This window comes from Caviibacterium pharyngocola (genome assembly GCF_002795405.1).
In the GTDB taxonomy this organism is placed as follows: Bacteria; Pseudomonadota; Gammaproteobacteria; order Enterobacterales; family Pasteurellaceae; genus Caviibacterium; species Caviibacterium pharyngocola.
Genome location: NZ_PHGZ01000010.1, coordinates 1 through 56,265, shown reverse-complemented (window position 1 = coordinate 56,265; position 56,265 = coordinate 1). Strand labels below are relative to the sequence as shown.

Sequence of the window (56,265 nt, the reverse complement as noted above, 5' to 3'; positions counted from 1 at the left end):
GGTTTAACTTTGGTACCCCAAAAAAGCAACTTAAAACCTTGCGAAAATGGTGTGGAATTTAGGGCTAATCTAATACAGCCCCAAAACTAAATATTTCAGTCTTAAAAGATCAACAAACCCTATTTATAAATAGCGTCTTTAGTATGGAAGCCGTCTTTAATCACCGTGCTTTCAATATTGTCTTTATTCACGACAATCGGATCTAATAAATATGCCGGTACGGTTTTCAAGCCATTGTTCAATTCGGAATTGGTTTGTGGTTTATCGCCTTTAGCCAAAGTCACCGCAATTTCAGCCGCTTTATCTGCCAATGTCGTAATCGGTTTATAGACTGTCATCGTTTGCGTACCTTCAACAATACGTTTAATTGCGGCTAAATCCGCATCTTGACCGGAAATCGCCACTTTGCCGGAAAGACCTTGCGCACTTAATGCTTGGATTGCACCGCCTGCCGTCGCATCATTGGACGCCACAACGGCATCAATATTATTTTTGTTTGCGGTCAACGCATTTTCCATAATTTGCAACGCTTTTTCCGCAAGCCAAGAATCTACCCATTGATCGCCGACCACTTTGATTTTTCCACTGTCAATATGCGGTTGTAATACTTTCATTTGACCTTTACGGAACAATTTCGCATTGTTATCTACCGGTGAACCGCCCATTAAGAAATAATTCCCTTGCGGTTTTTGTTCTAAAATACTTTGAGCTTGTAATTCACCGACTTTCTCATTATCGAAAGACACATAGAAATCCAAGTCAGCATTATTGATTAAACGGTCATAAGCTAAAACTTTAATACCTTCACGCTTAGCTTCATCAATCACATTGCCCAACACTTCACCGTTAAACGGAATAATGACTAACACATCTACATTACGGTTAATCATATTTTCAATTTGAGAAATCTGTGCGGAGGCATCACCATTCGCCGATTGCACAAACACATCCGCGCCCAAAGCTTTGGCTTTTGCCACAAAAATATCACGGTCTTTTTGCCATCTTTCCAAACGTAAATCATCAATGGACATACCGATTTTTAAATCTTTCGCACTAATAGGATTACTGAAAATCATTAACGCAGCAGCAACCGAAAGTAAAGCGGTTTTAAGTTTCATAAGATCACCTCGATAATTTTTAGTTGAAGGGATAGAGTAGGGTTAACAAGCCCTAATGCTTACTCTGGCAACAGTTTTATCTTTCTAATGGAACAAATTCAATTATCAGATTTTCCAATGGAATTACGTTTTTTGTTTTTTGTGACGTTATCCACAATAACGAATTATCTGAATAATTAAATGAAATAACATAATTGAAGCTATGCGCCTTTTTGCACGATGATATTGCCGAAACTAAAACCTACTTCGTCATTTTAGGAGAAATATTATGACCACTTACTTCGACAAAATTGAAAAAATCCGTTATGAAGGCGAAAACTCCACTAATCCGTTTGCGTTTAAACATTACGACGCCAATCAAGTGATTTTAGGCAAAACAATGGCGGAGCATTTGCGTTTGGCGGTGTGTTATTGGCATACGTTTTGCTGGAACGGGAATGATATGTTTGGCGTAGGTTCGTTAGATCGCAGTTGGCAAAAACAAGCCGATCCGCTTGCGGGCGCGAAGCAAAAAGCGGATATTGCGTTTGAATTTCTCACCAAATTAGGCGTGCCTTATTATTGTTTCCACGATATCGATGTGGCGCCGGAAGGCAGCTCGTTTAAAGAATATCAACACAATTTCAATACCATTGTGGATATTTTAGAGCAAAAGCAAGCGCAAACCGGCGTAAAATTATTATGGGGAACGGCAAACTGTTTTACCAATTCGCGTTATATGTCCGGCGCTTCGACCAATCCGAATCCAGAAGTGTTTGCTTGGGCGGCGTCGCAAGTGTTTAGTGCGATGAATGCAACCAAACGCTTAGGCGGCGAAAACTATGTGCTTTGGGGCGGACGTGAAGGCTATGAAACCTTATTGAACACCGATTTAAAACGCGAACGCGAGCAAATCGGTCGCTTTATGCAAATGGTGGTGGAGCATAAACATAAAATCGGTTTCAAAGGCACTTTGCTCATCGAACCGAAACCGCAAGAACCGACCAAACACCAATATGATTACGATGTAGCAACGGTTTACGGGTTCTTAAAACAATTCGGTTTGGAAAAAGAAATCAAAATGAACATTGAAGCCAACCACGCCACCCTTGCCGGACATACCTTCCAACACGAAGTAGCGACCGCTTGTGCGTTGGATATTTTCGGCTCCATTGATGCGAACCGCGGCGATCCGCAATTAGGCTGGGATACCGACCAATTCCCGAACAGTGTAGAAGAAAATACCTTGGTGATGTATGAAATCTTAAAACACGGCGGATTTACCACCGGCGGGTTTAACTTTGATGCGAAAATTCGCCGTCAAAGTATCGATCCTTATGATCTGTTCCACGGACATATCGGCGCCATTGACGTGCTTGCCTTATCCTTAAAACGCGCGGCGAAAATGTTGGAAGATAAGGTATTACAAAATGTGGTCGAACAACGTTATGCCGGTTGGAATGGCGAGCTTGGTCAGCAAATTTTAACCGGAAAAGCTTCCTTAGAAAGTTTGGCGCAACTGGTTGAGAAAAACGAACTCAATCCGAAACCGATCTCCGGTCAGCAAGAATATTTGGAAAATTTGGTGAATAGTTATATTTATAAATAAGAACCGAAAGTGCGGTAAGATTTTAAAAACTTTTAAAAAACTTACCGCACTTTTTTATAAGGAGATTGTTATGTATATCGGTATTGATCTCGGTACGTCGGGCGTGAAGGTGGTGTTGCTGGATGAAGCGCAGAATATTCTTGCCGTGAGCCATCAGCCTTTGCCGATTTCTCGTCCGCAGGCGCTTTGGTCGGAGCAAGATCCACAGGATTGGTGGGCGGCGACGGATTTAGCGATGCAGGAGTTGGCAAATCAACAAGATTTAAGCCAAGTTAAAGCCATTGGTTTGACCGGACAGATGCACGGTGCGACTTTGTTGGATAGCACCGATCAAATATTGCGTCCGGCGATTTTATGGAATGACGGGCGGAGCAGTGCGGAATGTGTGGAGTTGGAACAGCTTGTTACCAATTCTAGGGAAATTACCGGTAATTTAATGATGCCGGGGTTTACCGCGCCGAAATTGAAATGGGTGGCGAAAAACGAGCCGAATCTATTTGAAAAAGTCGCGAAGGTGCTGTTGCCGAAAGATTATTTGCGCTTAAAAATGACCGGCGAATATGCCTCCGATATGTCCGATTCCGCCGGCACGATGTGGTTGGACGTGGCGAATCGTTGCTGGGATAAAACCTTGCTGAATGCTTGCGGATTGGATTTAGAACATATGCCGAGCCTATTTGAAGGTAATCAAATTACGGGTTATTTGCGTCGAGAAATTGCGCAAAATTGGAAAATGCCGAGTGTGCCGGTGGTGGCAGGTGGTGGTGACAATGCGGCGGGCGCAATCGGTATTGGTTTATGCCAAAGCGGGCAAGCAATGTTGTCGCTCGGCACATCGGGTGTGTATTTTGTCGTTGCTGATCAATTCCGTGCCAATCCGCAAAAAGCGGTGCATAGTTTCTGCCACGCGTTGCCTAATCGCTGGCATTTAATGTCGGTGATTTTAAGTGCGGCATCGGCAGTGGATTGGGCGGTAAAATCCCTTGGTTTTGCCGACGTAAAACAATTATTTGCAGCGGTGGAAAAAAGTGCGGTGGATTCTCAGGCGATTTTTTTACCTTATTTATCCGGCGAGCGCACGCCGCATAACGATCCGTTCGCCACCGGCGTATTTTACGGGTTAACCCATAATGACAATCAAATCACAATGGCAAAAGCGGTGGTGGAAGGCGTGAGTTTTGCCTTGGTGCAAGGCATTGACGTACTGCACGAAAGCGGGGTGAAAGCGGAAAGTATCGCCTTGATCGGCGGTGGGGCGAAAAGCGCGTATTGGCGGCAATTATTGGCGGATATTAGCGGGCAAACCTTGGAATATCGTACTGGCGGCGATGTGGGACCGGCATTAGGCGCGGCGAAATTGGCGCAAATCGCCTTGCATCCGAATGAAGAGATCGCGAATTTCTGTCAGCCGTTAAATTTGGAAGCGGTGTACCGACCGAATCCGCAACGCACGGAATATTATCAAGAAAAACGGCAAAAATTTGCGCAAATTTACCAAAAATTGAAAGACTAAAGATATAAAAACGCGCCGCATACAAACAAATATGCGGCGTATTTTTATGCGGAAAAAGAAAACTCGGCTAGCTTTCGGCTACATTTGCCGAGCCGCTTGGTTTGCGGCGTTTGCCGATATTTTTGCTGTCTTTATGCCGCAATTTTGCTTTCTTTTGCTCGGTTTTTTTCTTTTCTTCCCGTTTTTCTTTAATGCGCGCTTTTTGTTTTTTGCTGACGGTTTTAACTTCGCCGTCTTTCGGCGGTTTGGTACGCGGTTCTAACCCTTCCAACACGCGGGCTTTGAGTAATTCTTGGGTGTAACGTTTGATTTTGCCGAGCAATTTATAATCGTGCGCTTCGACGAATGACACCGCGACGCCTTTTTTACCGGCGCGGGCGGTGCGGCCGATTCGGTGTAAATAGGTGTCGGCACTGTAAGGCAAATCGAAGTTCATAATATGGCTGACATCTTCAATATCGATACCGCGCGCCGCCACATCCGTCGCCACTAGAACGGTGACAATGCCGTTTTTGAGCTTATCAATGGCGTTATTACGTTGCGTTTGCGCCATTTCACCTTCCAAATAAGTGCTACGAATGCCGCGTTTACGCAGGGTTTCGGCGAGTTCGCGCACATCTTCGCGCCGGCGCACGAAAACAATCCCGCGCGACACTTGCTCTTGTTCGATAAAACGCGCGAGCAATTTGATTTTATGCTCGTTGCTGTCGGCGTGATAATACCATTGCTGGATTTTCTTGCGCTCGCGGCGGCTCGGTTCCGCATCGATTTTAATCGGATCATTCAATAAGCGCTCGGCGAAATCCGTCAATAATTCACCTTCTAAGGTGGCGGAAAACAGAAAGGTTTGTTTGCGCCAACGGGTTTCTGCGGCAATTTTCTCCGCATCTTGCCCGAATCCCATTTGCAACATTCTGTCCGCTTCGTCAAAAATTAAAATTTCCACCGCGCGACAATCAAAATTTTCTTCCTTGATATATTGCAATAAACGTCCCGGTGTCGCGACGACAATATCTTGATTGCTGTTAAAAATTTCGCCGTGATTTTGATACGCCACACCGCCGGTAATGGTGGCGATGCTTAATTTGGTGAAGGCGGCTAATTCTTCCGCTTGTTCGGCAACTTGCATCGCCAATTCGCGCGTCGGGGTGAGAATCAACACGCGCGGCGCGCCCGGTTTGCGGCGCGGATAATCTAATAAATGTTGCAACGCCGGCAACAAAAAGGCAACGGTTTTACCCGTGCCGGTCGGGGCGGAACCTAATACGTCGCGCGCTTCCATTGCGGCGGGAATGGTTTCTTGCTGAATGGCGGTCGGACGTTTATAGCCTTTTTGTGTGATGGCTTTTAATAATTCCGGTGCTAAATCAAAGTCTTCAAATTGTGCGGATGTCATTTTTCTTGTTCTATTGTGATAAAATTAACGCGGATTATACCGCACTTTATCGCGAAAGTGCGGTGGTTTTTCGGGATATTTATGGCAAGCAATAAAAACGGTTTTACCTTCAAACAATTTCACGTTAATCACGATCGCTGCGCGATGAAAGTGGGCACGGATGGCGTATTGCTCGGCGCGTGGGCGGATGTGGCAGGTGCGCGAAATTTGTTGGATTTCGGCACGGGCAGCGGCTTGGTTGCACTGATGTTGGCGCAACGCAGCGCGCCGGAGAGCCGCATTAGCGCGGTGGAAATCGATCCGGATGCCTGTCTGCAAGCGCAAGAAAATATCGACCGCTCGCCTTGGGCAGCGCGAATGCGCCTATATCGGCAAGATATTCTGGAATTCGCCCGCAATCATCCGGCTCAGTTTGACCTTATCACCGCCAACCCGCCTTATTTTGAACAAAGCTCGGCGTGCCGTTCCGCCCAGCGAACCGTGGCGCGTTACACCGTGAACGGACAACATTCCGATTGGCTGAACGCCGCCGAAACCTGTTTAACGGATAACGGCAACATTCACTTTATTTTGCCTTTCGACGCGGGAGAAATGTTATTAAAACAGACCGCACTTTACTGCGCGAAACGCTGTGAAATTACGACTAAACAAGGCAAAGATCCGCATCGAATTCTGCTGACATTTTCCAAACGGGCGCAGCCGATGGAACACAGCCGACTGACGATCTATACAGCGGAAAACCGTTATCATCCTGATTTTATCCGCTTGATTCGGGATTTTTATTTGAAATATTAAAGCGAAAGCGGGCGTGAATCGCCCGCATTGTGTGGAACTAGTCAATTAAACCGGCTTTCAACAGAAAATTATAAACACCGTCTTGTTCGATGTGATCGGTGATATGCGTTGCGACTTGTTTCAATTTTTCGTGCGCATTGCCCATCGCTACGCCCACGCCGACCGCAGACAGCATTTCCATATCGTTCAGCCCGTCGCCGAACGCCATTACGTTTTCCATTGTGAAACCCAAATGCTTCGCGACCGCCGCAATGCCGCGCGCTTTCGATCCTTCCGCATCGAAAATATCCACGGAATCCTCGTGCCAGCGAACGGTTTTTAATCCGTCCAAAATATGCGCATCGGCAACCGCCTGATCGAAACTTTCATCATAAAAAGGCAACACTTGGAAAATATCCCGTTGGTTATAATAATGTTTGTCCACGCTGTAATTGGTGGTGATCGGATCAAAGGCGTGACGCAATTTCGGTGTAATCGCCGAGACACGAATTTGTTCATTTGTCACAAAGGCGTAATCGACGCCGTGTTGATCAAAGAAGTTGACCAGTTTTACGATTTTTTCCGTCGGAATCGGATGTTTTTCGATCACTTCGCCGCGATAAGTCGCCGATTGTCCGTTCATTGTGACGAAAAGATCAATATTTTCTTGCTCGATCACGCGATTAAGTTTCTCCGGAAAACTGCAACGGGCGCGACCGGTTGCAATGCCGACTAAAATACCGTTTGCGTGCAATTTTTGAATCGCCGGAATCACGCTTTCGGGCAAATGCGCTTTATTTTTGACGAATAAGGTTTCGTCAATATCAAAAAAGACGGCTTTAATTTGTTCGCGATAATTAGGAATACTCAATTTATGCTCCTTATAGTAATTTTTTCCGGCAAATTTTAGCATTATTGCGATCCGGATCGTAAAATTTCGCGAAAAAAATTTCATCATACTGCGTTTGTTTTATGCTAATGGCTCGGAAATATAAAAAGTGCGGTAAAAAAATCAGATGAATTTATTCGGCGCGGCTTGCGTGCAATGCGGAAAAACGCTGGCGATTGCCTCGCACGGTTTGTGCAGCAAATGTAACAAAAATATCAGTCGTTTTACCTATTGCGGCTGTTGCGGTTCGCCCGTGTCGGTTTATGCGCAACATTGCGGCAACTGCTTACGCGATGAACCGGCTTGGGATCAAATGGTGATCGTCGGGCGTTACAGCGAACCGCTTTCCGTGTTGATTCATCGCTTTAAATTTCAACGACAGTTTTGGTTGGATAAAACCTTGGCGCGTTTATTGCTGCTCGCGATTTATGAGGCGCGGCGCAGTCATCGATTGGCTTTTCCGGAGGTGATTTTGCCCGTGCCGTTACACCATTTTCGTCAATGGCGACGCGGCTATAATCAGGCGGATTTATTGGCAACACAATTAGCGAACTATTTGGCGCTGCCGAAAAATAATGCCTTGCTGAAACGGACGAAACACACACCGACACAGCGCGGGCTCAGCGCTAAAGAGCGGCGTAATAATTTACGCGGCGCATTCGTTGTTGACGAACGCATTGCGCAGTACGGTTATCGCTCCGTTGCGTTGGTGGACGATGTGATCACTACGGGTTCGACCTTAAACGAAATCGCCAAAAAGCTGCGCCAAAGCGGTATTCGGCATATTCAGGTGTGGGGATTAGCACGGGCATAAAATAAAAGGTGGAAAAAAAGTCCGGCAGAGAGTATTATTCCGACAATACGGCTCAAGTATTAACCGAGGAATTTTATTATGCCACAAATTACTATTTCAGACGCGGCGCAAGCGCATTTCAGAAAACTGCTCGATCAACAAGAAGAAGGTACGAACATTCGTATTTTTGTTGTAAATCCCGGCACGCCGGGTGCGGAATGCGGCGTGTCTTATTGCCCGCCGAATGCGGTGGAAGCCAGCGATACGGAAATTCAATATGCGACTTTTTCCGCTTTTGTCGATGAAATCAGTTTGCCGTTTTTGGAAGATGCGGAAATCGATTATGTTAAAGAAGAATTGGGTGCGCAGCTCACATTGAAAGCGCCGAATGCGAAAATGCGCAAAGTCGCCGATGATGCGCCATTAATCGAACGTTTGGAATATGTGATTCAAACGCAAATTAACCCGCAGTTGGCGGGGCACGGCGGTCATATCACCTTAATCGAAATCACTGACGACGGCTATGCGGTGTTACAATTCGGCGGTGGTTGCAACGGCTGTTCAATGGTGGATGTCACCTTGAAAGACGGCATTGAAAAACAACTGGTCGATTTATTCCCGAATGAATTAAAAGGCGCAAAAGACGTCACCGAACATCAACGCGGCGAACATTCTTATTATTAAGAAAGGTATTCGGCGAAAAGTGCGGTGAAATTCACCGCACTTTTTGCTGCTGAACGCCGACTCAAAACATAACAAAAATGCCGCATTAATGCGGCATTTTGACTATTTGAAAACGGTTATTTTCGTTCTAACATAAGATTATCGGTTTCCGTTTCTTTTTCCGGTTGCGGGACGTCTTGAACGGACATTGCCGATTTCAAACTTTCTTCGCGTAATTGACGCGCCGCTTCTATGTCACCGTTTTGTTCGAAAACATAGGTTGCCATCGTAATGTCGTGCGGTTCGAGGTGATCTTTTTTCTCAATCACTTTCTTAAACGCATTGCTTGCTTTGGCAAACTCGTTATTGCGCACATAGAGATAACCTAATGCGCGATTCATACAACAACATTGATTTTCACCTGCTTGTTTAATGCGTTTTTCCACCAATTTGAGCAATTTGCTGTTATCGCTTGGCTGCAAACGGGTAATTTGGCGACAAAGTTGTTGGCTGAGCGGGCTGTGATCATCGACTTTTTTCAGCGCTTCTACGGCAAGTTCCGCCGCACTTTCGTGATCGTTACAGTCAATCAAACGGCTGATTAAACCGACTTTAACATAAAGATCATTGCGACGTTTACGCGATTGGTTGTCCCACCATTCAAGTAAACCGTCCACGCCTTCTTCGTTCATTTTTTCATCCAACAAGCCGTCTTCGACTTGATGTTGCAGTTCGACGAATTCCGTCGGCGAATATAAACCCGAATTTTCGATTTGATCCAAGATTTTATCTAGCGCTTGATAAGCTTTTGATCTTAAATAAATTTCAACCGCAAGTTTAAGCACTTCTTTATTGCGATGGGTCATTACTAACAAGCTATCCACCGAGCTTCTCGCCGCCGGCAATTTATTTTGTTGTAACAAAATACGGGTGCGCGCGATTTCAACCACCAAATTATCCGTACCCGCCAATTCGGTGGCTTGGATAAGATAATTATTTGCGCTGAAATCGTCGCCACGTTGTTGCGCCGCTTCCGCCGCTTTAATGAAGTTTAAAATCGGTTCGTCGGAATGTTTGGCGTTTTTGCCGATTAATTTTTCCGCTTTCGAATAATCGCCCTCGTTCATTCGCATTAGCCCTTCGAGGGTTTGTTTTTGCGCTTTAATGCGTTTGCGGCGGGAGAACCAGCCGTAAGTATTGCTGCTTAAGCGGAAGAAGCGAGTGACGACCCATTCGACGGCATAAACGATTGCCATTGCGATGACGAAGAAAACCACTAAGGTGGTAATTGACATCTCAATGCTGTAAGAGCCGGTTTCAATCAGCACATAACCTTGTTTGCCGGAAAGATACGGCCCGGCGATTAATCCGGCAAGTAGCACCAGCATTAAAAACAGTGTTCTAAACATAATCTATTTCTCCTACTGTTGCTGTTGCGACGGCTGTTCGGCAGGTGCATTTTCCGCAGGTGGTTCGTCCGCTTTCGCCGGAGTTTCTTCCGCTTTTTCTTCTTTCGCCGTGTCGTTAGCTTCTTCCGTTATTGCTTTATCGACGGAAATTTCGATTTTTTGCACTTCTTGCGGTTGTTTATTGAGCAATTTATCCAAAACATTCAAGCTGTTAAGTTGGCTCGGCGTGTCCACATAAATGGATTGATCCGCCAGATCGTCGATTTCTTTTAAGAAGTCTTGTGCAATTTCCGTGTTGGTATCGAAATAGCTTCTCACCCAAGACGCCACGGTTTCCAAAGATTGTTTATACAATTCGTTTTGTTGACGCGGCACCGCCATAATCGCCAACTGCAAGCGCAAGCGGATATTTTCGCGTAAATAAACGTCTTGGTTCGGCGCTAATAAGGCTTTAGTTTCCTTATCCCGCGGCGTAATGCGAATAAAATGATTTAAAAACGAGGTGGCGCTTTTTTCCGCATTTTCTTTCCAATCGTCTAAGGAATCGCTTAATCCGTTATTCGGTTCGTCAAAATTCACGTTTAATACGGTCAATTCGTCGAGGTTGTTCGCCAAACGCGACAAACGTTGCATAATCGCGTTTTGATCCACATTATTCACCGATAATAATTGTTTTAAGTCGCTATTAATTGCCGTGCGCACGGCAACTACGCGCGGATCCGTGACTTTTTCCAAGGTTTCGTCGGAAACTTTTAACAAAGAAACGGCGGTATCCACATCGTTATCCAATACCAATTTACGCAACGCATTGTTTAATAAAAAGTCCGCTTCCGACAATAGCCAATCGTTCGGCTGTTCCGCTTTGGTTTCGGAACTTAAACGATTGATTTGCGTTTGTAAGGCGTTAATGGCTTGATCTTTAAGGGATAATTCTTTTTCCAAACGCTCCAATTTGCCGACGGTGGATTGCGTGTTATCGGCTAATTGCGCGATTTGCGCGCGTGCTTGTTCTAATTCCGCCGGATTGGTTGCTGCGATATTTTTCGGCACAGCCGGTAAAGCTCCGATTTGACTTTCAAGTGCGGTCAGTTTTTGTTGAAATTCTTGCACTTGTTGCTGACCGAAATAATAGCCCGCGCCGCCGACACCGAGCGCGATCAGAATCGCTAATAACGCTAAACCTGAGCCGCCTTTTTTGATCACGACGGTTTCCGGTTTGGATGCTTGAACTTGAGTTTGAGTATTTTCCACGGCGTTTTTTTCCTCCGTATTATCAACCTGTAAGGCATCGACGGACGAGGCGTTTTCGCTTTCCGGCGACGTTAAATTTTGCGCGCTTTCTGCGCCGTTGTTCTCCGTTTCGGGCACTTCATTGTTTTCGGACGTTGTTGCGTTGTTTTCAGCCATAAATGTATTCCTTCACGATTATTGAGAATTAAATGCAATTCAATGGGATTGCAATAAAGTTTGTAATAACGATTGATTATCCGCTCGCGGCGAGACGACCACATTCGTCCAACCGGATTTTACGGCGAATCGCGCAATGCGACGACTGACCGTAATCAGGCGGCAACTTTTTAACCAATTATGTTCGTTTTCCGGCACAAAATCCATAAGATACAACAAAATTTCCATACTGGTCGCGACCACGGTTTGCACGCCGGCACGTTTGCAAATACTGGTTTGTTCGACATTATTATAGGCGATGGGCACGCGTCGGTAACATTCCGCGGTGTCAATCGTCGCTCCGCGTTTTTCCGCTTGTTCCGAGAATAGTTCGCGTCCGCCGTTGCCGCGCAAAATCAGAATTTGTTTGTCGTTTAATGTTTGCATTGCGGGTAAATCCAGCAAGCCTTCGCTGTTTTCCGAAACGCAAGGATAATAAACGACCTGTTCGGTTTGACTGGAAAAATATTCGGCGGTTCGCATTCCGACCGTAAAGTAATGTAAATCATTGCGCCAGTGGAAGCCGGCGTTGCGCAATGTTTGCGCCGCGTAATCCACCGCGTTTTTTGACACGGCGAATACATAATCGCCGTTTTTTAACTGATTGAGCTTATTCGGCAAGTCGTTGAGTTCGCTGCCGCTTTCGATAGAAAATAACGGTAAATGAATCGCCGGAATGCCCGCTTTGTGAAGCATTTCGACTAATTGTTTGCCGCGTTCGTCCGGGCGGGTGATGAGAACTGCCATTGTGAGGCTCTCCGTTTATTCTTGATAAACCGCGTTTAAAATCACATCGGCGCCTTGCGCTAAAAGTTGTTGCGCAATTTGTTCGCCTAATTTTTCGGCATTTTCCACCGCACTTTTTCCTTCGGCGCGGATAATTCGACTGCCGTCTAACGCACCGACCAGCGCGCGCAGATATAATTCGCCGTCTTGAATCACGGCATAGCCGCCGATAGGCACTTGGCAACCGCCTTGTAAGCGGTTATTCATCGCTCGCTCCGCCAAGACGCAATAAGTGGTTTCTTGATCGGCAAGCGGGGCTAATAAATCTTGTACGCGTTGATCGTCGATACGACATTCGATCCCTACGGCGCCTTGTCCGGCGGCGGGAAGGGAAATTTGCGTATCGATAAACGAAGCGATCCGTTCGCGCAGACCTAAGCGAATTAAACCGGCGGAAGCGAGGATAATCGCGTCGTAGTCGCCGTTATCCAATTTACTTAAACGCGTACCCACATTGCCGCGCAAAGAGCGAATATCCAAATCGGGATGTAGCGTTTTAAGCTGACATTGGCGACGCAAACTGGAAGTGCCGACAACCGCGCCTTGCGGCAATTCCGCCAAAGTGCGGTAAGAATTCGACACGAAAGCGTCGCGCGGATCTTCGCGTTGGCAAATGACGCTCAAGCCTAAACCTGCCGGAAATTGCATCGGCACGTCTTTCATCGAATGTACGGCAATATCGGCGTCGCCGTTTAGTAATGCGTGTTCCAATTCTTTGACAAACAAACCTTTGCCGCCGATTTTAGCAAGCGGCGTGTCTAAAATTACGTCGCCTTTCGTGACCATCGGGACTAATTCGACGCGCAAATCGGGATATAACGCCTGTAGTCGATCTTTAACGTAATCGGCTTGCCACAAGGCAAGCGGGCTTTGGCGGGTGGCAATTTTTAACAGATTGGTCATCATCATAAATCCGATCGCTTTATATCAATAATAGCCCTTATCCTATCATTGTTGTCGGAAAATGTCAGTTTCCATTTAAATTTTTTGCTTTAATTTAGGGCAAATGGTAGAGTATTGACCCTAAGTTATGCGGAGTGATTATTGTACGGCGGAAGGTTTCCGTGGCGGCGATATATCGTTAATTATTATCAGTGGTTTATTACCCTTCCAATCTATTCCGGATATAAGTTGAATTACGATCTGAATCGCGCAAAAGAACAAGTCGAACGTCTTGATAAGCTGCGTATCGAACGCGCGCTTGACGGCACGTCCGAATCGTTTCGCTTGGTTTTTCAAGTGATCGCGCCCTTGCTACACCTCAATCATCCGCACTTGCCGGGCTATGTGGAAAACGCTCCGCAAGGCATCGCCGATTTTACCTTGTCCGACGATCAAACTCGGTATCTTGCCGAGCTGCTCGGTAAGGAAGAATTTGCGCGCTTTAAGAGAAAAAACGCAAGTATTTCTCACCGCACTTCGGCGCTGATTTTAGGCGTGTATATAATGGGCAGTATTGCCTCGCTCAGTCAAACGCCGAGTTCGGATCTGGATATTTGGGTGTGTCATCAGCCCGATTTAGATCGCGCGCAGCGCAATTTGCTGGCGCAAAAATTCGAGCTGCTACAACAATGGGCGCTTCAACAGAATGTGGAAATTAATCTGTATTTAATGGACGAACAACGTTTCCGCTGTTTTCGTTATAGCGAGCCGCTCACCGCGGATAATTGCGGATCGGCGCAAAATATGTTGCTGTTGGACGAATTTTACCGTTCCGCCGTGCGATTGGCGGGCAAGCCTTTATTGTGGCTGCATTTGGCGGTGGAAAACGAGCAAGATTACGAGCGCGAAACGGAACGCTTGGTGCGCGAAAATATTATTCGCCGCGAGGATTGGGTGGATTTCGGCGGGCTCGGCGCGTTTTCCGCCAACGAATATTTCGGTGCGAGTTTATGGCAATTATATAAAGGAATCGACGCGCCTTATAAATCCGTATTAAAAATTTTGTTGTTGGAAACCTATTCGCACGATTACCCGAAAACCTTTTTGATCGCGCAAGAATTTAAGCGTGCGTTGCTTGCCGGCGATACGCAGCATCATTTCGATCCTTATTTAACGATGTTGGAACGGGCGACGCGTTATTTGATTCAACTAAAAGAATTTAAACGGCTGGACTTTTTGCGTCGCTGTTTTTATATCAAAGCCAACGAATATTATCCGAACTGCGGTGAAAAAAATCGACGTTTTCAATCTTTGCAAAAATTGGTACGCGAATGGGGTTGGTCGCAGGAATTGGTCGCCGAATTGAACGGTCGCGCCGCGTGGAAAATCAAACGGGTAAAAGAAAGCCATAATAATTTGATCAAATTCTTGATGTTCAGCTATCGACATTTGGTGCAATTTGCTCGCAAATATCGGGTAAATTCCAGCATAATGCCGCAAGATCTCAGCATTTTAACTCGAAAAATTTATACCGCGTTTGAAGAATTACCCGGCAAGATCACCTTGCTCAACAGAATGATTTCCGCCGATTTATCCGAGAAAAATTTAACCTTTATTGAAGTGCGCAACAACAAGCTGTTTAAAGACGGCTGGTATGTGGTCAATCAAACGCCGGATATTCAGGGGTTTGCCGATACGCGTTATATCGAATACGGCGAGCATTTGAATAAACTGGTGTCGTGGGCGTATTTTAACCGCTTATTGACGCCGAGTACCGGTTTGCATATTTCCAGTCCGAACGTCAGTCAGGAGACATTACGCCGTTTCGTTACGGATTTGCGCCTTTCTTTATCCGTCAACGTGCCGGCGGTCGGCAATGAAGAATTAACCCATAATTGTGAAATCCGCAATTTGGTAGTGGCGGTGAATCTCACGTCGGATCCGACCCAGCATTTGCTACAAAACAAATCGACCATCGTGCCGAGCGATTTGTTCAGCTTCGGGCCGGCGGAAGAAAGTTTGGTCGGCAGTATCGATTTAACTTACCGCAATCTTTGGAACGAAATTCGCACCCTGCATTTTGAAGGCCCGAATGCGATTTTATTGGCGTTGAAAGTGCTGTCGAACAAAATTTATCGCGGTTCGGCACCGCCGAAATCGGTGAATGTTTTCTGTTACAGCCGTTATTATCAAAATACTTTGCGCAATATTGTGACCGCACTTATTCAAAAATGTATCGGTATTCAAATCGGTGCGCGCGACGCGCCGCAAAATAATTTATTGCGCGTGGCGGGTAAAAACTGGCAATTCTTTTTTGAAGAACGCGGTATCAGCTTGCAAGAAATTCATAACACGTCGATTTTAAATAACGACGAATTCGACACGGAATTGCAAAACGCCATCGAAGAAAAAGAAGCGGCGGTGTTGGCGAATCGGAAACAATATCCTTATGAAATCGACGCTTTTGCCAGCGAAGGCTTTTTACAGTTCTTTTTTGAGGATAATCCGAACAAATCCTTTAACGTTTATATTTTGGACGAAGCGAACCGAATCGAGATTTATCGTCATTGTGAAGGCGAAAAAGAACAAAAAATCCGCGAGATAAATCACATTTATCAGTCTGCGGGATTGGACGGAAACGATAATCCGTATAAAATCGTCCAACGTAATTTTAATTATCCGCAATTTTATCAATTATTACCGAACGGCGACGGCGTGAAGATCGTACCCTTTCACAGCCGTTCGGCGTTAACATAATTGGGGGAAATATGTCAGAAAAAATGAAAGTGATTATTATCGACGATCACCCGCTAATGCGTCGCGGGATCAAACAACTGCTTGAATTGGAAGAAGGCTTCGATGTGGTCGGCGGCGCGGGAAGCGGCACCGAAGGCATTAATTTGGCGTTAACTCATTCGCCGGATTTGATCATTTTAGATTTAAATATGAAAGGCTTGTCCGGTTTGGATACGCTAAAAGCCTTGCGCGCGGAAAATGTGGACGCGCGTATTGTGATCCTAACCGTTTCCGACGCGAAAAACGATATTTTCACCTTAATCGACGCCGGCGCAGACGGTTATTTATTGAAAGACACCGAACCCGATATCTTATTGGCGCAAATCAAGCGCATTGCGCAAGGCGAAGTAGTATTGAGCGATTCGATCAAAGATCTGATTTTAGAACGCCGTCCGGAACAAGATCCGATTTATTCGTTAACCGATCGCGAAACCGACGTGCTACGCCTGATCGCTACCGGTTTATCCAACAAACAAATCGCCGCGCAGCTATTTATTTCGGAAGAAACGGTGAAAGTGCATATTCGCAATTTACTGCGCAAATTAAACGTGCATTCCCGCGTTGCCGCCACCGTATTGTATTTCCAACATAAAAGCGCTTAAGCGCGTTTTTCTACGGTCGGTTTTTGCCGGCCGTTTTACTTTTCTTTTTTATGTAAATTATCGTAAAACATACCGCACTTTGCATTGCTAACCCGACACCTTAAAAGTAAACTAGAAACAATTTTTTTAGGGGACGTTATGAAATTATCTCATTATTATCATTCCGCCGTTTCGGCGCTTTGCGGATTGTGCTGTTTTGCCGCGTTTCCCGCATTTGCGGAACATACGGTCGATTTGAAAGTGACCGGCGTAAAAGGTGTGAAAGCCATTGAAAACGTGGAAATTTATACCGGTTTAATCGAAAAAGAAGAAGCGGACGGCTCGGAACGTTATCGTCAATTAGTCAAAGAAGCCATTGAAAAAGCTTTGCGCGTGTACGGCTATTACAGCGTCGTTACCGAATTTTCCTTACAACCGGCAAGCGGCAACAACAAACCGGTATTAATCGCCAATGTGAACGCCGGCAAGCAAACCTTAATCGAAAGCGCGGATGTCACCTTGCTCGGTCAAGCTGAAAGGGACGAAGCCTTTCTCGCCTTAAATAAAAAATTGCCGAAAAAAGGCGATATGTTATATCACTCCGTGTATGAAGATTATAAAAGCAATCTACAAAAACTCGCCTTAGCGCGCGGTTATTTCGACGCGGAATTCGAACAATCCCGCTTGGAAGTAATGCCTTCTACCTATCAAGCTTGGTGGAAAATTATTTTTAATAGTAAAGATCGTTATCGTTTCGGCAAATTCACCTTTGAACACAGTCAAATCCGCGAAGATTATTTGCGCAATATTATGGCAATTAAAGAAGGTGATCCTTATTTAATCAACGAATTATCCGCGCTCACCAACGATTACACCTCATCTAACTGGTTTAGCTCCGTGTTGTTGCAACCGAGTTTAAACGAAGAACAAAAAGTCGTGGATGTGGACGTGTTATTGTATCCGAGAAAGAAAAATGCGATGGACGTCGGTATCGGCTATTCTTCCGATGTGGGATCGCGTTTTCAATTCGGCTGGACGAAACCTTGGATCAACAGCCGCGGGCATAGTTTCCGCACCAATTTATACCTTTCTTCGCCGAAACAAACCATTGAAGCAGTGTATAAAATGCCATTGCTGAAAAATCCGTTGAAATATTATTACGAATTTTCCAGCGGTTTCGAACGCGAGGATGACAACGACACCCAAACTACGGCGGCAACTTTCGCCGCGTTGCGTTATTGGAATCGCCCGACCGGCTGGCAACATTCGTTGGGCTTGCGCGTGCGTTACGATTCCTTCACCCAAGCGGATGTATCCGATACCACATTGTTAGTGTATCCGACCGCGTCCCTCAGCCGAACGCGTTTGGAAGGTGGCATTTTCCCAACGTGGGGCGATTCGCAGCGGTTAACTGTGGATTTGGGTCATAATGCGTGGATGTCGGATGTAAATTTCTTTAAAATTCAAGCCTCTACCGCGTGGATTCGCACCTTTGCCGACAATCATCGTTTTCTCACTCGTGCGGAACTCGGTTGGTTGATGACGAAAGACTTAGACCGAATTCCGCCCGCACTTCGTTTCTTCGCCGGCGGTGATCGCAGCGTGCGTGGTTACGGCTATAAAAAAATCTCACCGAAAAATAGCGACGGCAAATTAATCGGCGCCTCGCGTTTAGCCGCCGGCACCTTGGAATATCAATATCAAGTGTATGAAGACTGGTGGCTCGCCACCTTTGCCGATGTCGGCTTAGCGGCAAATTCGTTCAGCGTCAACGAATTACGCTACGGCGCAGGTATCGGCGTGCGCTGGGCATCGCCGGTGGGCGCAATTAAGTTGGACATCGCTACGCCGGTGCGCGACAAAGACGACAGTAAAAACATTCAGTTTTATATCGGTTTAGGCTCGGAATTATAAGGTGTAATTATGACGGAACAACAAGGCGTGCAAAATCACTCACCCGCAACAAATGAAACCGAGACCAGCGCGAAAGCATCGAAAAAGAAAACTTGTCGGCGGGTATTGTGCGGGCTAAGTGCGGTGGTTTTTTTGCCGGTTTTCGGCTTGCTCGGCGCTTTAGCGACGGATGCGGGACAGCGGGAACTCATCCGCCTCACCGACAAATTTATGGACAATCTCTCCATTGAACAAGTGGAAGGCGGTTTGCAAAACGGCTTGTTGCTGAAGAACTTGCGTTTTCAATCGCCCGGCGTCGATACGCAAATCGAACAAGCACGCTTGCAGTTGGATCTCGGCTGTTTATGGCGCGCGAAAATTTGTTTGCAGGATTTAAGCGTGCAACGTCCGCAGATTCAAATCGATACTGCGCAGCTGCCGCCGTCGGAAGAAAAACCGAAAGACAATACGCCGCTGCAAAAAATTCATTTGCCGGTTGCCGTGGAAGTTAACAACGTCAGTCTGTCGGATTTAAACTTAACCTTGGATAATCATCATATCGGCTTAAACGCTTTCCAAACCGCGTTAAGTTTAAATAATGACACGGGTTTGACCCTTGAACCGACCTTGATTGACGGCGTTTCCGTGCAAACGACGGTGGTCGCCGAAAAAGAAAAAGCGGCGAAACCCGCCGAACCGAGCGCACCGATTGATTGGGCGAAGTTGGAACAAGATCTCACCCCGCCGTTATTGGGCGCGTTAACGACAATCGAATTGCCGTTTGATTTGCACGTTAAGGATATTCAAGGGAAGGATTGGCAATACCGCAAAATCGACGGCGAAACCGAGCAAAAAATTGAAATTCCTTCGTTACAATTACAGGCGGATGCCACCGGTTATGATGTTCGACTGCAAACCTTACGCGTGGAAAGCTCGCTCGGTAATATTAACGGACAAGGGCAGCTGCAACTGAACGATGATTTCCCGCTTGATTTCAAACTAAACGCGGATCTCAAAGCGCAAACCGACGGCAAACAAATTTTGTTGCCGGCGAGCCAGGCGGATTTAAGCTTATCCGGCGCATTGCGAAAACAGACCGCACTTTCACTGAAAACCGGCGGTGCGGCGGATTTGACGGTAACCGGCGAAATCGCATTGAACGAAGAAAAAACGCCGCTGAGTTTGAATATCCTCAGTCCGAATTTTCAATATCCTTTTGATAAAAACGCACAAGATCCTTTAAGCGTCAAAGGATTGAATCTCAGTTTGCAAGGCAATTTGTTAGATTATCAATTACGCTTAAATTCGGAAATCGGCGGAATGGGCGCGCCGAAAACGCGTATTGAAACCGCGGCGAAAGGCGGTTTATCCAATCTGTCGATTGAAAAATTGCAGCTCGATGCGCTTAAAGGTACGCTGGCGTTGCAAGGCGAGGCGGATTGGAAAGACGGCGTAAAATGGCAAAGTGCGGTGGATTTTTCCAACGTTAATTTTGCGGAATATCTGCCGACAATGCCGGCGGTGTTATCCGGTAAAATTCAATCGGACGGCTCGGTGCAAGGACAAAATTGGGCGGTGAACGTGCCGCAGTTGGATGTTAACGGCACCTTATCCGGTCGTCCGCTTCACTTGAAAGGGACGCTCGGTTCGACGCCGGAAAAACTTTTCTCCACGCCGAATTTGTTACTCAATTACGCGGAAAATAAAATCGCCGTGCAAGGCGAAGTCGGTAAACAATCCGATTTAAATCTGGACATTAACGCACCGGATTTAAAAGGTTTATTGCCTGATTTATCCGCTTCTTTGAAAGGAACTGCGCACTTAAAAGGCAATATTACCGCGCCGAATGTGGATGTGGATTTGCTCGGACGACAAATTCGTTTCCAAGCCTTACAGCTGAATCATCTTGCGTTGAAAGGCAAAATCACCTCGGAAAAACTGATTCAAGGTAATGCGGAAATTGATCTGGACGGCTTGAGTTATAACGATATCAAAATTAATCAGGCGAAATTATCCGCATCGGGAGACGAAAAAAATCATCGTTTACAGCTGGTTTCAACGGGCGATCCCGTGGCGGCGAATTTAAATTTAAGCGGAAATTTCGACCGCACTTCGCAGATTTGGAAAGGCGCGTTAAGCGACATCGGGATTCGCTCGCCGGTGGGCGATTGGAAAACCGATCAAAACATTAATGTGATTTACGATAATCAAAAAATATCCGCGAACGTTTCATCCCATTGTTGGCGCAACACGGATATTGATTTGTGTTTCCCGAAAGCTTTTAACGCCGGAAAAAACGGTGAAATTCCTTTTGAACTCAAGAAGTTAGATTTGGCATTAGTGAATAAACTGATTGAACAGGAATTGCTTACCGGACAGTTGCACAGTAAAGGAAACGTGGCTTGGTTTACCGATAAACCGGTGCAGTTGGCGTTACAAATCGACGGCGATAATTTGGCGCTTGCGCACAAAATCGATTATCGCACCTTCAAATTAGCCGTGCCGAAATTGAACGTTAACGCCGATTTACAAAATAATAATTTAACCTTGAAATCCGATATCGAGATACAAAACCAAGGCAAAATCGGCACGGATTTGAAATTACAAGATGTGGCGAATGCGCGCAGTTTAAGCGGCGGCTTGACGATTCGGAACCTTAATTTGAATTTGGCGAATCAGTTGTTATCCGACGGCGAGAAAGTCAACGGCGATGTCACGGCGGATTTAAAATTCGGCGGAAATTTAACCGCACCTTTATTGCACGGCGCCTTTAACGCGGCGAATTTAACCGCCGTGATGAAATCCTTGCCGTTTGATATTAACGGCGGCAATATCGCCTTAAATTTCCACGGTAATCGCTCCACGCTGCAAGGGCATATTCAAACCCCTGATAGCCGTTTGGATGTGGACGGTGAAGCGAGCTGGAAGGATCTCAACAGTTGGAACACGCAAGTGCGGGCGAAAGCTGATCAATTTAAGGTCAATATTCCGTCAATGGCGAAATTAAAAATCAGCCCGAACATTGAAATGAAGGCGAATCCGAAATTGTTGGAATTATCCGGAATGATTGAAATTCCTTGGGCGAGAGTGGAAATCGAAAGTTTGCCGGACAGCGCGGTGGCGGTGAGTGAGGACGAAGTGATCCTCGACGGGCCGAATAAAACCAAAGAAAAGCGCTTGAACACCCAAATGGCGGCGAAAACCAAAAGCGGGATGGAAATTCGTTCCGATTTAAAAATTAAAATCGGCGATGATGTGAATCTGAACGCTTACGGTTTGAAAACCGATTTGGACGGGTTATTATCGGTAAAACAAGACAAAGGTAAATTGGGATTATACGGACAAATCAATTTGCAAAACGGACGTTATGCGTCCTTCGGGCAAGATTTGTTGATTCGCCAAGGAATCATCAGTTTTTCCGGCTTGCCTTCGCAACCGATGTTGAATATCACCGCAATTCGCAACCCGACCGCAATGGAGGACAGTAATATCGTCGCCGGCGTGAAAGTGGTGGGACTTGCCGACAGTCCGGAAGTAACCGTTTTTGCCGAGCCGGCGATGCCGCAAGATCAGGCATTGTCTTATTTATTAACCGGTCGTTCGTTGGAAAACAGCGGCGAGGCGGGTTCCGGCGGTTCTATCGGCGCGGCGTTATTAGGAATGGGCTTGGCAAAAAGCGGTAAAGTGGTCGGCGGTATCGGCGAAGCCTTCGGTATTCAGGATTTGAACTTGGGCACACAAGGCGTCGGCGACAGCTCCAAAGTTGTGGTAAGCGGCAATATTACGCCGCGTTTGCAAGTGAAATACGGGGTCGGATTATTTGACGGCTTGGCAGAATTTACTTTACGTTATAAATTATTACCGCAGTTGTATTTGCAATCGGTTTCCGGCGTAAATCAAGCCTTTGATCTTCTTTATCACTTTGAATTTTAGGTCGTTATTATGAACAACGAGAATTTAATTGCAACAGCCACCGCGTTCGCCCACCAGCGCGGCGAAGTGCGGGAAATCGCCGCCATTGATCTCGGCTCGAACAGTTTTCATATGATTGTGGCGCGGATTATTAACGGATCGATTCAAGTGTTATCGCGCTTAAAACAAAAAGTGCAGTTGGCGGAGGGCTTGGACGAAAATAATGTGCTCAGCCAAGAAGCCATTACGCGCGGCGTGAATTGTTTGGCGCTGTTTGCCGAGCGTTTGCAGGGATTTAATCCGGAAAACGTTAATGTCGTCGGCACTTACACCTTGCGCCGTGCGGTGAATAACGCCGAATTTTTACGTCAGGCGCAACAGGTTTTTCCGTATCCGATTAATATCATCAGCGGGCAAACGGAAGCCAAAACCATTTATGCCGGCGTGTCGCACACGCAGCCGGAAACCGGACGTAAATTGGTGGTGGATATCGGCGGCGGTTCGACGGAAATGATCATCGGCGACGGTTTTATTCCTTTGGCGGCGGAAAGCCGGCATATGGGTTGCGTGAGTTTCGCGAAGAAATTTTTTCCGCAAGGTAAGATTTCGCCGGAAAATTTTCAACGCGCAAAACAAAACGCGCTTAATAAAATTGATGATTTAGCCTTTGAATTCAATAAATTGGGTTGGCAATCCGTGCTGGGATCATCGGGCACGATTAAAACCGTTTATCAAGTGATTTCGGCGAATACGGATCCGAACGGAATTATTACGCCGCAGCGCTTAAACGAACTCACTGAGATCGTGTTGCGCGCGGATCACTTCGATAACTTGCGTTTGGCGGGGCTGAACGAAGATCGCACGGATGTGTTTGTGCCGGGGTTGGCGATTTTAAGCGCCGTCTTTGAGAATTTTTCCATTAAAGAAATGCGTTATTCCGACGGCGCGCTGCGCGAAGGCGTGATGTACGGGTTGGAGAAAAATTTTCAGGTGACGGATATTCGTCAACGTACTGCGCTAGGCTTGGCGGAGCAGTTTAATTTGGATACCGCACAATCCGAGCGAGTTTTTCACAGCGCGCAATTATTATGCCGACAAATCGAACATTGGGAAAACGCGAAATATGCCGACGAAATGAAAGATATTTTATTCTGGGCGGCGCGTTTGCACGAAGTCGGCATCGTGATCAATCATCGCGGTTTACAAAAACATTCCGCCTATATTTTGCAAAATATCGAACTACCGGGCTTTGACAAAGAGCAACAACGCTTGTTGGCGACCTTGGTGCGTTATCAAATTAATTCGTTTAAATCGGGCGATTTGGCGAAATTCGCCCGTTATACGGAATCCGACGTGTTAACCTTGGTGCGTTTATTACGCCTAGCCGTGATGTTGAACAAATCGCGCCAAGCTACGGAATTAACCGATAAAATCTTGCTTAAAACCGACCGCACTTCCGTGAGTTGGCAGTTGGAATTTGCACCGGAATATTTGTCGCATAACCCGTTGGTGAAAAACGAACTGCTGGCGGAGCGGTATTTATTGCAAGGGTTGAATTTGGATTTAACATTTTAGCGGACACGACAGAAATTTTACAGGTTAAATAAAAACCTCCCGATTGGGAGGCTTTTATTTATGCGGTTATTTCTTTTTTGTCGGGCGCTGCCAGCCGGCGATATGACGTTGCGGCACGCGGGTGATAACCAATTCGCCTTCATTTACGTCTTTGGTGATGGTTGAACCGGCGCCGATCGTCGCGTTATCGGCAACTTTAAGCGGTGCGACTAATTGCACGTCGGAACCGACGAATACATTATTACCGATCTGGGTTTTGAATTTATTCGCGCCGTCATAGTTGCAGGTGATCACACCGGCGCCGATATTACAATCCGCACCGATTTCCGCGTCGCCCACATAGGTTAAATGGTTGACTTTCGAACCTTTACCCACCACGGATTTTTTGATTTCGACGAAGTTACCGACGTGTGTTTGCGCGGCTAATTGCGCGCCCGGACGGAGGCGGGAGAACGGGCCGATTTGCGCTTGTTCGCCGACAGTCGCATCTTCGAACACGGAATAAGGTTTAATTTCCACATCATCGCCGATAACACAATTTTTCAACACGCAACCGGCACCGATTTTCACGCGATTACCTAATGTCACCTTGCCTTCAAGCACCACATTAACATCAATTTCCACGTCTTTACCGTGGGTTAATTCACCGCGTAAATCGAAACGTTCCGGATCGATCAAAGTAACGCCGGCAAGCAATAAGGCATTCGCTTGTTTGCGTTGGTAATAACGCTCTAAAGCGGCAAGTTGTAGGCGATTATTGGCGCCTTCCACTTCCATAATGTCATTGGCTTGCACGGCAACCACGTTAAAGCCGTCTTGGTTGGCTAAACCGATCACATCAGTCATATAATATTCGCCTTGCGCATTATTATTGTCTAAACGGGCAAGCCATTTTTTGAAACTCGCGCCGTCGGACACCATCACGCCGGTGTTGACTTCGGTAATGGCAAGTTGTGCCGGATTGGCGTCTTTTTGTTCGACAATCGCCACCACATTGCCGTTCTCGCGAATGATTCGTCCGTATCCGGTCGGATTTTCTAATTCGACGGTGAGCAGTGCAATGCCCTTTTCCGGTTTGGCAGCAATCAATTTGCGCAAGGTTTCCGCGCTGATTAGCGGCGCGTCGCCGTAGAGCATTAGAATATTTTCATCGTCTTGAAAATACGGCGCGGCTTGTTGCATTGCGTGTCCCGTGCCTAATTGCTCCGCTTGCAGCACCCAATTCACCGGCTCGTCCTGTAAACGGGCTTGAATCAAATCACCGCCGTGACCGTAAATCAAATGAATATTTTGCGCATTTAAGGTTTTCGCGGTATCAATAACGTGTTTCACCATCGGTTTGCCGGCGATAGGATGCAACACTTTCGGTAAATCGGAATACATTCGGGTTCCCTTGCCGGCAGCAAGGATCACAACGCTTAATTTGCTCATAGAAAATCTCTTTCAATAAAATGATAGGGTAAAAATTGTTGTTATTTTATAATAGAACGCCTCGGAAGGAAAAGGATCAAATAGAGTAACAATGCAACGAAATTATTATATCGGCGTAATGTCGGGCACCAGTTTGGACGGCGTGGATGTGGCATTAATGGATTTTTCCGCGTCGCCGGCAACATTAATTGCGGCGGACGTTACGCCCTTTCCCGCAGATTTGCGCGAAAAATTGACCGCACTTTTACGCGACGGACAAACCGATTTGCAACAACTCGGTGAATTGGATCATCAACTCGGCTTGCTATATGCCGATTGCATTAATGCGTTTTTGCGTAAACACAATATCGCGCCGGAGGAGGTGCGAGCCGTCGGTTGCCACGGGCAAACTGTGTGGCATTCGCCGCAAGGACGTTTTCCTTTCACAATGCAGCTCGGCGATATGAATTTGGTAGCGGCGAAAACCGGCATTACCGTTATCGGCGACTTTCGTCGTAAAGATATGGCATACGGCGGGCAGGGCGCGCCCTTGGTGCCGGCGTTTCATCAAGGGCTTTTTGCCTGCGCCGAGCGCCTTACCGTGGTGTTGAATATCGGCGGTATCAGTAATATTTCCGTGTTGATCTCGAATCGTCCCGTTATCGGCTATGACACCGGTGTCGGCAATGCGTTAATGGATAGCTGGATCGAAAAACATCGCGGACAAAGTTATGATAAAAACGGCGAATGGGCGCAAAGCGGACAAGTGAATTCCGAATTATTAGCAGAATTATTGGCGGAACCTTATTTAACCCAAGCGCCGCCGAAAAGCACCGGACGCGAATTATTTAATTTGGCGTGGCTGGATAAAAAGTTAGCAAAACATACCGCACTTTCCGCCCAAGACGTGCAAGCAACATTGGCGGAATTTACCGCGCTAAGCACCGTTTTACAATTACGCGCGCTGGAGGAGGATTGCGCCTTGCCACGCTTGTTGTTAGTGTGCGGCGGCGGGGCGAAAAATGCCTTTTTGATGTCGCGTTTTCGTCAATTATTGCCGCATTGGACGGTTTCCAGCACCGGCGAGTTCGGTTTAGACGAAGATTATGTCGAAGCAGCGGCGTTTGCGTGGCTAGCGTATTGCCGTGTTCAAAACCTGCCGTCTAATTTGCCGAGCGTCACCGGCGCAAAAAGTGCGGTGGTTTTGGGCGTGATTTATCCGAAAGCCTCCGGCGAATCGGTTTTTGATATGTAACGAAGAACAATGATGACAGAAAAAAATTTACTTAATACCTTAGCGCAGCTGATTACCGAGCAGCGCAATCCCGCGTCAATGAACTTGGACGGCTTGTCCGCCTTAGAAATCCTGCGTTTGATGAACGATGAGGACAAACAAGTGCCTTACGCGGTGGAACGTTGTTTGCCACAAATCGCGCAGGTGGTGGAAAAAATCGTCGCCGCATTTCGTCAAGGCGGGCGATTGGTTTATATCGGCGCAGGAACCAGCGGGCGCTTAGGCGTGTTGGATGCCTCCGAATGCCCGCCGACTTTCGGTGTGTCGGGCGAAATGGTGAAAGGCATTATCGCCGGCGGAGAACGCGCGTTACGGCATCCGGTGGAAGGCGCGGAAGATAATGCCGCCGCCGGCAAAGAAGATTTGCAACATATTGATTTTTCGGCAAAAGACGTATTGGTAGGCATCGCCGCTAGCGGGCGTACGCCCTATGTGCTCGGTGCATTAAATTATGCCAACGAACTGGGCGCGACAACCGTTGCGTTGGTCAGTAACCCGCAGTCGGCAATGGCACAAACCGCACAAATCGCCATCGAAACCATCGTCGGCGCCGAAGTATTGACCGGCTCCAGCCGCTTAAAATCCGGCACGGCGCAAAAATTAGTGCTGAATTTATTGACCACCGCGTCAATGGTGTTAATGGGAAAATGCTACCAAAACTTAATGGTTGACGTTCAAGCAAGCAATGAAAAACTAGTGGCGCGCGCCGTGCGAATCGTAATGCAAGCCACCGACTGCTCGCGCGAAACGGCGCAAGAAACCTTAAAACTTGCCGATAACCACGCCAAAGTCGCCATATTAATGATCTTAGCCGGCTGCGATCGACAAAGTGCGGTGGATTTATTGCATAAAAATCAAGGTTCGTTGCGACGGGTTTTGTCGTGAATGCTTATTTGGTGGTGATTTGAGGTAGCAATCAGTTAGGTGAAATCAAGTTGAGCGTCTTCGTTACTCTATGTTTTGGACGCACTAGGTGCGTCCGTGTTGTAACCCTATTCAACGGTTTCACAAAATTGCGCAAACACCTCGTCGGCGCGAATCAAGCGCATTTCGTCTTTTTTCACATAATACTGATGTTTACCGTAAGTGCCGATTAATTGCGGATCCGTCGGGCCGTAGAGGGTGATATTCGGGCGATCCAATGCGGCGGTTAAATGCGCTAAGCCGGTATCTACGGAAACTACCGCCTGTGCTTGGGCAATTTCTTGTGCTAATTCGGTCAGCGAAAGTCTCGGCAAAACCACCGCACTTTCAATGCCTTGCGCAATATATTCCGCCCGTTGTTTTTCCTGCGCGTTCGCCCAAGGCAGGCGGACGGAATAACCTCGCGCGCTGAGTTTTTGCGCCAAAATTTTCCATTGATCATCCAGCCAATGTTTATCCGCACGGGTGGTGGCGTGAATAAATAGGATGTGTCGCGAAGCGGATGAAGGTGCGGCAAAATGCTCGGCAATGTGGTAATCGCCTTGAGTTTGCGGTAGCGGATAACCTAAACTTTGCGCAAATAATCGGCGGATTCGTTCAACGGCGTGCTGTTGATAATCAATGAAGAAAGTTTGGTCGTAAAAATAGGCGGCGAGCGGTTCGCGCGCGCAATGCTTATCATAACCGTATTTTTTGCCCTTAGCTAACCGTGTGGCGAGCAAGGCACTTTTGATTAGCCCTTGTGCATCGATGATCACATCGTATTGATTTTGTTGTAATATTTCACGATAATTTTGCCATTCGCGCCAAGTTTTTGCGGAAAATAGCTGTTTGCGCCAGCGTCGCACCGCAATGGGAATGACTTGATTCACCGCCGAATGCCAGCGCGGAATTTCGGCAAAATTTTCTTCCGCCACCCAGTCCACTTGTAAATCGGGAATTGCATTTTGGGCGTCCGTTAAGGCGGGCAAGCTGTGAATGAGATCGCCCATTGAGGATGTTTTAACCAACAAAATTTTCATCCGAATTTCCCTTATGGTTGAAACAGTTATGCGAGCAAACCTTGCAATTTTTCGAGGACGATTTCCGGTTTAATATCAATCAAACTTTGGTGGTAACCTTCCGCGCTGTCCGTGCCTTTGCGCACTTTAATCAATCCGCCTTCGATTAAGCGAATAATCACCGCTTTATCGGATAACGGCGGCGTATATTGCGGGCTGGTCGGGCCGTATAACGCCACCAAGGGACGATTCAGCGCCGCGGCAATGTGCATTAATCCGCTGTCATTACTCACCACCGCCGCGCAATCGCTAATTAAATCCACCGCTTGATTCAGCTCGGTTTGTCCCGCCAAATTAACACAATAGCGCTGTAATGGCTGCGGTAATGCGTTACGAATTTGCTCGCCGACTTCGTGATCTTTCGCCGAACCGAACAAACGCACGGCATAACCCTGTGCGATCAAAGTTTCGGCTAAAGCGGCGTAATGATAATGCGGCCAACGCTTCGCCGGCCCGAATTCCGCGCCGGGACAAAAGCCGATCGCCGGACGATTTTCGCAAAGTGCGGTTTGTTTTTCGAATGTTTTCAAGGTGTTCGCCACCGCTTGCGGCGTCACTGTTAAATAAGGCGTCGGAATTGCTAAATCTTGCGCATTCGGCACCGCACTTTTTTCATAACCTAACGCGACATAACGTTGCACCATCATCGGATAATCTTTTTTATTGCTGCGTAAATCGTTCAATAAAAAATAACGGCTTTCGCCTTTCCAACCGCGTCGTCGCGGAATGTGGGCAAACAACGGAATTAACGCAGATTTTAACGAGTTTGGCAGAACAATCGCCATATCATATTGATCTCGCAAAGATTTTCCAATGGCATAGCGACCTTTTAAATCAAACGCGCCGTGCCCGATAGGCATTGTGATCGCCGTGCGCACTTCCGGCATTCGCGCAAGTAAAGGTTTGCACCAATTCGGCGCCAATACATCAATCGCGCAAGCGGGGTATTGTTGCGTAAGGGTTTGATATAAACTGTGCGACATCATCATATCGCCGACCCAAGAGGGGCCGATAATTAATATTTTCATCGTTATTAAATAAAAAGTGCGGTTAAATTAAGCTAATTTTAACCGCACTTGGGATCGAATAAAACCTTTAATTTCCCGCTATTTCCGATTTAACCACGCCATATATTCCGCCACGCCTTCCGCCACGGATTTGAATGCTTTGTCATAACCGGCGGCGCGTAATTTGGTTAAATCTGCTTGGGTATATTCCTGATAACGGGATTTCAAATGTTCCGGAAAAGGAATCGTTTCAATATGCCCTTTGCCGTGGTAAGCCAATACCGCTTTCGCCACCGCTTCAAAACTTTCCGCCTTACCGGTACCGCAGTTATAAATGCCGGAAATACCGTGCTGCCAACACCACAAATTCACTTGCGCCACATCGCCCACATACACGAAATCACGCAAGAAATGCTCGCTGCCGGCGAATAATTTCGGATTTTCGCCTTTCAGAATTTGATTATTTAAATGAAACGCCACGCTCGCCATTGAACCTTTGTGCTGCTCTCTCGGCCCGTAAACGTTGAAATATTTAAAACCGCACACCGGTGAAGTGGCTTGCGGAAGAATTTGGCGAACATATTCGTCGAATAAGAATTTAGAATAACCGTAAACGTTCAATGGACCTTCAAACCGGCGTTCTTCCACAAATTCGGTTTTATCGCCGTAAGTCGCCGCGCTGGAAGCATAAAAGAACGGAATTTCGCGATCCAAACAATAATGCAATAATTCTTTCGAATATTCGTAATTATTGTGCATTATGTATTTCCCGTCCCATTCCGTCGTTGCCGAACAAGCGCCTTGGTGAAACACCACATCAATCTCACCCAAATCATTGCCCGCCATTATGGACGCGATAAAATCTTCCTTATCACAATAATCCGCAATATCCAAATCGACCAAATTCACAAATTTCGTTCCGTCTTTTAGGTTATCCACCACTAAAATATCTCGATGGCCCATTTCATTTAATGCTTTGATAATATTACTGCCGATTAAACCCGCACCACCTGTTACTATGATCATAGTTTGTTCCTTTTACTTAAATAATTGAACATATTCTAACGGATTTTAGGTTGAAAGATAACAAAAAATCCCCTTGTTTAAATTTGCAAGGGGATTATACCAAAATACATTATTATTCAATACCGGTCGTCACTGTAAAACATCGTGTTTCGTGAGGTGATAGTAAGATCAATGAACCGTTTTCTTTTGCACTTAAATATCCTTCTGGACGACAAGTTGCCGGTAAAACGAAAGCACCTACTTGCTGATCCGCATTAAATAAAATCCATCTGGTCGCGTAATTAAATTCATCAGAGGTAAATTTGGTTAAATAGCAATGTCCTTGTGGAGAATGCATTCGATATTCAAGTTGCGATTGATATTGTTGTAAATTATCCATAAAGAAAACAATTTCCGGATTATACATTTCATCGTTTTCAAGCGAATTTAATTGATATGTACCATTTTTTATTTGTTCGTTAAACTCCAACCACTTCTCAGTCGGTTTAACGTGTGCCGGAATAGATTGCCGTAATGTCACCGCACTTTCCGGGATATTTTGACTGAACGTTGCACCGTGCTCGTAACAATAATTCATATGGCACATATATTGTAACGGCATTTCAGTACTTGCCAAATTGGTCACTTGCATATGAATATCAAACAAAGAGCTGTCGGCATATAGTGTGACTTGAGGTTTAGCAGAGTAATGATCGCCGAATCCTTTTACATATTCGACTTCACTGCAGATTCCCAAACTTTTTTCATCAAATACTAACCACGCATTATCCATAACCGCACAAGGCATTTCACCGTGTAGCGGATGATCATCTTGCGGGCTTGGACAACCGTTACGAATCAAACCCGAATGGAAAGCAAAACAACCGTAAGTATCAATAATCGTGTTACCGACTTTCGGTTCACGGAACATATTTTTCATTTTTAAATTATGACCGTTAAATTGTGCATCCCAAATAATTTGCCCGTAAAACGGTAAAACAATAATAAATCCCTTTTTATTTGTGAGTTTTACAGCTTCAATACCAGAAGCATATTTAAACGTTAATGCGCTAAATTCATCATTTTGAAAAATGATCTTTTTTTCATAACTAAATAATTCTTTATATAAATAAATACGATTTTTCATATATCCTCCCTATTGATTATTTTTAATTTTACCGAAGAAGTAATAACCAACATAGGCAAAACAAAATAGTGGCACAATGAAAGCTAATTGTAATGAACCCAATGCATCCGATACATAGCCGTGAATAGCGGGAACGACTGCCGCGCCGATAATAGACATTACAACTACAGCACCGGCAACTTCACGATGTTCCTGTTTTACGGTATTTAATACCGAAGCATAAATTGTTGCCCAACAAGGACCGAATAATACACTGGCAAAAATAGCTGCATAAACGGCGGAGAAATCTTGGACGAAAGCGGTATAACCTAACGTAACAACGCCTAATACGGAATACCACATTAATACTGCGTCGGATTTAAATCTCGTCATTAAGAAATTAGCCACAAATTTACCGATGAAAAAACCAATAAAACTGTAAATCATAAAATTGGAAGCATCTCGTTCATTCATTGAACTTAAATTTAATGCTAAACGAATCGTAAAAGACCAAACGGCGACTTGCATTCCGACATATAAAAATTGCGCGATAATTCCTTTTTTGAATGCACTATTACCGGCAAGGTATTTTAACGTATCGGTGACTTTCACCTCAGATTTGGTACTATCACTATTAACTACTTTACATTTTGGAAATTGAGTAAGAAGAAATAAAATCGTGACGGTGATAAGCACAAAAATCAAATATTTATATGGTTGTAAAGTATGTTCTAACATTGCCAGTTTAAAATCGTGAATTTGTTCCGGCGTCATTCCCACCATTTGTTCATTAAGGCTGGCACCTTCTTGGAAAATTAAATACTTACCTAATAGAATTCCGGCAATCGCACCGACGGGATAAAATGTTTGACTGATATTGAGACGTAATGTCGCATAATCTTTATGTCCTATCATTGAACTGTATGTATTGGCGGCAGTCTCTAAAAAACTTAACCCTATAGCAATAGAGAAAATTGCAGCTAAAAACATCGTATAAGTTGCCATATGCGAGGCTGGGTAAAACATTGAACATCCGACGATATACAATGTTAAACCAATAAGAATGGCAACTTTATAACTGGTTTTTTTGATGACTAAAGATGCTGGAATCGCAATTAAAAAATAACCTCCATAAAACGCACTTTGTACTAATGCACTGGCAAAATCGCTTAAGGTAAAAACGCTCTTAAATTGAGTGATTAAAATATCGTTTAAACTGGCTGCAGCCCCCCATAGCGGAAATAAACAAGACAATAAAATAAATTGAAAAAGCGGTGTTCTATTGAGATAACCGTCAGGCATTTGTTGAATATTTTTCATATGATGTCCTTAATTATCAAATTGCTGTCTAAATTGTTCAAATTCATCTTTGTTCGGATAAGAAGATTGCGTACCTTGTCCGGTCACGCTATAAGCTGCGAACAATGATGCTGTTTTCATTGATTCAATAACATTGCCTGTTATTATGTAATAATGTGCAAAGCAGCCGATGAATGCATCACCGGCACCACTTGTATCCACCGCATTAACTTTGTAAGGTTCAATATAAGTGATTTTATTTCCACGTAGCCAGACGGAGCCCTTATTACCTAATGTCACAATAAGATTTTTCAGACCTTTGGCTAGCAATGTATTCGCTGCGACTTGAATTTGCGGCATTGTTTCAACAGGTAATCCGGTCAGAATTTCCAATTCCGTTTCATTTGGCATAAAGAAGTCACATTTGCACGCATAATCAATATCGAGTTCTCTGCTTGCCGGTGCTGGATTTAAAATAACCGGAATTTGATGTTTATTGGCAAAATCAATCGCGTAATAAACAGTCTCTAATGGAATTTCTAATTGTAAAATAAATAACTTACATTTTTTTAACCGCTCTTCTGCATTATCAATGTCACTCGGTTTTAAATGGGCATTTGCGCCTTTTATAATTAAAATCCGATTCTGCGAAGATTTATCGACAAAAATAGGTGCAACACCGCTGGAAACACCTGATACTTTCATTACATAATCAGTGTTCACGCCATAATGCTGAAAATTACGAATAGTATTGTCCGCAAAAATATCATCGCCGACTTTCGTGATCATCATTACCGATGCGCCTAATTTTGCCGCCGCTATCGCTTGGTTTGCACCTTTACCACCGCATCCCATTTTGAAATCCGGTGCTTCAATGGTTTCTCCCATTTTTGGCATAGAATCAATATATGCAATGAGATCGACCATATTCGATCCAATAACCGCTATATCCATAATACTCTCCTTATTTATGTTATGAAACTAACAAATTGTTCGCAAGTAAGTTTATAATAATAAAAATGTTAAAAAAGTTACATAGATCACAGTTTTCAAAATTTTTTAATGTATGATATAAAATCATTAAACGATATTTCTATCATTGTAATAAAGAGGAGCTTAAAATGGACGCTAAAGAAATTGCACAATATATTGACCACACTGCATTAACAGCGGAGAAAACAGAGCAGGATATTGCGAAATTATGTCAAGAAGCAATCGAAAATCGCTTTTTTTCCGTTTGTATTAATTCTGGTTATATTCCGTTCGCAAAAGAAATTTTAAAAAATACCGATGTGAAAATCTGCACAGTGGTGGGTTTCCCACTCGGGACGAATTTATCTGCGGTGAAAGCTTTTGAAGCGCAAGAGGCGATTAAAGCGGGCGCTAATGAAATTGATATGGTGATTAATGTGGGGTGGATAAAATCTGACAAATGGCAGGCAGTGAAGGAAGATATTCAAGCGGTATTGACGGCTTGTGCCGGTACTCCGTTGAAAGTGATTTTGGAAACTTGCTTGCTAAGTAAAGCTGAAATTGTGAAAGCCTGTGAAACTTGCCGCGAGTTGAAGGTGGCGTTTGTTAAAACGTCAACCGGATTTAATAAAGGTGGTGCGACAGTGGAAGATGTTGCTTTGATGAAACAGACTGTTGGTGAAATTGGCGTGAAAGCTTCCGGCGGGATTCGCGATACGCAAACGGCATTGGCGATGATTCGCGCGGGCGCGACACGTATCGGTGTGAGCGCAGGGATTGCGATTATCAACGGTTTGGCGGATACTAGCGGTAATTATTAATTACGAGGTTCGTATCGCTATGGATAAAAAAATTAATTCCCGCATTCAAAAGTTGGCATTCCTGTTAAATCAGATGGATAAAATTCATTTGCGCGATGCTGCGGAGATATTGAATGTTTCCGAGATGACGATTCGGCGGGATTTAAATGGCGATACGGATTCCGTTGTGTTATTGGGCGGTTATATTGTAAAAAATCCGCAACAAAATACCGATAAACGTTATTTTGTTGCGGAGCAGCAAACTAAGCATATCGCCGAGAAAATGCATATTGGTTCATTGGCAAGCGAGTTGGTGCAGGAAGGCGATGTGGTGTTTTTCGATTGTGGTTCCACCGTGCCTTTTATTGCTTCGCAGATTAATTCATCGATAAAATTCACCGCACTTTGTTGTTCGTTAAATACATTTATGGTGTTGCAAGATAAACCGAATTGCGAGGTGATTTTGTGCGGTGGGAGTTATTCGCGTAACAATTCGTTTTTTTCACCGCTTCATCTTTCTAGTGAACTGGATGCCGTGTGCACCACAAAGGCTTTTATTTCTGCCGCCGGAGTGGATATCAAACAAGGTGTCACTTGTTTTAATTTTAACGAGGCAAAGATTAAAGCCAAAGCAATGGTAAAAAGTCGGCAAAATATTTTGGTTTTTGATCATTCGAAGCTGAATCAAGTGCAACAAGCTTATATCGGCGAACTGACGCAATTCGATATGATTATTTCAAATAACACGCTGCCGCCACAGTTTGAATGTGGTGGGGTTGAAGTGCGGTGGTAAAATTGTCATTATTTCGACTGAATCGGGTATGAAGATGCAATGAATCAAGTTATACTTAATTCATCAAAGGATTGAACCTTATTTTGCCCGTTTTGCCCGTTTGGAACCGAATGATGAACAGTAGAAAAGATTTGATTTTGCAGCAGATTAACTCTTCCGGAAAAGTGACCGTTGAGGAACTCGCCCTTCAATTTAACGTTTCTTTAGAAACGATTCGACGTGATTTAACCGCTTTAGGAAAAAAAGGTTTAGTACACCGCATTCACGGTGGGGCGGTGAGTTGTCAAACAAAAGACATCGGAAGTTCTTTTCAAACCCGGCAACGGGTTAATTATGACGCTAAACGCGCGATTGCCGAATCGGCGGTGGAATATGTGTTTGAAGGCGCGGTTATCGGTTTGGATGCCAGTTCGACAAGCTGGCATTTTGCCCAATTAATTCCGGATATTCCTTGCACGGTCGTCACCAATTCAATGCACAATATTACGGCGTTAGTGAATAAATCGAATGTGACGACCATTGCGACCGGCGGTGTGTATTCCGGTAAATATGACGCTTTTTATGGACCGTTATCGGAACAATTACTGCAGCGACTGCATATTGATATTTGTATTTTTTCTTGCACGGGGATTGATGCCGGCGGTGCGATTTGGGAATCCAACGAGCTTAATGCCTCAGTCAAACGGAAGATGTTAGACGCCTCCGGACAGCGATTCTTACTATTAGACAGTTCTAAATTCGGTCGCAAGCATTTAATTAAACTTGCCGACCTTTCACATATTGATATTTTATTTACCGACCAGCAAGTTGATAAAGAATTACAAAGTTATTGCAAAAATCACGATGTGTTGATTTCTCTTTGTTAGTTTCCCTTCCATTTAAATGCCCGAAATGCCCGATTTTTATTTTTTATTAAATATCGGGCGTTTTTTTGTGGTGTTTTACCGTTTTTATTGTCCGTTTTTTCCTTTTTTATGTGATCTGTTTCACGAAAATCACAGTATTTTGAAATAAAACTATTGAGTCGTTTGGTTTTAGTGAAAAATAACTTCGGCAGTTACATTACTTCACTGGCTAACAAAAGAGGAAAGATAAAATGGCACAATTCAAATTTTCTCCGATTAAAATCGGTATTCGCCCTACGATTGACGGTCGTCGTATGGGAGTTCGCGAATCGCTTGAAGAACAAACGATGAATATGGCGAAATCAGTTGCACGACTTTTAGAACAAAATTTAAGACACACCGACGGTTCTTTCGTCGAATGTGTGATTGCGGATACTTGTATCGGCGGTGTTGCGGAAGCAGCGGCTTGCGCGGAAAAATTTAAATTAAACAATGTGGGTTTAACCGTTACAGTGACACCTTGCTGGTGTTATGGCTCCGAAACCATTGATATGGATCCGCATATGCCGAAAGCGATTTGGGGATTTAACGGTACGGAACGTCCGGGCGCGGTTTATTTAGCGGCAGCGTTGGCGGGTCATTCGCAAATGGGGTTACCGGCGTTCTCTATTTACGGTACGGAAGTGCAAGAAGCGGATGACACAAGCATTCCGGAGGACGTGCAAGAAAAATTATTGCGCTTTGCGCGTGCCGGTTTGGTGGTGGCAACCATTCGCGGCAAATCTTATTTATCAATCGGCTCCGTTTCGATGGGGATCGCCGGTTCTATCGTAAATCAACCGTTCTTCCAAGAATATTTGGGAATGCGTAACGAATATGTGGATATGACCGAGATCAAACGCCGTTTGGATCGCAAAATTTACGACCAAGAAGAAGTGGATTTAGCCTTATCTTGGGTGAAAGAATATTGCAAAGAAGGGATTGACGTCAATACGCCGGAACATCAACGTACTCCTGAAGAACGCGCGGAATTGTGGGAAAACGTCGTGAAAATGAGCATTATTACCCGTGATTTGATGGTGGGAAATCCGAAATTGGCGGCGTTAAACTTCGGCGAAGAAGCCTTGGGTCATAACGCGATTGCGGCAGGTTTCCAAGGTCAACGTCATTGGACGGATCATCTTCCGAACGGCGATTTTATGGAAGCAATGTTGAATTCTACTTATGACTGGAACGGTGTGCGCCCTCCATATATTCTTGCCACTGAAAACGACTCGTTGAACGGCGTGAATATGTTATTCGGTCATCAGTTGACCGGACAAGCGCAAATTTTCGCCGATGTTCGGACTTATTGGAGTGAAGATGCCGTTGAACGCGTCACCGGATTCAGACCGGAAAGCGGTTTTATTCATTTAATCAATTCAGGCTCTGCGGCATTAGACGGTACCGGTCAACATAAAGATCAAACCGGCAATCCGACCATTAAACCGGTTTGGGAAGTCACCGAAGAAGACGGCAAACGTTGTTTGGAAAACACCCGTTGGTGTCCTGCTGTTCACGAATATTTCCGTGGGGGCGGTTATTCTTCTCAATACCTCACAAAAGGCGGAATGCCGTTTACGATGCACCGCTTGAATATTATTAAAGGTATCGGGCCTGTATTACAAATTGCGGAAGGTTGGTCAATCGAATTACCTGAAGATGTGCACAATACCTTAATGAAACGCACGAATGAAACTTGGCCTTACACTTGGTTCGTTCCGCGTTTAACCGGCAACGGCGCATTTGCCGATGTGTATTCGGTAATGGCAAACTGGGGCGCCAACCACTGTGTCGCCACTTACGGTCACGTCGGTGCGGATCTCATTACCTTAGCTTCAATGTTGCGCATTCCGGTTTGTATGCACAACGTTGCGGAGAAAGATGTCTTCCGTCCAAGCGCTTGGAGCGGCTTCGGTCAAGATAAAGAAGGTCAGGACTATCGCGCTTGCGCAAACTTCGGTCCGCTTTATAAATAATCTTCGTTTTATTGAACACAGCAAAAGTGCGGTCGATTTTGACCGCACTTTAGGGGGATTTTATGTCCATTGCATTGATTTTTGACTGCGGCGCGACCAATTTGCGCACGATAGCAATAAATGAACAAGGCAAAATTCTTGCATCGCATCACTTGGCGAATCAAACCCGTCCGGATCCGGAAAATGCGGATTATCACATTTGGGATTTCGATGAAATTTGGTCGAAGTTAACCCTTTGTGCGGAATATACGTTACGGCATTTAACGGCACAGCAAATTAAATTAAGCGAAATCGTCGGCATTGGCGTTACTACTTTCGGTGTTGACGGCGCACCTTTTGATCAACAAGGTCGGCAGCTTTATCCCGTGATCTCTTGGAAATGTCCGAGAACCTTACCCGTAATGGAAAATCTCCAACAATATCTTGATGTCGAACAGCTTTATTTGCGTAACGGAATCGGGCAATACGCGTTTAATACCTTATTTAAGCTGTTATGGCTGAAAGAAAATAAACCGGACGTTTTTTCCAAAATGGATAAATGGGTGTTTATTTCTTCAATGCTCAGTCAACGTTTAAGCGGCGAATTTACCACCGACAGAACAATGGCGGGCACCTCAATGATGACGAATCTTGCTAGCAATGATTGGGATGAAGAAGTGTTGTCCGTCTTGGGATTATCCAAGCAGCATTTTCCGCCGTTAGTTAATGCCGGTGACAAAATCGGCCGTTTATCTGCCGAATTAGCGGAAAAACTCGGGTTGAATCAAGTGCCGGTCATTTCTTGCGGACACGATACGCAATTTGCCGTATTCGGCTCCGGCGCGGGATTAAATCAACCGGTTCTCAGTTCCGGCACTTGGGAAATCCTAATGGCAAGAACGGAATGTGCCGAGCCGCATATTGAGTTTGTTCCGCAAGGATTAACCACAGAGTTTGATGCCCAAAATGCACGTTTTAATCCGGCGGTTCAATGGGTCGGTTCGGGCATAATGGAATGGATCGGTAAGCTATTTTTTGCCGACGTGGTCGGCACGCAAGATTATTATCCGACGATGATCGGCGAAGGCGAAAAAGTACCTGTCGGGTCAAATGGCGTGCGCTTGCAAGGCTCTTTTGCGGCGGCGGATAAAGCCGTTGGCGCTGGTTGTTTCAGCGGATTATCAATGCACCATTGTCGCGGGCAAATTTATCGTGCGGCATTGGAATATATGGCGTTACAACTGAAAAACGGGCTCGCCGTATTACAACAAGTCAGCCGTTTTAATGCGGAGAGTTTAATTTGCGTGGGCGGCGGCTCGAAAAATCAATTATGGAACCAAATTCGCGCGGATGTGTTGGGACTGCCGTTAGATATTGTGGATGTCGCCGAAAGCACCGTATTAGGTGCGGCAATGTTCGTTTTTGCCTGTGTCGGCGTATATGCCTCGGCAGAACAAGCGCAGCAACAAATGCAACCGCAGAAACAACGTATTTATCCTTCGGCGCAATCTGCAGATTATCAACATTGGTTACAACAAATTAGCTAAGAGGCGAACTATGTTAAAAGGGATTCATCCGGCAATTTCACCGGAATTACTTAAAGTATTAGCCGAAATGGGGCACGGAGACGAATTGGTATTATCCGATGCTCATTTTCCGGCACATCAATTACATCAAAAAGTCATCCGCGCGGACGGTATCGGCGTTGACACCTTGTTAAAAGGCATTAGCCCGTTATTTGAGTTCGACGCTTATGTTTCGGCGCCTTTAATTATGATGCAAGCGGTGGAAGGCGACACGTTGGATCCGCAAGTGGAACAGCGTTATCTGGCGGCGATTCAAAGTGCGGTGGAAATTTTACCGAATTTGGAACGAATCGAACGCTTTGCGTTTTATGAACGTGCGAAACAGGCTTACGCCGTAGTGGTGACCGGTGAAACGGCGAAATACGGCAATATCATTATTAAAAAAGGTGTTACACCGTTGTTATAAAAGAGGTAGTTAAAAATGAACAGAAAAGAATTATCCCGAAAAATTATTGATACTTGTTTGGAAATGACCCGCTTGGGGCTTAATCAAGGCACGGCGGGCAATGTGAGCGTGCGTTATCAAGACGGAATGTTGATTACGCCGACCGGTACGCCGTATGAATTAATGACGGAAGACAGCATTGTTTATGTGGATAAAAACGGCAAACACGAAGAAGGCAAATTGCCTTCCAGCGAATGGCATTTTCACCTTGCGGTATATGAAGCGAGAGCCGATGTGGATGCTGTCGTGCATAACCACGCGATGAACTGCGCGGCGGTTTCCATTTTGGAAAAAGCGATTCCGCCGATCCACTATATGATCGCCGTCGGCGGCACGGATCATATTCCTTGTGTGCCTTATGCTACTTTCGGTACGCATAAATTAGCCGAATATGTCAAAGAAGGCATTAAAGAAAGCAAAGCCATTTTACTCGCGCACCACGGATTAATCGCAGCGGAGAAAAACTTGGATAAAGCGTTATGGCTAGCACACGAAGTTGAAGTATTAGCGGAATGGTACATTAAATTACTTTCAACCAATCAACCGATTCCATTGCTTCCGAAAGAAGAAATGGCGGTGGTGTTGGAGAAATTTAAATCTTACGGATTACGCATCGAGGAAAAATAATGTCATAGCGAACATTATATGAGATCACCTTATTTTTAGAAGGAAGAATTTATGAGCGCAAAAGTTCTAGAAAAGAAATTTATTGTACCCTTTGTTTTGATTACCAGCTTATTCGCCTTATGGGGATTTGCAAACGATATTACCAATCCGATGGTGGCGGTGTTCCAAACCGTTATGGAAATCCCAGCCTCGGAAGCGGCATTGGTTCAATTCGCTTTCTATGGCGGATACGGAACAATGGCGATTCCCGCCGCACTTTTCGTCAGCCGTTATAGCTATAAATCCGGGGTATTGCTTGGATTGGCGTTGTATGCCGTCGGTGCGTTTTTATTCTATCCTGCCGCACTTTATGAAGAATTTACCTATTTCTTATTTTCTTTATATATTTTAACCTTCGGCTTGGCATTTTTAGAAACAACGGCGAATCCGTATATTCTTTCAATGGGTGATCCGCAAACCGCGACACGTCGTCTAAATTTGGCGCAATCTTTTAACCCGCTCGGTTCTATTACCGGTATGTTCGTTGCATCGCAAATCGTATTAACCAGTTTGGACTCCGATAAACGGGATGCGGCGGGAAATTTAATCTTCACCACATTAACCGAAGCGGAAAAAGCGGTTGTTCGGACGCACGATCTTGAAATTATTCGCAATCCTTACTTAGTGGTCGGTTTAGTCGTATTAGTGGTAATGTTAATTATCGGTTTATACAAAATGCCGAAAACCAAAGTAGAAGAAGGCGAAACCATTTCATTCAAAGAATCTTTCGGTCGTTTGATTGTGAATGCGAAATATCGTGAAGGCGTTATCGCACAGGTATTCTATGTGGGCGTGCAAATTATGTGCTGGACGTTCATCATTCAATATGCGGAACGCCTAGGCTTCACCAAAGCGGAAGCGCAAAATTAAAATATCGTGGCAATGGCGATCTTTATTACCAGCCGTTTCATCAGTACCAGTATTATGAAATTCCTCAAAGCAGAATTAATGCTTTATCTGTTCGCATTAGGCGGTTTCTTCAGTATCTTGGGCGTAATGTTTATTGACGGTATTTGGGGATTATATTGCTTGATTTTAACTTCCGGATTTATGTCGCTAATGTTCCCGACCATTTACGGTATCGCATTATACGGCTTGAAAGAAGAATCCACCTTGGGTGCAGCAGGCTTGGTAATGGCGATTGTAGGCGGCGCATTAATGCCACCGTTGCAAGGTATTATCATCGACCAAGGCGAAGTGTTCGGAATGCCTGCGGTTAATTTCTCCTTCATTCTACCGTTAATCTGTTTTGTCGCTATTGCAATTTATGGCTATAGAGCGTGGAAAGTTTTGAAATAATCGGTTATTCACCTGAATAATCCTAAATTTTAACGAAATATTCGGAGGATAAAATGGCTAATCGTATGATTCTAAATGAAACCGCTTATCACGGAAAAGGCGCGATCTCTCATATTGTGCCGGAAATCCAACGGCGCGGGTTTAAAAAAGTATTAGTGGTCACCGACAGCGATTTGGTTAAATTTAATGTGGCGCAAAAAGTAACCGCTCTTTTTGACCAAGCCGGTATCGCTTATCAGGTATTCGATAAAGTGAAAGCCAATCCGAGCGTTGATATTATTAAATTAGGCGTCGAACAATTTAAACAATGTCAGGCGGATTGCTTGGTGGCTATCGGCGGCGGATCGCCGATTGATAGTGCCAAAGCTATCGGGATCATTATTAATAATCCTGAATTCGGTGATGTGCTTTCGCTTGAAGGTGTTGCGCCGACGAAACGCAAATGCGTGCCGATTATTGCCGTGGCGACCACCGCAGGCACTGCGGCAGAGGTGACCATTAACTATGTGATTACCGATGAAGAGAAAAAACGCAAATTCGTTTGTGTTGACGTTAATGATATTCCTGTTGTGGCAATCGTGGATCCGGATATGATGTCAAGTATGCCGAAGGGATTGACCGCAGCAACTGGAATGGATGCATTAACCCACGCGATTGAAGGCTATATCACAAAAGCGGCTTGGGAGTTAACCGATGCATTACATTTGAAAGCGATCGAATTAATCTCGCGTTCATTGCGTGCCGCAGTGGAAAATGATCCGAAAGGGCGTGAAGATATGGCATTAGGGCAATATGTCGCCGGAATGGGCTTTTCCAATGTCGGTCTTGGCGTGGTTCACAGTATGGCACATCCGTTGTCTGCCTATTATGACACGCCGCACGGCATAGCCAATGCGGTATTGTTACCTTATGTAATGGAATTTAATAAAGATTACACCGGTGAAAAATATCGCGAAATTGCGAAAGCAATGGGGGTAAAAAATGCGGATGAAATGTCTCAAGCGGAATATCGACGCGCTGCGATCGACGCAGTAAAATGTCTCGCGAAGGGTGTGGGCATTCCGGAAAAACTTTCTCAAATCGGCGTGAAAGAAGCAGATTTAAGCGCGTTATCCGTGGATGCATTCAATGATGTTTGCACCGGCGGCAATTCGAGGGATTGTTCTGCGGAAGAAATTTTAGAAGTGTATAAAACCGCGTTTTAATTTATCGATTTTCTATGGGAGTTTCGGCTCCCATAGCTTTATTTTCTATCAAAAAACCACCGCACTTTTACGATTCTTTTCCTTGTTCTAATTCCTTTTTCGCAGCGTAATCGGCACCTTTGGCGAGCATTCTCAGTTGTAAAATCACACGTTCTTTCAACTGATTGCGTTCTTGTTTATTCATATCCAACGCGGTCGCACCGGCGGTGAAAACCAAGGTGACGATACCTTCGGCTTGGACGTAGGCGATGTGCTGCGGGTAGTGGTTTTTATGGGCGATGTATTCGGTCAATTCGTCGATAAAATGCTTGATTTCCCGCGCGGCGGCGGTGCGGAAAGCTTGCGATGTGCCGGAACTTTCACGCAATAACAGGCGAAAAACGTTGGTGCTATTAGTGATAAATTCGAAGAAGGTTTCCACGGAAATCGCGATCACGCTGCCGCCATTGGCAATACGTTTGCGCGCTTGGCGCATTAATTGACGCAGCATTAATCCGGCTTCGTCCACCATTTCCAACCCCAATTCGTCCATATCGCGAAAATGGCGATAAAAAGAGGTCGGTGCGATGCCGGCTTCGCGGGCGACTTCGCGTAAACTTAAATTGGAAAAGCTTTTCTCCGCACTGAGTTGATTAAAGGCGGCACTGACCAATGCGCGCCGCGTTTTTTCTTTTTGAATGGCTCGAATTCCCGCCATAGTGCCTCCGCTATGCGCCTAAAATCGGTTTAATGGCGTGGCTGACCGCGGTTGCGATACGTTCATAACGATTGCGCAGCGGTGAACCCGGTCGATAAATCAGCGCGATGGTGCGCGCCGGTTCCGGTGCGGTGCAAGGAATGTATTTCACGCCGGTTCGGGCGCCTTCGTTTAATACCGCAAGTTCCGGCATTAATGTCATTCCGGCGTTGGCGGAAACCATATTGCGCAAAGTTTCTAAGCTGGTAGCTTGAAAGTGCTGATTCTCTTTCGCGCCGGCGGTGAAACAATAGCCGAGCGCTTGTCCGCGTAAGCAGTGACCGTCGTCCAACATTAACATTTCGCAGCCTTTAAGTTTTTCCATTTTGATCGAGTCTTCGTTCGCCCAAGGGTGGCTGTCGGAAATCGCCAGTAACATTCTTTCATCGAATAGCGGTACTTCGATAAAGGCTTCGGTTTCTGCCACGGCGGCTAAAATGGCGCAATCCAATCGTCCGGTTTCCAACTGTTCGAGCAGCTGATGGGTTTGCGCTTCATATAAAAATAATTCCAGATCCGGAAAGGTTTGTTTTAATGTCGGCACGATATAAGGCAACAAATAAGGCCCTACCGTCGGAATCACACCGATGTGCAGTGGGCCGGTCATTTCTTTACCTTGATTGCTTGCCATTTCTTTCAATAATTTGACTTCGCGCAAAACGGTTTTTGCTTGGTTGACTAATAATAGACCCGATTGGGTAAACAGCACTTTGCGGCTGGTTCTTTCTAATAAAATAATGCCGAGTTCATCCTCTAATTTGCGAATTTGACCGCTTAAAGTCGGTTGACTGACGTGGCAGGCATCGGCGGCGCGGCGGAAATGTTTGTGTTCGGCAAGAGCGACTAAATATTCAAGATCACGAATGTTCATATATTTCCCTTTATAGAAAGAATCAATTAAACGGATAGGTATTAATCGTTTGTAACTATATCACAAAATTGACTATAATTTACAACGTAGTCACTCAACACACAATAAAACAGGAGAAAAATTATGGCAGCAATGGAAGGAAAAAAAGTTCCTCAGGTCACATTCCACACCCGTCAAGGCGATCAATGGGTTGATATTACCAGCGCAGAATTATTTGATAATAAAACCGTCGTATTATTTTCATTACCTGGCGCGTTTACCCCGACTTGTTCATCCACTCACTTACCGCGCTATAACGAATTAGCTTGCGAATTTAAAGCCTTAGGCGTAGATGACATTATTTGCGTATCCGTTAACGACACTTTCGTAATGAACGCGTGGAAAGCGGATCAAGAAGCGGAAAACATCACCGTGATTCCGGACGGCAACGGCGATTTCACCGACGGAATGGGAATGTTGGTGGATAAAGAAGAACTTGGTTTCGGCAAACGTTCTTGGCGCTATTCTATGTTAGTCAGAAACGGCGTGGTGGAAAAAATGTTTATCGAGCCGAACGAACCGGGCGACCCGTTCAAAGTGTCCGACGCCGATACAATGATCAAATACCTCAAACCGGATTGGACGGCAAAACCGTCGGTGTCTATTTTCACCAAACCGGGTTGTCCGTATTGCGCAAAAGCCAAAGCATTATTGAAAGTTAAAGGTTATACCTTTGAAGAAATCGTGCTCGGTCGTGATGCAAGCACCATTTCAATCCGCGCAATCACCGGCAAAACCAGTGTTCCGCAAGTGTTTATCGGCGGTCAATACATCGGCGGTAGCGACGATTTAGAAAAATATTTCGCCTAATCGCATAAGCGAAATGCCTTACTTGAAAGCCCGTGAATACGGGCTTTTTGCCGTTTAAACTCAGCGAAAAACCACCGCACTTTTAATAATGCGGCGGTGGCGTTTCTTCCGATTGACTGGCGATATTCGACGGTTGCAGATCTTTCAGCTTGGTCGCCAAATGGCGAAGTTGCAGTTGCATTTTATCGATGAGAAATTGTTGTTCGACGAGCGCTTGATTTAAATCTTCCAGCAATTTTTCTTGAAACGCCGTTTTCATTTCCAATTCCGCTAAACGTTGATCTACATTTTGTTGAGTTTGCATAAATAATCCTTAAATAAAGGTTGTGAATTTGTTAAATACAATTTAACCTATTCGCGATGATTTCAACTTTTATTATAAAGGATCAACAACAATGTTAAAAATTCAAAAATTATCAGTAGTTGCTTTGGCGCTAAGTGCGGTCGTTTCCGGCGGTGTTTTTGCCGATCAAGCGGCGGACAAAAAATTCAATGACGACGCTTCTTATGTGATCGGTTATGCCACCGGACAGCAATTTCTGAAAGGGTTGATTGAAGATCAAAAAGGCATTATCGATTATGATAACGCGCGCGTGTTGGCGGGTGTAAAAGATGCGTTGGAAAATAAAGGCTCCCTTTCCGACGTGGATATTCAAAAGCAATTACAAGCCATCGGCGATAAAGTTCATCAAGCACGTCAAGCCAAAGTAAAAGCGGAAAATGACAAATTGACCGCGGATTTTATGAAAAAAGACGGCGTGAAGAAAACCGCGTCCGGTTTGCTATATCGCATTGAAAAAGCCGGCGAAGGCGCAGCGATTAAAGAAAGCGACACGGTGAAAGTGCATTACACCGGCAAATTGGCGAACGGCACGGTGTTTGACAGCTCCGTCGAACGCGGTCAACCGGCGGAATTTAAGTTAAATCAAGTAATTAAAGGCTGGACGGAAGGGCTGCAATTAGTCAAAAAAGGCGGCAAAATCGAGTTGGTTATTCCTGCCGAGTTAGCCTACGGCGAGCAAGGCGCGGGCTCAATGATTCCACCGAATTCCACCCTATATTTTGACGTTGAGGTTTTAGACGTAACCTCGGACGCTGCGGCAAAATAAACGCAAAACCGACCGCACTTTTGTGCGTTGATATGAAAAGTGCGGTCATTTCCGAGAAAACATTGAGAGTAAAATTATGTTGAATGATAAGCGTCCCTTCAGCGATGAAGATCGTGCGATTTTGAATTCTTATTCCGCCGTCGTTGAAGGCGTGAGCGCGTTAATCGGCGGTCATTGCGAGATTGTTTTGCATTCTTTGGAAGATTTGGAACATTCGGCGATTTTTATTGCCAACGGACATAACACCAACCGTCAGGTCGGCTCGCCGGTGACGGATTTTGCGTTGAAATCTCTGCGCAGTATGCAAACCGAAAGCGTGTCGAAACCTTATTTTACGCGGGCGAAGGGCAACGGATTAATGAAATCCGTGACGATTGCCATTCGAAACAAAACGCGCCGCATTATCGGTCTATTATGCATTAACATCAATTTGGACGTGCCGATGTCGCAGTTCGTGCAGTCCTTAATGCCGACGGCGGAGCATAATGAAGCCTCCGAAGTGAATTTTGCCAGCTCGGTGGAAGAATTGGTGACGCAAACCATCGAGCAAACCGTGGAAGAAGTGGCGGCGGATCGTTTGGTGTCCAATAATAACAAGAATCGTCAAGTGGTGATTTCGTTATATGAAAAAGGCATTTTCGATATTAAAGATGCCATTAATTTAGTGGCGGAGCGCTTGGATATTTCTCGTCATACCGTTTATCTTTATATTCGTCAAATCAAACAAGATCAGGAAGAACTTAAATAAATGCGTTATGTTCTTGCCGTAAAAGCGCCGGTGTACGGCACACAAGGTGCGTTTTCGGCTTATCAATTCGCCGAAGCCTTGTTGGCGCAAGGGCACCGAATCGATCAGATTTTTTTCTTCCGCGACGGTGTGATGAATGGAAACGCTTTCATTCATCCGGCAAATGATGAATTTCATTTACAACAAGCGTGGCAAACGCTCGGCGAGACACATCAGATTCCGCTGCATTTGTGCATTGCCGCGTCGCAACGGCGCGGTGTGGTGGATCCTTTAACGACCTCAAGCGAGCAACATAATTTAGCGTCCGGTTTTGTCGCCGCCGGATTGGGCGAATTTATGAAAGCGGTATTGGAAGCGGATAGGGTGATAACGCTATGATTAAACTGGCTTTTGTGTTTCGCAGCCCGCCGCACGGCAACAGCGCCGCGCGCGAAGGATTAGACGCCTTATTGGCGGCAACGGCGTTTTGCGATGAGGATGAAATCGCGGTGTTCTTTATGGATGATGGCGTGTTTAATCTTTTGGCGCAACAGCAGCCGGAATTAATTTTGCAAAAAGATTTTATTCGCAGTTTTAAATTGCTGGATTTATATGACATTTCTCAACGTTTTGTATGCGCCGACTCGCTGTGTGATCTTGGTTTGACGGAAATCGACACGGTGATTTCCTGTGAAAAAAGCCACCGCACTTTGCTGTTGGAAAAGTTACGCCAAGCGGAAAAAGTCTTCACTTTTTAACGGAATCTCTTATGCTTTTTACCTTTTCTCAAGCAACTTATTCTTCGGCGGAATTAGAATCCTATTTGCTCGGCGCAAGCGAACAAGATTGTTTGGTGTTGTGGCAAGACGGAGTGTTATTGCCGTTGAAATATCCGAATATTTTCAATCGGTTAACGACCACTTGTTATGCTTTGGAAAATGATTTGCAAGCGCGAAATCTCACCGAGTTCACCCGATCCTTTGCCAAAGTGCGGTCGATTTCTTTCACGGAATTAGTGACGCTAACGGAACGCTATACGCCGCAAATGGCGCTGTAACCTACGATAAATGTAATAAAAAAGCGATACTTTGATGTATCGCTTTTTGGTAATTTAGGTCAAATTATTGATAATCGACTAATACGTCTTTTTCGCTGATTGTGTCACCGTAAACCGGTAATAAGGTTTTGTCATAGGCTTGTTTTAACACGCCTTCTTTGCCTAATTTTTCAATTTCGGCATTTAACCAATTCAACAACGCGGTGTCGCCTTTTTTCACTGCCGGAGCGATGAAATCTTGGTCGCCTAAATTTTTAATGCCGACGGTAAAGCCCGGATTTTCTTTTGCCCAAGCGAATAATAAGGTGTTGTCGTGGGCAAGTGCGTCACCGCGACCGTCGCGTAAAGCTTCAAAGGTTTCGGTGTTTTGTTCGAATTTCAATAAGTTGATATTCGGGTAATTTTTGCTGAAATATGCATCGGCGGTGGTGCCTTTGTTAACTAATAAGGTTTTGCCTTCAAGTTGGGCGATGTCGGTGATTTCCGCGCCGTCTTTCGATACGACACCCAATGCGACGTTCATATAAGGTTTGGCGAAATCCACCACTTCTTGACGCGCCGGTGTGACGGTGAAGTTGGCAAGAATAATATCTACTTTGTTAGATTGGAGATATTCTACGCGATTCGCTGCTTCAACCAACACATATTGCACTTTGTTTTCATCGCCTAATAAATCTTTACCGATGGCTTTGGCGATTTCAACGTCGAAGCCTTGGCTTTTGCCTTGGCTATCTACATAACCGAACGGCGGTTTGTCGCTGAATACGCCGATGCGCACGCTGCCGGCTTTTTGCAGTTGTTCGACGCTGGAAAGCGCTTGTTCCGCTGGTGCTTTTTCTTTGTCGTTGCAAGCGCTAAGACCGGTGGCTAACAGACCTGCGGCGAAAAGTGCGGTGATTTTTTTAAATGTTTTGTTCATAGTTTGTACCTCTTGGTTCGTAATTTAAAATGTTTAAAAAAGCTTTTGCACGATCCGAGCTCGGATTCGTGAAAAATTGTTCCGGAGATTCTTGTTCGACAATGCGACCGGCATCCATAAAGACAATGCGATCCGCCACTTGGCGCGCAAAGGACATTTCGTGCGTGACGATGAGCATTGTCATTCCGTCTTTCGCCAGCCCTAAAATCACGTCCAACACTTCGCGCACCATTTCCGGATCCAGTGCGGCGGTGACTTCGTCGAATAACATAATGTCAGGGTTCATACACAACGAACGCACGATTGCGATACGCTGTTTCTGACCACCCGACAATTCACGCGGATAGGCGTTTTTGCGCTCGAATAATCCGACGCGTTTTAATAATTCGTCCGCTTGTTTTTCCACTTCTTCGCGTTTGCGTTTTTGCACTTTAAGCGGGCCGAGTAAAATATTGTCGATGACCGACATATGGGCGAACAGTTCATAACTTTGGAATACCATTCCGATGTGTTGGCGGGCGTTGACCCACGAAATATCTTTGCCCAACACGCCGTTATTTTCTAAAATTAATTGACCGCTCTTTATTTCTTCCAACCCGTTGATACAACGCAATAAGGTGCTTTTGCCGCAACCGGATGGGCCTAAGATAACAACGACTTCGCCTTTTTCGACGGATAAATTAATGCCGTTAAGTGCGGTCGTTTCGCCGTAATTTTTGACTAATTCTTTAATTTCCAGTAATGCCATTTTTTCCCCTGATTGCCGTCTTTAATTTTCCCAACGGTTTTCTAAATAACGCGAGAATAAGGACAGCGGATAACAAATGATAAAATATAGTGCAAAGATCACGCCGTAAATCCAAAGCGCCGCCGAAGGCTCGGTGAACAGCGAAGTTTCGATAATTTGTTGACCGACTTTGATCACTTCCAATACGCCGATTAACATCGCAAGCGAGCTGGTTTTCACCATTCGGGTGAACAAGTTAATCGCACTCGGCGTGACGCGTTTTAAACTTTGCGGTAATAAAATATAAATAAAGGTTTGTAACGGCGTTAAGCCTAAGGCGTAAGCGGATTCCACTTGGTGTTTTTCAATGGAGGTCAATGCGCCGCGCACTAAATCGCCCATTTCCGCCGTTCCCCAGAAAATAAATACCAAAATGCACACGACCACGCCGTCTAAATGCGCGTTAAACCATTTGGCGAATCCGAAATAGGTGATGAATAATAAAACCAATAACGGAATAATGCGCACGAATTCTAAATAAAAACGGCAAAGGGCGCGAATCAGCGGATTTTTAAGCGTCATTATCACGCCGAAAATAACCCCGAAAATGCAGGCGAAGAACACGGAGACAAAGGCGATTTCCGCCGTGATCCAAAGTCCGCCGAGCAAACGTTCTAAGTTGCTTCCTTCAAAAAGAATCGTTAATCCCATAATCAGGCTCCGTATTTCGCATTACGCGTGCGCCGTTCCAAATAAGCGATAAATATCGACATCGGAAATAAAATAATTAAATAAAAGACCACCAGTAAAAATAGCGCTTCATTGGTTTTATAATCCATTCCGATGATTTCTTTTGCCATAAACATTAATTCGGCAATCGCAATCGCGCTCACTACGGAGGTTTCCTTCATTAAAAATAAGCAGTTTGCGCCGATAGCCGGTGTGGCGACGGCAAACGCCTGCGGAAAAATTACATAGCGGAAGGCTTGCAAAGGCGTTAATCCGATACTTAGCGCAGATTCGATTTGTCCTTTCGACACCGCTTCTAAGCCGCCGCGCACCGCTTCCGCCATATAACTGCCGCCGAGAAACGCCAAGCCGATCACCGCGCAAGTGAAACCGTCCAATTTAATGCCGATTTTGGATAAACCGAAATACAGAAAAAATACCTGAATCAATAACGGCGTATTACGCGATAACTCAATGTAAGCTTTGACGATCGGATTCAATCCGCGGACGTTGTAAGTCGTCACGACGGCACATAAAATGCCGATCAAAACGGATAATAAAATTCCCCAAAAAGATAAATGTAATGTAACTAATGTCGCATCGACAAATTTAGGCAGCACGTTCCAAACATATTGCCAATTCATAATTCGTTTCTCTTATATCGTGTTGAATTAACGTGCAAGCATTATAAAAGGCAATCGTTTGCCGGCAAAGGAATGAAAATTTATTGTTTAGACGATTTTGTTATATATCCCGTTTTTTCAAGCGTAAAGGGTATAAAAGTGCGGTAATTTTTGCGGAGGTTTTGTCTAATCCTTGACATATTTTGCGTTCGAGATTAAAATTCGGCGTCTATCCATTCTAGGATAGTGCAATAAATGAACATTCTTTTATGAATAACGATTAAACTGGAGCTTTTTTAATGGCAACAATCAACCAACTAGTACGCAAACCGCGTGTGAAAAAGGTTGTAAAAAGCAACGTTCCTGCATTAGAGGCTTGCCCGCAGAAACGTGGCGTGTGTACCCGTGTGTACACAACTACACCTAAAAAACCGAACTCAGCATTGCGTAAAGTATGCCGTATTCGTTTAACAAACGGTTTTGAAGTAACTTCTTATATCGGCGGTGAAGGTCATAACCTTCAAGAGCACAGCGTTGTGCTTATCCGTGGCGGTCGTGTTAAAGACTTACCGGGTGTGCGTTATCACACCGTACGCGGCGCATTGGACTGCGCGGGCGTTAAAGATCGTAAACAAGGTCGTTCTAAATACGGCGTTAAACGTCCTAAAGCTTAATGGTTCTCCGTTAAGTAAGGCCAAACGCTAATTAACCCAATTAATTATCATAAACTCCAGTAACAGTAAGTTAATCGCTTACACAAAGAGTTTTGGATAATCCTGAAGATTAAAAACGGAGAAATTGCAATGCCACGTCGTCGTAGTATTGAACCTCGCAAAATTTTACCGGATCCGAAGTTCGGTTCAGAATTACTTGCGAAATTTATTAATGTATTAATGATTGACGGTAAAAAATCAATCGCTGAATCTATCGTTTACGGTGCATTAGAAACTTTATCTCAACGTACAGGTAAAGAAGCTTTAGACGCATTCGAGATTGCATTGGAAAACGTGCGTCCGACCGTCGAAGTTAAATCTCGCCGTGTGGGCGGTTCTACATATCAAGTACCGGTTGAAGTACGTCCGGCTCGTCGTAACGCATTAGGTATGCGTTGGATTGTTGAAGCTGCGCGTAAACGCGGAGATAAATCAATGGCTTTACGTTTAGCTAACGAATTATCTGATGCGTCTGAAAACAAAGGTGCAGCGGTGAAAAAACGTGAAGACGTTCACCGTATGGCCGAAGCTAACAAAGCGTTCGCGCATTACCGTTGGTAATTCGTTAGTCGGTCGGTTTTTCAGGCTTCATCACATAATTATGCGATGGAGCCTTATCCATATTTAAAATTTTATATTTATTAAATTCCAAAAAAGGAAATACTAATGGCTCGTACAACCCCTATTTCACTTTACCGTAATATCGGTATCAGTGCGCATATTGATGCGGGTAAAACAACCACTACTGAGCGTATCCTTTTCTATACCGGTGTAAGCCACAAAATCGGTGAAGTTCACGACGGTGCGGCAACAATGGACTGGATGGAACAAGAACAAGAACGCGGTATTACCATTACCTCCGCGGCAACAACCGCATTCTGGAGTGGTATGTCACAACAATATCCGCAACACCGTATTAACGTTATCGACACTCCGGGACACGTTGACTTTACTATTGAAGTAGAACGTTCAATGCGTGTTCTTGACGGTGCGGTAATGGTTTACTGTGCGGTGGGTGGCGTTCAACCGCAATCCGAAACCGTATGGCGTCAAGCTAACAAATATAAAGTACCTCGTATCGCGTTCGTGAACAAAATGGACCGTACCGGTGCTAACTTCTTGCGTGTTGTTGAGCAAATTAAAACCCGTTTGGGTGGTAATGCGGTTCCTCTACAATTACCAATCGGCGCAGAAGATAACTTTAAAGGTGTTGTTGACCTAATTAAAATGAAAGCAATCAACTGGAACGAAGCGGATCAAGGTATGACATTTACCTATGACGATATTCCGGCGGATATGGTTGCGGCTTGTGAAGAATGGCGTCAAAACTTAGTTGAAGCGGCTGCCGAATCTTCAGAAGAATTAATGGAAAAATACCTTGGCGGTGAAGACTTAACCGAAGAAGAAATCAAAACCGGTTTACGTCAACGCGCATTAGCAACTGAAATTATTTTGGTTACTTGCGGTTCTGCGTTCAAAAACAAAGGTGTTCAAGCAATGCTTGATGCAGTAATTGATTACTTACCGGCTCCGACCGATATCGAATCAATTAAAGGTATCAACCCAGATGAAACCGAAGGTGAACGTCACGCAAGCGATGATGAACCATTTGCAGCGTTAGCATTCAAAATTGCAACCGACCCGTTCGTAGGTAACTTAACCTTCTTCCGTGTTTATTCCGGTGTTGTTGAGTCCGGTGCAACCGTATTGAACTCCGTTAAAGATAAACGTGAACGTTTCGGTCGTATCGTTCAAATGCACGCGAACAAACGTGAAGAAATCAAAGAAGTTCGCGCGGGTGATATTGCTGCGGCAATCGGCTTAAAAGATGTCGGTACCGGTGATACATTATGTGCATTAGACGCGCCGATTATCCTTGAGCGTATGGAATTCCCTGAGCCGGTAATCTCTGTTGCGGTAGAACCGAAAACTAAAGCAGACCAAGAAAAAATGGGTCTTGCATTAGGTCGTTTAGCACAAGAAGACCCTTCATTCCGTGTTCACACTGATGAAGAATCCGGTGAGACTATCATTTCCGGTATGGGTGAGTTACACTTAGATATTATCGTTGACCGTATGCGTCGTGAATTCAAAGTTGAAGCGAACATCGGTAAACCGCAAGTATCTTACCGTGAAACTATCCGCACGCGTGTTAACGATGTTGAAGGTAAACACGCAAAACAATCCGGTGGTCGCGGTCAGTATGGTCACGTTGTTATCGACTTATATCCATTGGATCCGGAAGGTCCGGGATACGAATTTGTTAACGAAATCAAAGGTGGTGTAATCCCTGGCGAATACATTCCTGCGGTTGACAAAGGTATTCAAGAACAACTTAAATCCGGCCCATTGGCAGGTTATCCGGTAGTTGACTTAGGTGTTCGCTTACACTTCGGTTCATACCACGATGTGGACTCCTCCGAGTTAGCGTTTAAACTTGCGGCGTCTTTAGCGTTTAAAGCAGCGTTCGCAAAAGCGAATCCGGTATTACTTGAGCCGATTATGAAAGTGGAAGTTGAAACTCCACCGGATTATGTGGGTGACGTTATCGGTGACTTAAGCCGTCGTCGCGCAATGGTGAACGGTCAAGAAGCGAATGAATTCGTTGTTAAGATCAATGCTGAAGTTCCGTTAGCGGAAATGTTCGGTTATGCAACAGACTTGCGTTCACAAACTCAAGGTCGTGCATCTTACTCAATGGAACCGTTAAAATACGCTGAAGCACCGAAAAACGTTGCTGATGCAGTTATTGAAGCGCGTAGAAAATAATTTTATTTAATCAACAATACTCCCCAAATTTGCACCGCACTTTTGGGGATCACAAAAGGAAACTGAAAAGTGTCTAAAGAAAAATTTGAACGTACAAAACCGCACGTTAACGTGGGTACAATCGGCCACGTTGACCACGGTAAAACAACTTTAACAGCAGCGATCACAACTGTATTAGCGAAACACTTCGGTGGTGCAGCTCGTGCATTCGACCAAATCGATAACGCGCCGGAAGAAAAAGCGCGTGGTATCACCATCAACACCTCCCACGTTGAGTACGATACAGAAACTCGTCACTACGCACACGTTGACTGTCCGGGACACGCCGACTATGTAAAAAATATGATTACCGGTGCGGCACAAATGGACGGCGCAATCTTAGTAGTAGCTGCGACAGACGGTCCAATGCCACAAACTCGTGAGCACATCCTTTTAGGTCGCCAAGTAGGCGTACCATACATCATCGTATTCTTAAACAAATGCGATATGGTGGATGACGAAGAATTATTAGAATTAGTTGAAATGGAAGTGCGTGAACTTCTATCTCAATACGACTTCCCGGGTGATGACACACCAATCGTGCGTGGTTCTGCATTACAAGCATTAAACGGCGTACCAGAATGGGAAGAAAAAATTCTTGAATTAGCGAACCACTTAGATACCTACATCCCAGAACCTGAACGTGCGG

51 protein-coding genes and 1 pseudogene are annotated in these 56,265 nt (G+C 45.1%); 31 read left to right on the top strand and 21 right to left on the bottom strand.

Annotated elements, in window-relative coordinates; genetic code table 11:
• Positions 1 to 119: 119 nt before the first annotated feature.
• Positions 120 to 1,118, bottom strand: coding sequence for a D-xylose ABC transporter substrate-binding protein (xylF, locus tag CVP04_RS05160; protein ID WP_100296452.1), 999 nt, complete (start codon positions 1,116 to 1,118; stop codon positions 120 to 122).
• 268 nt (positions 1,119 to 1,386) lie between these two features.
• On the opposite strand from xylF, the gene xylA reads away from it, so the two are divergent.
• Both xylA and xylB read left to right on the top strand, forming a co-directional pair.
• The gene (gene xylA / locus CVP04_RS05155; protein WP_100296451.1) at positions 1,387 to 2,706 is read left to right on the top strand and encodes a xylose isomerase; all 1,320 of its coding nucleotides are present in this window, start codon (positions 1,387 to 1,389) and stop codon (positions 2,704 to 2,706) included.
• Between the two features lie 70 nt (positions 2,707 to 2,776).
• A complete protein-coding gene (gene xylB, locus CVP04_RS05150) occupies positions 2,777 to 4,219 on the top strand; it encodes a xylulokinase (RefSeq protein WP_100296450.1) in 1,443 nt (480 codons plus the stop codon).
• Between the two features lie 67 nt (positions 4,220 to 4,286).
• On the opposite strand, the gene srmB is transcribed toward xylB, so the two are convergent.
• Positions 4,287 to 5,615 carry an ATP-dependent RNA helicase SrmB gene (gene srmB / locus CVP04_RS05145; protein ID WP_100296449.1) on the bottom strand — a complete coding sequence of 443 codons (1,329 nt, stop codon included), beginning with the start codon at positions 5,613 to 5,615 and terminating at the stop codon, positions 4,287 to 4,289.
• Positions 5,616 to 5,696: 81 nt separating this feature from the next.
• Here srmB and CVP04_RS05140 point away from each other — a divergent pair, with 81 nt between their 5' ends.
• Positions 5,697 to 6,410, top strand: coding sequence for a tRNA1(Val) (adenine(37)-N6)-methyltransferase (locus CVP04_RS05140; protein WP_100296448.1), 714 nt, complete (start codon positions 5,697 to 5,699; stop codon positions 6,408 to 6,410).
• 37 nt (positions 6,411 to 6,447) lie between these two features.
• On the opposite strand, the gene CVP04_RS05135 is transcribed toward CVP04_RS05140, so the two are convergent.
• Positions 6,448 to 7,260 carry a Cof-type HAD-IIB family hydrolase gene (locus CVP04_RS05135; RefSeq protein ID WP_100296456.1) on the bottom strand — a complete coding sequence of 271 codons (813 nt, stop codon included), beginning with the start codon at positions 7,258 to 7,260 and terminating at the stop codon, positions 6,448 to 6,450.
• Between the two features lie 145 nt (positions 7,261 to 7,405).
• Between CVP04_RS05135 and CVP04_RS05130 the strand changes: the two genes are divergently transcribed.
• Both CVP04_RS05130 and nfuA read left to right on the top strand, forming a co-directional pair.
• The gene (locus CVP04_RS05130; RefSeq protein WP_100296447.1) at positions 7,406 to 8,092 is read left to right on the top strand and encodes an amidophosphoribosyltransferase; all 687 of its coding nucleotides are present in this window, start codon (positions 7,406 to 7,408) and stop codon (positions 8,090 to 8,092) included.
• 78 nt (positions 8,093 to 8,170) lie between these two features.
• Positions 8,171 to 8,755, top strand: a complete 585-nt coding sequence (gene nfuA, locus CVP04_RS05125; RefSeq protein WP_100296446.1) for a Fe-S biogenesis protein NfuA — start codon at positions 8,171 to 8,173, stop codon at positions 8,753 to 8,755.
• A 116-nt stretch (positions 8,756 to 8,871) separates the two neighbouring features.
• Here the strand turns inward: nfuA and CVP04_RS05120 are convergent, their stop codons facing one another.
• Genes CVP04_RS05120 through hemC form a run of 4 tightly spaced genes read right to left on the bottom strand, consistent with a single transcriptional unit; the run spans position 8,872 to position 13,281 of the window.
• Positions 8,872 to 10,143, bottom strand: a complete 1,272-nt coding sequence (locus CVP04_RS05120; protein WP_100296445.1) for a heme biosynthesis protein HemY — start codon at positions 10,141 to 10,143, stop codon at positions 8,872 to 8,874.
• Between the two features lie 12 nt (positions 10,144 to 10,155).
• Entirely contained in the window at positions 10,156 to 11,550 is a 1,395-nt protein-coding gene (locus tag CVP04_RS05115) for a uroporphyrinogen-III C-methyltransferase (RefSeq protein WP_100296444.1), read from the bottom strand.
• 39 nt (positions 11,551 to 11,589) lie between these two features.
• Positions 11,590 to 12,336: a uroporphyrinogen-III synthase gene (locus CVP04_RS05110; protein ID WP_100296443.1), complete on the bottom strand. Its 747-nt coding sequence runs from the start codon at positions 12,334 to 12,336 to the stop codon at positions 11,590 to 11,592.
• A 15-nt stretch (positions 12,337 to 12,351) separates the two neighbouring features.
• The gene (gene hemC / locus CVP04_RS05105) at positions 12,352 to 13,281 is read right to left on the bottom strand and encodes a hydroxymethylbilane synthase (RefSeq protein WP_100296442.1); all 930 of its coding nucleotides are present in this window, start codon (positions 13,279 to 13,281) and stop codon (positions 12,352 to 12,354) included.
• A 225-nt stretch (positions 13,282 to 13,506) separates the two neighbouring features.
• On the opposite strand from hemC, the gene CVP04_RS05100 reads away from it, so the two are divergent.
• The 5 genes from CVP04_RS05100 to ppx all read left to right on the top strand — a co-directional run bounded on the left by CVP04_RS05100 (position 13,507) and on the right by ppx (position 24,014).
• Complete coding sequence (locus tag CVP04_RS05100; RefSeq protein WP_100296455.1) at positions 13,507 to 16,014, top strand: class I adenylate cyclase; 2,508 nt, start codon at positions 13,507 to 13,509, stop codon at positions 16,012 to 16,014.
• Positions 16,015 to 16,025: 11 nt separating this feature from the next.
• Positions 16,026 to 16,655 carry a response regulator gene (locus tag CVP04_RS05095; RefSeq protein ID WP_100296441.1) on the top strand — a complete coding sequence of 210 codons (630 nt, stop codon included), beginning with the start codon at positions 16,026 to 16,028 and terminating at the stop codon, positions 16,653 to 16,655.
• A gap of 138 nt (positions 16,656 to 16,793) precedes the next feature.
• Positions 16,794 to 18,548 carry an autotransporter assembly complex protein TamA gene (tamA, locus tag CVP04_RS05090; RefSeq protein ID WP_100296440.1) on the top strand — a complete coding sequence of 585 codons (1,755 nt, stop codon included), beginning with the start codon at positions 16,794 to 16,796 and terminating at the stop codon, positions 18,546 to 18,548.
• 9 nt (positions 18,549 to 18,557) lie between these two features.
• Positions 18,558 to 22,460: an autotransporter assembly complex protein TamB gene (tamB, locus tag CVP04_RS05085; protein ID WP_100296439.1), complete on the top strand. Its 3,903-nt coding sequence runs from the start codon at positions 18,558 to 18,560 to the stop codon at positions 22,458 to 22,460.
• Between the two features lie 9 nt (positions 22,461 to 22,469).
• The gene (ppx, locus tag CVP04_RS05080) at positions 22,470 to 24,014 is read left to right on the top strand and encodes an exopolyphosphatase (RefSeq protein WP_100296438.1); all 1,545 of its coding nucleotides are present in this window, start codon (positions 22,470 to 22,472) and stop codon (positions 24,012 to 24,014) included.
• A 66-nt stretch (positions 24,015 to 24,080) separates the two neighbouring features.
• On the opposite strand, the gene glmU is transcribed toward ppx, so the two are convergent.
• Entirely contained in the window at positions 24,081 to 25,445 is a 1,365-nt protein-coding gene (gene glmU / locus CVP04_RS05075) for a bifunctional UDP-N-acetylglucosamine diphosphorylase/glucosamine-1-phosphate N-acetyltransferase GlmU (protein WP_100296437.1), read from the bottom strand.
• A 91-nt stretch (positions 25,446 to 25,536) separates the two neighbouring features.
• Between glmU and CVP04_RS05070 the strand changes: the two genes are divergently transcribed.
• Positions 25,537 to 26,679: an anhydro-N-acetylmuramic acid kinase gene (locus tag CVP04_RS05070; protein ID WP_100296436.1), complete on the top strand. Its 1,143-nt coding sequence runs from the start codon at positions 25,537 to 25,539 to the stop codon at positions 26,677 to 26,679.
• A 12-nt stretch (positions 26,680 to 26,691) separates the two neighbouring features.
• Positions 26,692 to 27,603, top strand: coding sequence for an N-acetylmuramic acid 6-phosphate etherase (gene murQ / locus CVP04_RS05065; protein WP_100296454.1), 912 nt, complete (start codon positions 26,692 to 26,694; stop codon positions 27,601 to 27,603).
• Between the two features lie 107 nt (positions 27,604 to 27,710).
• On the opposite strand, the gene rfaC is transcribed toward murQ, so the two are convergent.
• The 6 genes from rfaC to rbsK form a co-directional block, all read right to left on the bottom strand.
• Positions 27,711 to 28,664 (bottom strand): lipopolysaccharide heptosyltransferase RfaC, encoded by a 954-nt coding sequence (rfaC, locus tag CVP04_RS05060; protein ID WP_100296435.1) that lies wholly within the window; start codon positions 28,662 to 28,664, stop codon positions 27,711 to 27,713.
• Positions 28,665 to 28,690: 26 nt separating this feature from the next.
• Positions 28,691 to 29,731, bottom strand: a complete 1,041-nt coding sequence (gene waaF / locus CVP04_RS05055) for a lipopolysaccharide heptosyltransferase II (RefSeq protein WP_100296434.1) — start codon at positions 29,729 to 29,731, stop codon at positions 28,691 to 28,693.
• 78 nt (positions 29,732 to 29,809) lie between these two features.
• Positions 29,810 to 30,736 carry an ADP-glyceromanno-heptose 6-epimerase gene (rfaD, locus tag CVP04_RS05050; RefSeq protein ID WP_100296433.1) on the bottom strand — a complete coding sequence of 309 codons (927 nt, stop codon included), beginning with the start codon at positions 30,734 to 30,736 and terminating at the stop codon, positions 29,810 to 29,812.
• 112 nt (positions 30,737 to 30,848) lie between these two features.
• A complete protein-coding gene (locus CVP04_RS05045) occupies positions 30,849 to 31,862 on the bottom strand; it encodes an aldose 1-epimerase family protein (protein WP_100296432.1) in 1,014 nt (337 codons plus the stop codon).
• 9 nt (positions 31,863 to 31,871) lie between these two features.
• Positions 31,872 to 33,161, bottom strand: coding sequence for an L-fucose:H+ symporter permease (fucP, locus tag CVP04_RS05040; protein WP_100296431.1), 1,290 nt, complete (start codon positions 33,159 to 33,161; stop codon positions 31,872 to 31,874).
• A 9-nt stretch (positions 33,162 to 33,170) separates the two neighbouring features.
• On the bottom strand, positions 33,171 to 34,094 hold the full coding sequence (rbsK, locus tag CVP04_RS05035; RefSeq protein WP_100296430.1) for a ribokinase: 924 nt from the start codon (positions 34,092 to 34,094) through the stop codon (positions 33,171 to 33,173).
• Positions 34,095 to 34,261: 167 nt separating this feature from the next.
• Between rbsK and deoC the strand changes: the two genes are divergently transcribed.
• The 9 genes and pseudogenes from deoC (at position 34,262) to fucO (ending at position 43,748) form a co-directional block, all read left to right on the top strand.
• On the top strand, positions 34,262 to 34,933 hold the full coding sequence (gene deoC, locus CVP04_RS05030) for a deoxyribose-phosphate aldolase (RefSeq protein ID WP_100296429.1): 672 nt from the start codon (positions 34,262 to 34,264) through the stop codon (positions 34,931 to 34,933).
• 19 nt (positions 34,934 to 34,952) lie between these two features.
• A complete protein-coding gene (deoR, locus tag CVP04_RS05025; RefSeq protein WP_100296428.1) occupies positions 34,953 to 35,705 on the top strand; it encodes a DNA-binding transcriptional repressor DeoR in 753 nt (250 codons plus the stop codon).
• Between the two features lie 113 nt (positions 35,706 to 35,818).
• The gene (locus CVP04_RS05020; RefSeq protein ID WP_100296427.1) at positions 35,819 to 36,571 is read left to right on the top strand and encodes a DeoR/GlpR family DNA-binding transcription regulator; all 753 of its coding nucleotides are present in this window, start codon (positions 35,819 to 35,821) and stop codon (positions 36,569 to 36,571) included.
• A 230-nt stretch (positions 36,572 to 36,801) separates the two neighbouring features.
• Positions 36,802 to 38,568 carry an L-fucose isomerase gene (gene fucI, locus CVP04_RS05015; protein ID WP_100296426.1) on the top strand — a complete coding sequence of 589 codons (1,767 nt, stop codon included), beginning with the start codon at positions 36,802 to 36,804 and terminating at the stop codon, positions 38,566 to 38,568.
• A gap of 62 nt (positions 38,569 to 38,630) precedes the next feature.
• On the top strand, positions 38,631 to 40,094 hold the full coding sequence (gene fucK / locus CVP04_RS05010; RefSeq protein WP_100296425.1) for an L-fuculokinase: 1,464 nt from the start codon (positions 38,631 to 38,633) through the stop codon (positions 40,092 to 40,094).
• 10 nt (positions 40,095 to 40,104) lie between these two features.
• The gene (gene fucU, locus CVP04_RS05005) at positions 40,105 to 40,539 is read left to right on the top strand and encodes an L-fucose mutarotase (RefSeq protein WP_100296424.1); all 435 of its coding nucleotides are present in this window, start codon (positions 40,105 to 40,107) and stop codon (positions 40,537 to 40,539) included.
• A gap of 15 nt (positions 40,540 to 40,554) precedes the next feature.
• Positions 40,555 to 41,205 carry an L-fuculose-phosphate aldolase gene (gene fucA, locus CVP04_RS05000; protein WP_100296423.1) on the top strand — a complete coding sequence of 217 codons (651 nt, stop codon included), beginning with the start codon at positions 40,555 to 40,557 and terminating at the stop codon, positions 41,203 to 41,205.
• 51 nt (positions 41,206 to 41,256) lie between these two features.
• Positions 41,257 to 42,543, top strand: a pseudogene (gene fucP / locus CVP04_RS04995) (L-fucose:H+ symporter permease).
• 53 nt (positions 42,544 to 42,596) lie between these two features.
• Positions 42,597 to 43,748 (top strand): lactaldehyde reductase, encoded by a 1,152-nt coding sequence (fucO, locus tag CVP04_RS04990; protein ID WP_100296422.1) that lies wholly within the window; start codon positions 42,597 to 42,599, stop codon positions 43,746 to 43,748.
• A 67-nt stretch (positions 43,749 to 43,815) separates the two neighbouring features.
• Here fucO and fabR read toward each other — a convergent pair whose 3' ends face one another.
• Together fabR and oxyR are read right to left on the bottom strand one after the other, a co-directional pair.
• Complete coding sequence (gene fabR, locus CVP04_RS04985; RefSeq protein WP_100296421.1) at positions 43,816 to 44,445, bottom strand: HTH-type transcriptional repressor FabR; 630 nt, start codon at positions 44,443 to 44,445, stop codon at positions 43,816 to 43,818.
• 10 nt (positions 44,446 to 44,455) lie between these two features.
• On the bottom strand, positions 44,456 to 45,355 hold the full coding sequence (oxyR, locus tag CVP04_RS04980; RefSeq protein ID WP_100296420.1) for a DNA-binding transcriptional regulator OxyR: 900 nt from the start codon (positions 45,353 to 45,355) through the stop codon (positions 44,456 to 44,458).
• Positions 45,356 to 45,478: 123 nt separating this feature from the next.
• On the opposite strand from oxyR, the gene CVP04_RS04975 reads away from it, so the two are divergent.
• The gene (locus CVP04_RS04975) at positions 45,479 to 46,204 is read left to right on the top strand and encodes a glutathione peroxidase (protein ID WP_100296419.1); all 726 of its coding nucleotides are present in this window, start codon (positions 45,479 to 45,481) and stop codon (positions 46,202 to 46,204) included.
• 82 nt (positions 46,205 to 46,286) lie between these two features.
• Here CVP04_RS04975 and CVP04_RS04970 read toward each other — a convergent pair whose 3' ends face one another.
• Positions 46,287 to 46,508, bottom strand: a complete 222-nt coding sequence (locus tag CVP04_RS04970) for a SlyX family protein (RefSeq protein ID WP_100296418.1) — start codon at positions 46,506 to 46,508, stop codon at positions 46,287 to 46,289.
• A gap of 91 nt (positions 46,509 to 46,599) precedes the next feature.
• Here CVP04_RS04970 and CVP04_RS04965 point away from each other — a divergent pair, with 91 nt between their 5' ends.
• From CVP04_RS04965 to CVP04_RS04945, 5 genes are all read left to right on the top strand, one after another.
• Positions 46,600 to 47,313, top strand: coding sequence for an FKBP-type peptidyl-prolyl cis-trans isomerase (locus CVP04_RS04965; protein WP_100296417.1), 714 nt, complete (start codon positions 46,600 to 46,602; stop codon positions 47,311 to 47,313).
• A gap of 76 nt (positions 47,314 to 47,389) precedes the next feature.
• The gene (locus tag CVP04_RS04960) at positions 47,390 to 48,061 is read left to right on the top strand and encodes a helix-turn-helix transcriptional regulator (protein WP_165772775.1); all 672 of its coding nucleotides are present in this window, start codon (positions 47,390 to 47,392) and stop codon (positions 48,059 to 48,061) included.
• On the top strand, positions 48,062 to 48,439 hold the full coding sequence (tusD, locus tag CVP04_RS04955; protein ID WP_100296415.1) for a sulfurtransferase complex subunit TusD: 378 nt from the start codon (positions 48,062 to 48,064) through the stop codon (positions 48,437 to 48,439). It abuts the gene before it with no gap.
• The gene (tusC, locus tag CVP04_RS04950) at positions 48,439 to 48,798 is read left to right on the top strand and encodes a sulfurtransferase complex subunit TusC (protein ID WP_100296453.1); all 360 of its coding nucleotides are present in this window, start codon (positions 48,439 to 48,441) and stop codon (positions 48,796 to 48,798) included. The genes tusD and tusC overlap by 1 nt, the downstream gene beginning before the upstream one ends.
• Positions 48,799 to 48,809: 11 nt before the next feature.
• Entirely contained in the window at positions 48,810 to 49,097 is a 288-nt protein-coding gene (locus CVP04_RS04945; protein WP_100296414.1) for a DsrH/TusB family sulfur relay protein, read from the top strand.
• A gap of 64 nt (positions 49,098 to 49,161) precedes the next feature.
• Here the strand turns inward: CVP04_RS04945 and CVP04_RS04940 are convergent, their stop codons facing one another.
• Genes CVP04_RS04940 through CVP04_RS04925 form a run of 4 tightly spaced genes read right to left on the bottom strand, consistent with a single transcriptional unit; the run spans position 49,162 to position 52,116 of the window.
• Positions 49,162 to 50,016 carry a cysteine ABC transporter substrate-binding protein gene (locus tag CVP04_RS04940; protein WP_100296413.1) on the bottom strand — a complete coding sequence of 285 codons (855 nt, stop codon included), beginning with the start codon at positions 50,014 to 50,016 and terminating at the stop codon, positions 49,162 to 49,164.
• Entirely contained in the window at positions 50,000 to 50,764 is a 765-nt protein-coding gene (locus tag CVP04_RS04935) for an amino acid ABC transporter ATP-binding protein (protein ID WP_100296412.1), read from the bottom strand. The genes CVP04_RS04940 and CVP04_RS04935 overlap by 17 nt, the downstream gene beginning before the upstream one ends.
• Before the next feature lie 21 nt (positions 50,765 to 50,785).
• A complete protein-coding gene (locus CVP04_RS04930) occupies positions 50,786 to 51,454 on the bottom strand; it encodes an amino acid ABC transporter permease (RefSeq protein ID WP_100296411.1) in 669 nt (222 codons plus the stop codon).
• A 2-nt stretch (positions 51,455 to 51,456) separates the two neighbouring features.
• Complete coding sequence (locus CVP04_RS04925; protein WP_100296410.1) at positions 51,457 to 52,116, bottom strand: amino acid ABC transporter permease; 660 nt, start codon at positions 52,114 to 52,116, stop codon at positions 51,457 to 51,459.
• Between the two features lie 278 nt (positions 52,117 to 52,394).
• Between CVP04_RS04925 and rpsL the strand changes: the two genes are divergently transcribed.
• The 4 genes from rpsL to CVP04_RS04905 all read left to right on the top strand — a co-directional run.
• Positions 52,395 to 52,769: a 30S ribosomal protein S12 gene (gene rpsL, locus CVP04_RS04920; RefSeq protein ID WP_005543325.1), complete on the top strand. Its 375-nt coding sequence runs from the start codon at positions 52,395 to 52,397 to the stop codon at positions 52,767 to 52,769.
• Between the two features lie 129 nt (positions 52,770 to 52,898).
• On the top strand, positions 52,899 to 53,369 hold the full coding sequence (gene rpsG / locus CVP04_RS04915; RefSeq protein WP_100296409.1) for a 30S ribosomal protein S7: 471 nt from the start codon (positions 52,899 to 52,901) through the stop codon (positions 53,367 to 53,369).
• A 105-nt stretch (positions 53,370 to 53,474) separates the two neighbouring features.
• Positions 53,475 to 55,577, top strand: a complete 2,103-nt coding sequence (gene fusA, locus CVP04_RS04910; RefSeq protein ID WP_100296408.1) for an elongation factor G — start codon at positions 53,475 to 53,477, stop codon at positions 55,575 to 55,577.
• Between the two features lie 69 nt (positions 55,578 to 55,646).
• Positions 55,647 to 56,265, top strand: a 619-nt coding sequence (locus CVP04_RS04905; RefSeq protein WP_133118474.1) for a GTP-binding protein, incomplete at its 3' end; no start/stop codon positions are given.

Bases quoted from the DNA above. Each gene is read 5' to 3' on its own strand.
- fucI (WP_100296426.1), top strand. From the start codon at position 36,802: ATGGCACAATTCAAATTTTCTCCGATTAAAATCGGTATTCGCCCTACG.
- rfaD (WP_100296433.1), bottom strand. From the start codon at position 30,736: ATGATCATAGTAACAGGTGGTGCGGGTTTAATCGGCAGTAATATTATC.
- tamB (WP_100296439.1), top strand. From the start codon at position 18,558: ATGACGGAACAACAAGGCGTGCAAAATCACTCACCCGCAACAAATGAA.
- fusA (WP_100296408.1), top strand. From the start codon at position 53,475: ATGGCTCGTACAACCCCTATTTCACTTTACCGTAATATCGGTATCAGT.
- rpsL (WP_005543325.1), top strand. From the start codon at position 52,395: ATGGCAACAATCAACCAACTAGTACGCAAACCGCGTGTGAAAAAGGTT.
- fucA (WP_100296423.1), top strand. From the start codon at position 40,555: ATGAACAGAAAAGAATTATCCCGAAAAATTATTGATACTTGTTTGGAA.
- fucK (WP_100296425.1), top strand. From the start codon at position 38,631: ATGTCCATTGCATTGATTTTTGACTGCGGCGCGACCAATTTGCGCACG.
- rpsG (WP_100296409.1), top strand. From the start codon at position 52,899: ATGCCACGTCGTCGTAGTATTGAACCTCGCAAAATTTTACCGGATCCG.
- CVP04_RS04945 (WP_100296414.1), top strand. From the start codon at position 48,810: ATGCTTTTTACCTTTTCTCAAGCAACTTATTCTTCGGCGGAATTAGAA.
- xylF (WP_100296452.1), bottom strand. From the start codon at position 1,118: ATGAAACTTAAAACCGCTTTACTTTCGGTTGCTGCTGCGTTAATGATT.
- deoC (WP_100296429.1), top strand. From the start codon at position 34,262: ATGGACGCTAAAGAAATTGCACAATATATTGACCACACTGCATTAACA.
- rbsK (WP_100296430.1), bottom strand. From the start codon at position 34,094: ATGGATATAGCGGTTATTGGATCGAATATGGTCGATCTCATTGCATAT.
- nfuA (WP_100296446.1), top strand. From the start codon at position 8,171: ATGCCACAAATTACTATTTCAGACGCGGCGCAAGCGCATTTCAGAAAA.
- fabR (WP_100296421.1), bottom strand. From the start codon at position 44,445: ATGGCGGGAATTCGAGCCATTCAAAAAGAAAAAACGCGGCGCGCATTG.
- CVP04_RS04970 (WP_100296418.1), bottom strand. From the start codon at position 46,508: ATGCAAACTCAACAAAATGTAGATCAACGTTTAGCGGAATTGGAAATG.
- CVP04_RS04965 (WP_100296417.1), top strand. From the start codon at position 46,600: ATGTTAAAAATTCAAAAATTATCAGTAGTTGCTTTGGCGCTAAGTGCG.
- CVP04_RS05140 (WP_100296448.1), top strand. From the start codon at position 5,697: ATGGCAAGCAATAAAAACGGTTTTACCTTCAAACAATTTCACGTTAAT.
- CVP04_RS04960 (WP_165772775.1), top strand. From the start codon at position 47,390: ATGTTGAATGATAAGCGTCCCTTCAGCGATGAAGATCGTGCGATTTTG.
- waaF (WP_100296434.1), bottom strand. From the start codon at position 29,731: ATGAAAATATTAATTATCGGCCCCTCTTGGGTCGGCGATATGATGATG.
- CVP04_RS05115 (WP_100296444.1), bottom strand. From the start codon at position 11,550: ATGGCTGAAAACAACGCAACAACGTCCGAAAACAATGAAGTGCCCGAA.
- glmU (WP_100296437.1), bottom strand. From the start codon at position 25,445: ATGAGCAAATTAAGCGTTGTGATCCTTGCTGCCGGCAAGGGAACCCGA.
- CVP04_RS04940 (WP_100296413.1), bottom strand. From the start codon at position 50,016: ATGAACAAAACATTTAAAAAAATCACCGCACTTTTCGCCGCAGGTCTG.
- hemC (WP_100296442.1), bottom strand. From the start codon at position 13,281: ATGATGACCAATCTGTTAAAAATTGCCACCCGCCAAAGCCCGCTTGCC.
- CVP04_RS05130 (WP_100296447.1), top strand. From the start codon at position 7,406: ATGAATTTATTCGGCGCGGCTTGCGTGCAATGCGGAAAAACGCTGGCG.
- fucO (WP_100296422.1), top strand. From the start codon at position 42,597: ATGGCTAATCGTATGATTCTAAATGAAACCGCTTATCACGGAAAAGGC.
- murQ (WP_100296454.1), top strand. From the start codon at position 26,692: ATGACAGAAAAAAATTTACTTAATACCTTAGCGCAGCTGATTACCGAG.
- xylB (WP_100296450.1), top strand. From the start codon at position 2,777: ATGTATATCGGTATTGATCTCGGTACGTCGGGCGTGAAGGTGGTGTTG.
- fucU (WP_100296424.1), top strand. From the start codon at position 40,105: ATGTTAAAAGGGATTCATCCGGCAATTTCACCGGAATTACTTAAAGTA.
- deoR (WP_100296428.1), top strand. From the start codon at position 34,953: ATGGATAAAAAAATTAATTCCCGCATTCAAAAGTTGGCATTCCTGTTA.
- CVP04_RS05020 (WP_100296427.1), top strand. From the start codon at position 35,819: ATGAACAGTAGAAAAGATTTGATTTTGCAGCAGATTAACTCTTCCGGA.
- CVP04_RS05070 (WP_100296436.1), top strand. From the start codon at position 25,537: ATGCAACGAAATTATTATATCGGCGTAATGTCGGGCACCAGTTTGGAC.
- ppx (WP_100296438.1), top strand. From the start codon at position 22,470: ATGAACAACGAGAATTTAATTGCAACAGCCACCGCGTTCGCCCACCAG.
- tamA (WP_100296440.1), top strand. From the start codon at position 16,794: ATGAAATTATCTCATTATTATCATTCCGCCGTTTCGGCGCTTTGCGGA.
- tusD (WP_100296415.1), top strand. From the start codon at position 48,062: ATGCGTTATGTTCTTGCCGTAAAAGCGCCGGTGTACGGCACACAAGGT.
- CVP04_RS04925 (WP_100296410.1), bottom strand. From the start codon at position 52,116: ATGAATTGGCAATATGTTTGGAACGTGCTGCCTAAATTTGTCGATGCG.
- CVP04_RS05110 (WP_100296443.1), bottom strand. From the start codon at position 12,336: ATGGCAGTTCTCATCACCCGCCCGGACGAACGCGGCAAACAATTAGTC.
- CVP04_RS04930 (WP_100296411.1), bottom strand. From the start codon at position 51,454: ATGGGATTAACGATTCTTTTTGAAGGAAGCAACTTAGAACGTTTGCTC.
- rfaC (WP_100296435.1), bottom strand. From the start codon at position 28,664: ATGAAAATTTTGTTGGTTAAAACATCCTCAATGGGCGATCTCATTCAC.
- CVP04_RS05095 (WP_100296441.1), top strand. From the start codon at position 16,026: ATGTCAGAAAAAATGAAAGTGATTATTATCGACGATCACCCGCTAATG.
- xylA (WP_100296451.1), top strand. From the start codon at position 1,387: ATGACCACTTACTTCGACAAAATTGAAAAAATCCGTTATGAAGGCGAA.
- fucP (WP_100296431.1), bottom strand. From the start codon at position 33,161: ATGAAAAATATTCAACAAATGCCTGACGGTTATCTCAATAGAACACCG.
- CVP04_RS05045 (WP_100296432.1), bottom strand. From the start codon at position 31,862: ATGAAAAATCGTATTTATTTATATAAAGAATTATTTAGTTATGAAAAA.
- CVP04_RS04975 (WP_100296419.1), top strand. From the start codon at position 45,479: ATGGCAGCAATGGAAGGAAAAAAAGTTCCTCAGGTCACATTCCACACC.
- oxyR (WP_100296420.1), bottom strand. From the start codon at position 45,355: ATGAACATTCGTGATCTTGAATATTTAGTCGCTCTTGCCGAACACAAA.
- srmB (WP_100296449.1), bottom strand. From the start codon at position 5,615: ATGACATCCGCACAATTTGAAGACTTTGATTTAGCACCGGAATTATTA.
- CVP04_RS05120 (WP_100296445.1), bottom strand. From the start codon at position 10,143: ATGTTTAGAACACTGTTTTTAATGCTGGTGCTACTTGCCGGATTAATC.
- CVP04_RS04935 (WP_100296412.1), bottom strand. From the start codon at position 50,764: ATGGCATTACTGGAAATTAAAGAATTAGTCAAAAATTACGGCGAAACG.